Annotated in this window: 50 protein-coding genes (1 of these 50 running past the window's edge); 14 read left to right on the top strand and 36 right to left on the bottom strand. The window is 53.1% G+C overall.

Annotated features, from left to right (window positions below):
- The 5 genes from B5G42_RS18160 to B5G42_RS10725 form a co-directional block, all read left to right on the top strand.
- Positions 1–30, top strand: the final stretch of a protein-coding gene (locus B5G42_RS18160; protein WP_087188369.1) for a hypothetical protein. The gene continues 447 nt to the left of window position 1, outside the view; the window shows 30 of its 477 coding nt (coding positions 448–477); its start codon lies beyond the left edge, outside the window; the stop codon is at positions 28–30.
- A 4-nt stretch (positions 31–34) separates the two neighbouring features.
- Positions 35–1498, top strand: a complete 1464-nt coding sequence (locus B5G42_RS10740; protein ID WP_087188370.1) for a sensor histidine kinase — start codon at positions 35–37, stop codon at positions 1496–1498.
- Positions 1499–1618: 120 nt separating this feature from the next.
- A complete protein-coding gene (locus tag B5G42_RS10735) occupies positions 1619–2371 on the top strand; it encodes a DUF4358 domain-containing protein (protein ID WP_087270140.1) in 753 nt (250 codons plus the stop codon).
- A 123-nt stretch (positions 2372–2494) separates the two neighbouring features.
- On the top strand, positions 2495–3895 hold the full coding sequence (locus tag B5G42_RS10730) for an MBOAT family O-acyltransferase (RefSeq protein WP_087270137.1): 1401 nt from the start codon (positions 2495–2497) through the stop codon (positions 3893–3895).
- Between the two features lie 15 nt (positions 3896–3910).
- A complete protein-coding gene (locus tag B5G42_RS10725) occupies positions 3911–5047 on the top strand; it encodes a DHHW family protein (RefSeq protein WP_087270134.1) in 1137 nt (378 codons plus the stop codon).
- 69 nt (positions 5048–5116) lie between these two features.
- Here B5G42_RS10725 and B5G42_RS10720 read toward each other — a convergent pair whose 3' ends face one another.
- The 3 genes from B5G42_RS10720 to B5G42_RS10710 form a co-directional block, all read right to left on the bottom strand.
- Positions 5117–6781: a Na+/H+ antiporter NhaC family protein gene (locus tag B5G42_RS10720; RefSeq protein ID WP_087270130.1), complete on the bottom strand. Its 1665-nt coding sequence runs from the start codon at positions 6779–6781 to the stop codon at positions 5117–5119.
- A 379-nt stretch (positions 6782–7160) separates the two neighbouring features.
- Positions 7161–8831: a Na+/H+ antiporter NhaC family protein gene (locus B5G42_RS10715; protein ID WP_087270127.1), complete on the bottom strand. Its 1671-nt coding sequence runs from the start codon at positions 8829–8831 to the stop codon at positions 7161–7163.
- A 140-nt stretch (positions 8832–8971) separates the two neighbouring features.
- Positions 8972–9493: a transcription repressor NadR gene (locus tag B5G42_RS10710; RefSeq protein ID WP_087270124.1), complete on the bottom strand. Its 522-nt coding sequence runs from the start codon at positions 9491–9493 to the stop codon at positions 8972–8974.
- Positions 9494–9709: 216 nt separating this feature from the next.
- Here B5G42_RS10710 and B5G42_RS10705 point away from each other — a divergent pair, with 216 nt between their 5' ends.
- The 5 genes from B5G42_RS10705 to B5G42_RS10685 all read left to right on the top strand — a co-directional run bounded on the left by B5G42_RS10705 (position 9710) and on the right by B5G42_RS10685 (position 15104).
- A complete protein-coding gene (locus tag B5G42_RS10705) occupies positions 9710–10237 on the top strand; it encodes a QueT transporter family protein (RefSeq protein WP_087188377.1) in 528 nt (175 codons plus the stop codon).
- Positions 10238–10279: 42 nt separating this feature from the next.
- The gene (gene galU, locus B5G42_RS10700) at positions 10280–11152 is read left to right on the top strand and encodes a UTP--glucose-1-phosphate uridylyltransferase GalU (RefSeq protein ID WP_087270121.1); all 873 of its coding nucleotides are present in this window, start codon (positions 10280–10282) and stop codon (positions 11150–11152) included.
- A 174-nt stretch (positions 11153–11326) separates the two neighbouring features.
- Positions 11327–11653: a hypothetical protein gene (locus B5G42_RS10695; protein ID WP_087270118.1), complete on the top strand. Its 327-nt coding sequence runs from the start codon at positions 11327–11329 to the stop codon at positions 11651–11653.
- Positions 11654–11961: 308 nt separating this feature from the next.
- Entirely contained in the window at positions 11962–13893 is a 1932-nt protein-coding gene (locus B5G42_RS10690) for an S-layer homology domain-containing protein (protein ID WP_087270115.1), read from the top strand.
- An 8-nt stretch (positions 13894–13901) separates the two neighbouring features.
- Positions 13902–15104: a leucine-rich repeat domain-containing protein gene (locus B5G42_RS10685; RefSeq protein ID WP_087270112.1), complete on the top strand. Its 1203-nt coding sequence runs from the start codon at positions 13902–13904 to the stop codon at positions 15102–15104.
- 94 nt (positions 15105–15198) lie between these two features.
- Here B5G42_RS10685 and B5G42_RS10680 read toward each other — a convergent pair whose 3' ends face one another.
- From B5G42_RS10680 to B5G42_RS10630, 11 genes are all read right to left on the bottom strand, one after another.
- On the bottom strand, positions 15199–15399 hold the full coding sequence (locus B5G42_RS10680; protein WP_242955390.1) for a hypothetical protein: 201 nt from the start codon (positions 15397–15399) through the stop codon (positions 15199–15201).
- Between the two features lie 132 nt (positions 15400–15531).
- Complete coding sequence (locus B5G42_RS10675; RefSeq protein WP_087270109.1) at positions 15532–16302, bottom strand: hypothetical protein; 771 nt, start codon at positions 16300–16302, stop codon at positions 15532–15534.
- A gap of 63 nt (positions 16303–16365) precedes the next feature.
- Positions 16366–17223 (bottom strand): hypothetical protein, encoded by an 858-nt coding sequence (locus tag B5G42_RS10670; RefSeq protein ID WP_087270106.1) that lies wholly within the window; start codon positions 17221–17223, stop codon positions 16366–16368.
- Between the two features lie 67 nt (positions 17224–17290).
- Positions 17291–18301 (bottom strand): helix-turn-helix transcriptional regulator, encoded by a 1011-nt coding sequence (locus B5G42_RS10665; protein ID WP_162611085.1) that lies wholly within the window; start codon positions 18299–18301, stop codon positions 17291–17293.
- Positions 18302–18372: 71 nt separating this feature from the next.
- Positions 18373–18807 carry a hypothetical protein gene (locus B5G42_RS10660; protein ID WP_087270100.1) on the bottom strand — a complete coding sequence of 145 codons (435 nt, stop codon included), beginning with the start codon at positions 18805–18807 and terminating at the stop codon, positions 18373–18375.
- 326 nt (positions 18808–19133) lie between these two features.
- Positions 19134–19892 (bottom strand): hypothetical protein, encoded by a 759-nt coding sequence (locus tag B5G42_RS10655; RefSeq protein WP_087270097.1) that lies wholly within the window; start codon positions 19890–19892, stop codon positions 19134–19136.
- An 80-nt stretch (positions 19893–19972) separates the two neighbouring features.
- Positions 19973–21769: a polysaccharide biosynthesis protein gene (locus B5G42_RS10650; RefSeq protein WP_242961201.1), complete on the bottom strand. Its 1797-nt coding sequence runs from the start codon at positions 21767–21769 to the stop codon at positions 19973–19975.
- Between the two features lie 398 nt (positions 21770–22167).
- Positions 22168–22647 carry a VanZ family protein gene (locus B5G42_RS10645; RefSeq protein WP_162611084.1) on the bottom strand — a complete coding sequence of 160 codons (480 nt, stop codon included), beginning with the start codon at positions 22645–22647 and terminating at the stop codon, positions 22168–22170.
- 182 nt (positions 22648–22829) lie between these two features.
- Positions 22830–24041, bottom strand: a complete 1212-nt coding sequence (locus B5G42_RS10640; protein ID WP_162611083.1) for a nucleotidyltransferase family protein — start codon at positions 24039–24041, stop codon at positions 22830–22832.
- A gap of 155 nt (positions 24042–24196) precedes the next feature.
- Positions 24197–25402 (bottom strand): nucleotidyltransferase family protein, encoded by a 1206-nt coding sequence (locus B5G42_RS10635; protein WP_140399842.1) that lies wholly within the window; start codon positions 25400–25402, stop codon positions 24197–24199.
- Between the two features lie 11 nt (positions 25403–25413).
- Positions 25414–26151, bottom strand: a complete 738-nt coding sequence (locus B5G42_RS10630; RefSeq protein WP_087270080.1) for an ATP-binding cassette domain-containing protein — start codon at positions 26149–26151, stop codon at positions 25414–25416.
- Positions 26152–26328: 177 nt separating this feature from the next.
- Here B5G42_RS10630 and B5G42_RS10625 point away from each other — a divergent pair, with 177 nt between their 5' ends.
- From B5G42_RS10625 to istB, 4 genes are all read left to right on the top strand, one after another.
- Positions 26329–27144, top strand: a complete 816-nt coding sequence (locus B5G42_RS10625; protein WP_162611082.1) for a DDE-type integrase/transposase/recombinase — start codon at positions 26329–26331, stop codon at positions 27142–27144.
- 72 nt (positions 27145–27216) lie between these two features.
- On the top strand, positions 27217–27456 hold the full coding sequence (locus tag B5G42_RS10620) for an IstB-like ATP-binding domain-containing protein (protein ID WP_087270074.1): 240 nt from the start codon (positions 27217–27219) through the stop codon (positions 27454–27456).
- A gap of 187 nt (positions 27457–27643) precedes the next feature.
- Entirely contained in the window at positions 27644–29182 is a 1539-nt protein-coding gene (istA, locus tag B5G42_RS10615; RefSeq protein WP_087270069.1) for an IS21 family transposase, read from the top strand.
- Between the two features lie 2 nt (positions 29183–29184).
- Positions 29185–29925 carry an IS21-like element helper ATPase IstB gene (gene istB / locus B5G42_RS10610; RefSeq protein ID WP_087270066.1) on the top strand — a complete coding sequence of 247 codons (741 nt, stop codon included), beginning with the start codon at positions 29185–29187 and terminating at the stop codon, positions 29923–29925.
- Between the two features lie 419 nt (positions 29926–30344).
- On the opposite strand, the gene B5G42_RS18155 is transcribed toward istB, so the two are convergent.
- The 22 genes from B5G42_RS18155 to B5G42_RS10500 all read right to left on the bottom strand — a co-directional run.
- Entirely contained in the window at positions 30345–31850 is a 1506-nt protein-coding gene (locus B5G42_RS18155; RefSeq protein ID WP_162611081.1) for an S-layer homology domain-containing protein, read from the bottom strand.
- Between the two features lie 104 nt (positions 31851–31954).
- The gene (locus B5G42_RS10600) at positions 31955–33586 is read right to left on the bottom strand and encodes an ABC transporter ATP-binding protein (protein WP_087270063.1); all 1632 of its coding nucleotides are present in this window, start codon (positions 33584–33586) and stop codon (positions 31955–31957) included.
- Positions 33567–34046, bottom strand: coding sequence for a S24/S26 family peptidase (locus tag B5G42_RS10595; protein ID WP_140399841.1), 480 nt, complete (start codon positions 34044–34046; stop codon positions 33567–33569). The genes B5G42_RS10600 and B5G42_RS10595 overlap by 20 nt, the downstream gene beginning before the upstream one ends.
- Before the next feature lie 11 nt (positions 34047–34057).
- A complete protein-coding gene (locus B5G42_RS10590) occupies positions 34058–34978 on the bottom strand; it encodes a hypothetical protein (protein WP_140399840.1) in 921 nt (306 codons plus the stop codon).
- Positions 34979–35069: 91 nt separating this feature from the next.
- Positions 35070–35336, bottom strand: coding sequence for a PqqD family protein (locus B5G42_RS10585; protein ID WP_087270054.1), 267 nt, complete (start codon positions 35334–35336; stop codon positions 35070–35072).
- Positions 35333–36034 carry a hypothetical protein gene (locus B5G42_RS10580; RefSeq protein ID WP_087270051.1) on the bottom strand — a complete coding sequence of 234 codons (702 nt, stop codon included), beginning with the start codon at positions 36032–36034 and terminating at the stop codon, positions 35333–35335. The genes B5G42_RS10585 and B5G42_RS10580 overlap by 4 nt, the downstream gene beginning before the upstream one ends.
- Positions 36035–36036: 2 nt before the next feature.
- The gene (locus B5G42_RS10575) at positions 36037–36225 is read right to left on the bottom strand and encodes a hypothetical protein (RefSeq protein ID WP_087189271.1); all 189 of its coding nucleotides are present in this window, start codon (positions 36223–36225) and stop codon (positions 36037–36039) included.
- Positions 36226–36243: 18 nt separating this feature from the next.
- Positions 36244–42672: a hypothetical protein gene (locus B5G42_RS10570; protein ID WP_087270048.1), complete on the bottom strand. Its 6429-nt coding sequence runs from the start codon at positions 42670–42672 to the stop codon at positions 36244–36246.
- A 40-nt stretch (positions 42673–42712) separates the two neighbouring features.
- Positions 42713–43438 carry a tyrosine-protein phosphatase gene (locus tag B5G42_RS10565; protein ID WP_087270045.1) on the bottom strand — a complete coding sequence of 242 codons (726 nt, stop codon included), beginning with the start codon at positions 43436–43438 and terminating at the stop codon, positions 42713–42715.
- Positions 43435–44217: a CpsD/CapB family tyrosine-protein kinase gene (locus B5G42_RS10560; protein ID WP_162611080.1), complete on the bottom strand. Its 783-nt coding sequence runs from the start codon at positions 44215–44217 to the stop codon at positions 43435–43437. Before B5G42_RS10560 ends, B5G42_RS10565 begins: the two co-directional genes overlap by 4 nt.
- A 145-nt stretch (positions 44218–44362) precedes the next feature.
- Positions 44363–45073, bottom strand: coding sequence for a YveK family protein (locus B5G42_RS10555; RefSeq protein ID WP_087270039.1), 711 nt, complete (start codon positions 45071–45073; stop codon positions 44363–44365).
- 285 nt (positions 45074–45358) lie between these two features.
- The gene (gene galE, locus B5G42_RS10550; RefSeq protein ID WP_087270036.1) at positions 45359–46378 is read right to left on the bottom strand and encodes a UDP-glucose 4-epimerase GalE; all 1020 of its coding nucleotides are present in this window, start codon (positions 46376–46378) and stop codon (positions 45359–45361) included.
- 70 nt (positions 46379–46448) lie between these two features.
- Positions 46449–47813 (bottom strand): phosphoglucosamine mutase, encoded by a 1365-nt coding sequence (gene glmM, locus B5G42_RS10545; protein WP_087270033.1) that lies wholly within the window; start codon positions 47811–47813, stop codon positions 46449–46451.
- Positions 47814–47848: 35 nt separating this feature from the next.
- Positions 47849–48511 carry a UDP-N-acetylglucosamine pyrophosphorylase gene (locus B5G42_RS10540; protein WP_087270030.1) on the bottom strand — a complete coding sequence of 221 codons (663 nt, stop codon included), beginning with the start codon at positions 48509–48511 and terminating at the stop codon, positions 47849–47851.
- Between the two features lie 50 nt (positions 48512–48561).
- Positions 48562–49407: a nitroreductase family protein gene (locus B5G42_RS10535; RefSeq protein ID WP_140399837.1), complete on the bottom strand. Its 846-nt coding sequence runs from the start codon at positions 49405–49407 to the stop codon at positions 48562–48564.
- 95 nt (positions 49408–49502) lie between these two features.
- Positions 49503–50537, bottom strand: coding sequence for a polysaccharide pyruvyl transferase family protein (locus B5G42_RS10530; protein ID WP_087270026.1), 1035 nt, complete (start codon positions 50535–50537; stop codon positions 49503–49505).
- Positions 50534–51412 carry a beta-1,6-N-acetylglucosaminyltransferase gene (locus B5G42_RS10525; RefSeq protein ID WP_087270023.1) on the bottom strand — a complete coding sequence of 293 codons (879 nt, stop codon included), beginning with the start codon at positions 51410–51412 and terminating at the stop codon, positions 50534–50536. The genes B5G42_RS10530 and B5G42_RS10525 overlap by 4 nt, the downstream gene beginning before the upstream one ends.
- An 8-nt stretch (positions 51413–51420) precedes the next feature.
- Positions 51421–52929 (bottom strand): hypothetical protein, encoded by a 1509-nt coding sequence (locus tag B5G42_RS10520; RefSeq protein WP_087270020.1) that lies wholly within the window; start codon positions 52927–52929, stop codon positions 51421–51423.
- 66 nt (positions 52930–52995) lie between these two features.
- The gene (locus tag B5G42_RS10515) at positions 52996–53976 is read right to left on the bottom strand and encodes a glycosyltransferase family 2 protein (protein WP_206406181.1); all 981 of its coding nucleotides are present in this window, start codon (positions 53974–53976) and stop codon (positions 52996–52998) included.
- A 25-nt stretch (positions 53977–54001) separates the two neighbouring features.
- Positions 54002–55549, bottom strand: a complete 1548-nt coding sequence (locus B5G42_RS10510) for a DUF1919 domain-containing protein (RefSeq protein ID WP_162611079.1) — start codon at positions 55547–55549, stop codon at positions 54002–54004.
- A 297-nt stretch (positions 55550–55846) separates the two neighbouring features.
- Entirely contained in the window at positions 55847–56656 is an 810-nt protein-coding gene (locus B5G42_RS10505) for an ATP-binding protein (protein WP_204220834.1), read from the bottom strand.
- Positions 56649–57671 (bottom strand): DDE-type integrase/transposase/recombinase (locus B5G42_RS10500; protein ID WP_087270011.1); only part of this gene is annotated, 1023 nt, incomplete at its 5' end. The genes B5G42_RS10505 and B5G42_RS10500, both read right to left, overlap by 8 nt.

Below are 57671 nucleotides of genomic sequence, written 5' to 3'. Positions count from 1 at the left end.
GAGCCAGTGCTGAACTGGCTCCGGGGTTAAGGCCATGGCTGCCAGAACTTCCCGGCCCACCGGCCCCATCAAGTCCTCCATCGTGGCCCGGCTCAATGCCCGGCTCTTTTTCCGGCTGCTGGGGATCTATCTGCTGCTGGATATCCTGCTCATCCTGTTGTTCTGGGGCGGCCTCATTGTCTGGTCCGACCGGCAGGCAGCGGAACTGAAGGCTCTGGCGGAAGAGCAGGGCGCCCCCTCGGAGGAGGCCGCGGCATGGATGTCCGCCGGCAGCTATTCCGTAGCGGAAGCGGAAGGGGACCCCAACGGTATCCTGCTCCCCCACTGGCTTCCCTCCCCCCAGGCACTTGAGGGGGACCAGCGCTGGTTTGATCCGGGAACGGTACATCTCATTCCCCTGATGATTTTCTCCACCGGCGGCCCCACCAGCTACACCCTGGTGACCCAGGTTCAGGGGCAGGAATTGGCTATCACCCTGGATCTGTCCCGCCCCGCCGCCCTCTTTGTCTTTGCCGGGCGGGTGGTGCTGATCTGCCAGCTGGTCAGCCTGGTGCTCAACCTGTTCAAAAACGCCGGCACCATCCGCCGCACCCTGCGGCCCATTCAGGATCTGGCCGCCGCAGCTACCCGGCTGGGCGGCTCCATGTCGCCGGAGGAGCTCCAGGCCCTGGCCGGAGAGCTGGACGAAATCAACGCCAGCCATCTGGACCGGCGCATTCCGGTGACCGGCGCCCAAAAGGAGCTGAAAGCCCTGGCCCAGGCCATCAACGCCATGCTGGACCGGATCAACGAGGCCTACCGCTCCCAGACCCGGTTTGTCTCCGACGCCAGCCATGAGCTGCGTACCCCCATCGCCGTGATCCAGGGCTACGCCAGCCTGCTGGACCGGTGGGGCAAGGACGACCCTGCCACCCGGCAGGAGGCCATCGATGCCATCCGTCAGGAGGCTGACTCCATGAAGCAGCTGGTGGAACAGCTTTTGTTTCTGGCCCGGGGGGACAACGACTCCGTTCCCTTCCATCCCCAGCTGTGCGACCTGTCCGAGCTGGCCGCCGAGGTGCTGCGGGAGACCCAGATGCTGGACCACACCCATCAGTTGGAGGGGAAATGGCTGTGTGCCGTGCCGGTGGTGGCCGACGAGGGGCTCATTAAGCAGGCCCTGCGCATCCTGGTGGACAACGCACTGAAATACACCCCCGCCGGGGGGTGCATCACCCTGTCGGTCCAGGGGAAGGACGGCCTGGCCCGGCTGACGGTGGCCGACCAGGGCCAGGGCATTGACGCCCAAAGCCTGCCCCATATCTTTGACCGTTTCTACCGTACCGACGAGAGCCGGGCCCGGCAGACCGGCGGCGCCGGGCTGGGTCTGTCCATTGCCAAGTGGATCGCCGACCGCCACGGCGGCTGGTTTGAGGTGGTGTCCTGGCCGGGGGTGGGCACCCGCTTTACGCTGGTGCTGCCCCTGGATTCCATGGACGCCCCCGCCGCCCCAGCCTGAAAGGAATCTCGAATGCCCCCGCCGGAGCGGGGGCGTTTTTTTACAGAAACATGGGAACTTTTTGTCAGCCGCCACCGTCCAATAGAGCGATCACAAAAAACAGAAAAGGAGAATCCACCTATGAACCATCGTTTTCTCGCCCTGGCTCTGGCCGGGACGCTGACCCTTGGTATGCTGACCGCCTGCGGCGGCGGCGGCAGCACTTCCGAGACCCCTAACACCGTCACGACTCCCCCCGTGGCTGAGAGCGTTATGCCCTCTCCCGAGGACTCCGCCCCTATTACTGAGGAGAGCCCCGACGCCCTGCCTGAGAGCTCCGCTCCTGTGGAGGAGAGCGAGACTCCCTCCAGTACGCCCTCTTCTGCCCCCTCCGCAAAGCCCACTTCCACCCCCAAGCCCACCGCCACTCCCACGCCTACTGCTCCGGCTACCCCCAAGCCCACCGTCAAGCCTACCCCCATTCCCACTCCCACGCCGGAGAGCAAACCCCAGGCCAGCGCCGTTCAGTCTACCTGGAATGACATCTCCAAGCTGAGCCTGCCCAACCTGACCGCCATGGACGACGCCACCCTCTCCGCCATGTACGGCATCAGCGCCTCCGACCTGGAGGAGTATGTGTGCATGATGCCCCTCATGGGCGTTCACTCCACCGAGTTTTTCATCGCCAAGGTAAAGGACGGCAAGATGGACACTGTGAAGGCAGGCATTGCCAAGCGGCAGGCCGATCTGGACGCCCAGTGGTCACAGTATCTGCCCGAGCAGTATGAACTGGTACAGAACTACAAACTGGTCACCAACGGCAACTATGTGCTCTTCGCCATCAGCGAGTATGCCGATGATGCGGTCACCATTTTCAACAGCTACACAAAATAATCCGCATTTTTGGGTAGAATAGAAGTTGCACTCTGGTGCCGTACCCATTATAATCATTTCAGCGCCCGGCAGGGCAAGCCTGCCGGGCGTCTTTCCTGAAATCTACAAAGAGAAGGTGAGCAGTTGGTCTTTTCCAGTTTGTATTTCTTGTTTCTATATCTACCCATTGTATTATTAGTCTATTACATTACCCCTCTGAAATGGCGCAACCTGTGGCTGCTGGTGGTCAATCTGGTCTTTTACGGCTGGGGCGAACCCAAGTATATCCTGCTGATGATCTTCACCATCGTGCTGGACTACTTCTGCGGCCTGATCGTAGCCCGGCGAAAATTGCAAGGCGATGACAAGGGCGCCCGGATCGCCGTAGCGGTGGCGCTGGTCCTCAATCTGGCTATCCTGTTCTTCTTTAAGTACTGGGATTTGGTAGCCAGAACCTTCCAGCATTTCGGCGTTGGTATGCCGGTGCTCAACCTGACGCTGCCCATCGGCATCTCCTTCTACACCTTCCAGACCATGACCTACCCGGTGGACATCTACCGTGGAGACGCGGAGGTGCAGAAAAGCATTGTCAGCTTCGGTACCTTCGTTACCCTCTTCCCCCAGCTCATTGCCGGTCCCATTATCAAGTACAAAGAGCTGGCCGACCAGATGACCTACCGCACCCACTCCCCGGAGCAGTTTGCCTCCGGCGTGCAGGTGTTTGTGGTGGGTCTGGCCAAGAAGGTGCTGCTGGCCAACAACATCGGCAAGCTTTGGGATGTCTATCTGGCTCTACCCACCGACCAGCTCACCGTCTCCGGCGCCTGGCTGGGCGTGGTGGCCTTCTCCCTTCAGCTGTACTTTGACTTCTCCGGCTATTCCGACATGGCCGTGGGCCTGGGCCGGATGCTGGGCTTCGAGTTCCTGCGGAACTTCAATTACCCCTATATCTCCAAGTCGGTCACCGAGTTCTGGCGCCGGTGGCACATCTCCCTGGGCTCCTGGTTCCGGGAGTACCTGTATATCCCCCTGGGCGGCAACCGGGTGAAAAAGCCCCGGCTGTTTTTCAACCTGCTGGTCGTTTGGGCCGCCACCGGCATCTGGCACGGCGCCAGCTGGAACTTCCTGATCTGGGGCCTCTACTTCGCCGCCCTCATCATTCTGGAGAAGGCCTTCCTGGGCAAGCTGCTGGAGAAGTGTCCCGCTGTGGTACAGCACATTTACACCCTGTTCCTGGTGCTGGTCAGCTGGGCCATCTTTGCCGTGGAGGATTTCGGTCATATGGGCGTCTACCTGTCTGCCATGTTTGGCTTTGCTCCAGCCGGTCTGGCCTCCCCCAGCGTGGCGTACTACTTTACCTCTTTCCTGCCCATGCTGATCATCGGTGCCGTGGCCGCCACTCCGCTGGCTACCAAGCTGTGGAAAAAGCTGCCGGAGAAGCCCATGAAAGTGGTGCTGCCGGTGGTGTTGCTGGCCGGTCTGATTCTTTCCACCGCCTATCTGGTGGACGCCACCTACAATCCCTTCCTCTATTTCCGCTTCTGATTGGAGGTTCTGATTATGTCGAAAAAATACTGCATCTTCATCAGCGCTCTGTTCTGTGCCTTTATCGGTCTGTTCCTGGTGGCCAACGCCGCTACTCCTAGCCGGGAGTTCTCCGAAATGGAGAACCGCAATCTGGAACAGATGCCCAAGCTGTCTGTGGACAGCTTGTTGAGCGGTCAGTTCATGAAGGACTTTGAGACCTACACCACCGACCAGTTTGTGGGCCGGGACCTGTGGATTGCCCTGAAGTCCTCCAGCGAGCGGATCCTGGGCAAGCACGAGAACAACGATGTCTATTTCTGCGACCAGGACACCCTCATTACCCGGTTTGACCAGCCCGACGCCGCCAAGGTATCGGAGAATGTAAATTATGTGAACAGCTTTGTGGAAAATGTGGATATCCCGGTAACTTTCTCTCTCATTCCCACCCAGGCCTGCATCTGGGCCGGCCGGCTGCCCGACGGAGCCCCCAACGCCAGCCAGACCGACCTGCTGGATCAGGCCAAGGCTGCTGTGCCCGGCGCCACCTGGGCGGATCTGTACAGCCCCCTGTGGGAGCACAAGGATGAGAGCATCTTCTACCGCACTGACCACCACTGGACCAGCCTGGGCGCATACTACGGCTACACCGGCCTGGCAGAGGCCCTGGGCTACACTCCCGTGCCCCTGGATGCCTACACCGAGACCATCCGCTCCACTGAGTTCTACGGCACGGTATTCTCCTCCTCCGGCGTGCGCTGGGTGAGCCCCGACACCATCTCCACCTATGTGCCCGATACCGGTATTACCGTCACCAGCTATACCTATGACAACGCCGGCAATCAGGTGGAGGTGCCCCGCTCTCTGTACGACACCTCCTTCCTCTCCGTCAAAGACAAGTACTCTATGTTTTTGGGCGGCAACCAGTCCCTTGGCGTGGTCAAGACCCCCAATACCGACAAGCCTAAGCTGCTCATCATCCGAGACTCCTACGCCGACTCCCTGGTGCCCTTTCTGACTCCCCACTTCTCTGAGATTCACCTGATCGACCTGCGTTACTACAAGCTGTCCATTGCCGACTACATTCAGCAAAACGGCATCGATCAGGCTCTGGTCCTCTACAGTGTCCCCAACTTTGTCACCGATTCCAATCTCTTCTGGATCACCCGATAAGTAAGCAAAAAGTCCGGCCCTCTGTGAGGGCCGGACTTTTTTCTTCCTTCCCCTTCCACCGGTAAGGAATCAGTCGCGCTGAGAGTGGATATTCATAGAGTGGTTGACCTTGCCGATGACAACCAGCACCACCACCATGGAGACCACAGCAATCAGCAGGTTCAGGATCATGTTCTGGACGAAAGCAGCCAGAATGTAGTTGACGAAGCAGATCGCCGCCACGGTGACCGCGTAGGGCAGCTGAGTGGCCACGTGATTCAGGTGGTAGCACTGAGCGCCGGAGGAGGCCATGATGGTGGTATCGGAGATGGGAGAGCAGTGGTCGCCCATAACCGCGCCGCCCAGAGTGGCAGCGATGGCGATCATCAGCATCTCGTTGCCGTTGATCAGATCGGCAGTCAGATCGGCAGCCGCCACGCCGCCGGAGAACACCGGGATGACGATGGGCAGCAGGATAGTGAAGGTACCCCAGGAGGTACCGGTGGCGAAGCCCAGGAACGCGGCGATAATGAACACCACGGCGGGCAGGAAGTTGTGCAGGCTGTCGCCGAAGCCGGAGACGATGTCAGCCACGAACTCGGGAGCGCCCAGAGCCTTGGTCACGTCGCCGATGGTCCAGGCCAGGCAGAGGATCAGGATGGCGGGAACCATCTGCTTGAAGCCCTCAGGCAGGCAGTCCATCAGCTCAGTGAACTTCATGGAGCGGCGCACCATAAAGAAAATCATAGTGAAGATCAGGGCAATCAGAGAACCCAGAGGCAGAGCGGAGAAGGCGTCGGTGTTGGCAAAGGCGCTGATGAGGTCGGTGCCGCCGCCCTGGTAGCCCACATAGATCATGGCGCCCACGCAGCAGGCCACCAGCACGATCACGGGGATCACCAGGTCGATGACCTTTCCGTTGGGATTGAACTTCATTTCCTCCACACCGGCGAAAGGACGCTCGGGGGTGGTGTACAGGTCGCCCTTGGCGGCGTTGTCCTCGTGCTTCTTCATGGGACCGTAGTCGATGTTCAGGCTGGTCATAACCATGATGAACACCAGGGTCAGAATGGCGTAGTAGTTGTAAGGAATGGCCTTCAGGAAGATCTGGAAGCCCAGTTCGTCGTTGCCGATGATACCGGTGACGGCCGCGGCCCAGGAGGACACGGGCATCATGATACACACGGGAGCGGCAGTGGCGTCGCACATATAGGACAGCTTGGCCCGGGAGATGTGGTGGCCGTCGGTGACGGGACGCATCACGTTACCGGTAGTCAGATTGTTGAAGTAGTCGTCCACGCCCAGCACGATGGCCAGGATGAAGGTGGACCACAGAGCGCCGGATTTGGTCTTGATGTGCTTGACGGCCCAGTCGCCATAGGCCTTGGAACCGCCGGCCCGGATCATCAGGGCCACCATGGTGCCCAGAATGACCAGGAACATCAGGATGCCCATGTTGCCGCCGGCATTGCCGCACAGGCGGGACACGAAATCCTGAATGGCGTCAATGGGATTGCCGTTGGTGAACAGCAGGCAGCCCACGATGATGCCCAGGAACAGAGAAGAATACACTTCCTTGGTGATGAGTGCCAGGATGATGGCTACCACGGGAGGCAGCAGGGATGCGATGGTGCCCCAAGCCGCGATTTGAGCGGTGGAATCGCCTTCGGCGAAAGCCGCCGTTGCCAGGATGCAAATCAGGGTAAACAGGGTCAGCAGAATCTTGCCAGACCGTTTGATACGCGGTGAATTCATATCAGCCCTCCTAGATAAGATCGGTGAATCCTAAAGCTCCCCAACCCAAGGACTCGAAAGGTATCATAACAAAATTGTTATTAAATTGACAATGTTTTTTTGATATTTTGCATATTTTTGTAGAGGCTCACAGAAAGATGTATGTATTTTTGGGCATATAATCTATATACTTTTCTTTTTTATTCCATTTTATTCCTATAAAATCCTTTTCCGAAGGGCAGAAACATCCTTTCCTCTTGGGTGTTTGATCGGAACCGCGCATCAGTTTGCACTTTTAAACCTATTTGGTTTGTTTTTCTGGTCTTTTGCAGCAAAAAATCACCCCCGCCGTACAAACGGTGGGGGTGATTTTTACCGTATGGAACTGCCGGCGTTACGCTCAATCCCGCTGAGAGTGGCGGTTCATGGAGTGGTTGAGCTTGCCTACCACCAGCATAAAGCCCACAGTGGAGGCCACGGCAATGAGCAGGCAGACGACCTGAGGCACATAATCGATAATCAGGCCGGTGATAATGTAGTTGACGAAGCCGATGGCGGCCACGGTGACCGCGTAAGGCATCTGGGTAGCCACGTGATTCAGGTGGTAGCACTGCGCACCGGTGGATGCCATAATGGTGGTGTCGGAGATGGGAGAGCAGTGGTCGCCCATAACCGCGCCGCCCAGAGTGGCGCCGATGCCCACCATCAGGATGGGCACTTCGTCCAGGGTTTCGGCGGTCAGGTTGGCGAAGCCGCCGGGGGTGAAGATCTCCAGCACGATGGGCAGCAGGATGCCGAAGGTACCCCAGGAGGTGCCGGTGGCGAAGCCCAGGAAGCAGGCAATGAGGAAGACCACGGCGGGCAGGAAGTTGTGCAGGCCAGGGCCAAGGATTTCCACGAACTCAGCCACGAACTGGGGCGCGCCCAGGCCATCCCGGGTGACGCCGCTGATGGTCCAGGCCATGCAGAGGATCAGGATGGCAGGCACCATCTGCTTGAAACCTTCAGGCAGGCAGTCCATCAACTCGGTAAACTTCATGGAGCGGCGGACAGCAAAGTAGATCATATTGATGACCAGAGCGATGGTGGCGCCGAAGGGCAGGCCGAAGAAGGCATCGGTGTTGGCGAACATATCCAAGATACCCTCGCCGCCGCCCAGCCAGCCGGCATAAAGCAAGCCGCCCACGCAGCAGACGATGAGGATGACCACGGGGATCACCAGGTCGATGACCTTTCCGTTGGGATTGAACTTCATTTCGGCGGCATCGGCATAGGGCCGCTCGGGGGTGGTATACAGGTCGCCCTTGGCGGCGTTGTCCTCATGCTTCTTCATGGGACCGTAGTCGATATTCAGAGCGGTCATCATGATGATAAACACCATGGTAAGGACGGCATAGTAGTTGTAGGGGATGGCCCGCAGGAAGATCTGGAAGCCCAGCTCCTCGTTGTTGATAACGCCGGTGACAGCCGCGGCCCAGGAGGAGACGGGCATCATGATACACACGGGAGCGGCGGTGGCGTCGCACATATAGGACAGCTTGGCCCGGGAGATGTGGTGGCCATCGGCGACGGGACGCATCACGTTACCGGTGGTCAGGTTGTTGAAGTAGTCGTCCACGCCCAGCACGATGGCCAGGATGAAGGTGGACCACAGAGCGCCGGATTTGGTCTTGATGTGCTTGACGGCCCAGTCGCCATAGGCCTTGGAGCCGCCGGCCCGGATCATCAGGGCCACCATGGTGCCCAGAATGACCAGGAAGATGAGGATACCTGCGTTACCGCCGATGTTGCCCATAAATCCGTTGACCAGATGGTCAATGGTAAGCACCACATCGAAGTCGGCCTGCAGCAGGAAACCTACCACGATACCGATGAACAGGGACGAGTAGACTTCCTTCGTGATCAGTGCCAGAACAATTGCGACAACAGGCGGCAACAGGGACCAGGCGGTACCGAAGAATTTGCTCTGGACCTCTTCGCCTTCTGCGAAGGCGACCGTCATCAGGACACAGGCCAAGGCAAAGACGACCAGCAGAATTCTTCCGAAGCGTTGCATTCGTGGTGAGTTCATAATAACCCTCCCTTATAATTTCGAATCCCAAAAGCCTCCCCAACCCTAGGATTCGTACCCTATGATACACCATCATTCACAATTTGGCAATACTTTTTCGGCAAATTTAACATAACTTTCGACTCATATATATTTCCAATTTACATATCCAGCAAAAAGCCCGCCTTTTTTAGAGTTTTTTGTATTCTTTGGAACGTTTTTTCATCTTTACATCGGATTGTATGCAAATGGATACCGCCGGTCAGGTCGGACAAAGGCCTTGCATCGTCTGCCCTCACCCGTTGGAGGAACTCCTGTACATCATATCGGGATCTTACCCCTAATATGCCTGTCAGCTGTCCATAAACCGGATGCTCCACAATTACGTCTGCCACCTCGCCCCCGGCGTCCACAATGGCGTTGAGCTCTGCTTCCATCTCCTCCGGAGCGTGGACGCAGGCCACGGTACGCTCCACCCCGGCGGGGCGGCGGCCCAGCACATAGCCCCGGGGGGTGGCCACGATATCCGCCCCGGCAGCCCGCAGCAGAGCCACGTCCCCCACGATGATCTGGCGGCTCACCGAGAACCGCCGGGCCAGCGCCGTGGCGCTCACCGGCCCCCCGGCCTCCTCCAGCATCTGCTCCACCGCCTTCCGGCGCTCCTGTGCCGCGGATCGTTCCATCACCGCTTCCTCCTTTGTCTTTTTGACCAGTATAGCAGGTTCTTCCGGTCCTGTAAATCAGCGCCGCAACCGTCCCCTTCCCTTGCCTTTCGGGGGGGATTGTGCTAAAATGTGACCGACTGGTTTCCACACCCGGTCCAAGCGCGGCAATGCCGCGTTCGTTCGGCGGGACTCACCGCCGTTCTCTAAATACGAAAATGGAGGTTCCAACTTAGTATGCGCAAATCTACCACCCGTGATCTTACCCTGGCCGCTATGGTGGCCGCCGTCTACTTCGTCCTGTGCTATTTCGGCAACATCTTTCAGCTCACCTTCGGGCCTGTTCAGGTCCGTCTGGGAGAGGCCCTCACCGTGCTGCCTTTCCTGTTCCCGGCCACCGCGCCGGGTCTGGCGCTGGGCTGTCTGCTGACCAATATTCTCTCTCCCTACGGTCCCATTGACATGATCGTAGGCACCCTGGCCACTGCCATCGCCGCTTTTCTGAGCACCAAGATGCCCCGCTGGTATCTGGCCGCTCTGCCCCCCATCGTGATGAACGCCCTACTGCTGCCACCCATGTGGGCCTGGGCGGAGGCGGGCGCCCTCAACGGCGCTTTCTGGGCCGCCTATACCTTCAATATGTGGACCTTTGTGGTGGGCGAGGCTCTGGCCTGCTATGTGCTGGGCTCCGTGCTGCTGCTGGCCCTGCCTAAGATCCGCTACTTCCGCACCATGATCCCGGAGCGCCGCCTGGCTGCCCGCTGAGGCGACGCCCTCAGTTTTACAAACAGACAAGGAGGATTCCCCATGAAAGTCCGCAAGGCCGTCATCCCCGCCGCTGGTCTGGGGACAAGGATGCTCCCCGCCACCAAGACTGTCCCCAAGGAAATGCTTCCCATGGTGGACAAGCCCGTAATCCAGTATATCATTGAGGAGGCGGTGGCCTCCGGTATCGAGGACATCCTCATTGTCACCAACCGGGCCAAATCCGCCATGGACGATTACTTCGACTACTATCCCGAGCTTGAGACCCGTCTGCTCCAGGCCGGCAAGGAGCGGGAGCTGGTGGAGGTCCGCCGGGCCGCCGATCTGGCCAACATTTTCTATGTCCGCCAGAAGGAGACCAAGGGTTTGGGCCACGCCATTTACCGGGCCAAGCGCTTTGTGGGAGACGAGCCCTTTGCCGTGCTGCTGGGCGACGACATCATGCGGGCCGAAAAGCCGGTGACCCTCCAGCTGATCGAGGGAGCCGAGAAATACGGCGCTTCCGCTGTGGGCGTTCAGAAGGTGTCCACCGAGGCCATCTCCCGCTACTCTTCCGTGAAGATCTCCGCTTTGGAGGACCGGATCTTCGACGTGTCCGACATGAACGAAAAGCCCACCCCCCAGGAGATGTTCTCCAATTACGCCATCCTGGGCCGGTATGTGCTTACCCCCCAGATCTTCGACATTCTGGAGAACCTGAAGCCCGGCTACGGCGGCGAGATCCAGCTCACCGACGGTCTGCGGGAACTCTGCCGCAAGAGCCGGATGGTAGCCGTGGACTTTGAGGGCCGCCGGTACGACACCGGCAACCTGTGCGGCTTCCTGGAAGCCACCATCGATTTCGCCCTGGAAAACAAGGCGACGGCCTCCTGGCTGAGCCATTTTATTAAGGAAAAGGCAGAGAGCCTGCGGTAATGTGTGGATTGCCGCTGCTGCTGTATACGACTTCTTTGGCCTGCGCCCTAAGGCGCAGGCCATTTTTATCCCACCCCTCTTCCATCCTTGCCACATTGTTCCTGATGTACTATAATAATGGAAAGTCTGTCGGCTACTGCCACAAATCAACTGCAACAGAGAGGAGTTTTGAGTATGGCAAGAACAACCTTCAGAATCGACTTTCATCAGCCGCCCCAGGTGGTAGATCAAATCGCGCGTAATATTCTTATTGCCGACGATTACCGGGAGATCGACTATAACCGGGAAGTGGTGTGGAAAAAGGGAACCGGCCTTATGACCGCCATGCACTACATCAAGCTCGAGTACCAGGGTAATACACTGGTGGTATCCGGCTGGGTACAGATCGGCATCGGCTCCGTGGGCGGCAAGGAGCGGGACCTGGAAGGCATCACCGCCTCCATCCCCAAAAAGTCCGTCAAGAAAACCATAGAAAAGCTGAGAGCCGCTATTCAGCAATAAAATTTCCTTTATAACTTAAGAACCAGGCCAGTTGTCCGCTAGTCTGGTTCTTTTTATGCGCAAAGTCGGGTTTCAAATTTTCTGAAAAAAAGATCGCAAAAAATAAAACCGCGCCCCTCCCCCAATGCTCTTACTGTCGTGAGCGGCAAGCTCGCACAGACTGGAGCGGCGGAGGCGCAGGCGCTTCCTTTCCATGGGATCTGGTTGCCGGACCGGCAGGAGATTCAAACAAACTGACTGCCTTGCCCTCCGCCGCCGGCACTTTTCTGTACCGCAGCGCTACCTAAAAAAGAAAGAGAGGAATTTTGATGAAACGGATCCAGTTACCCAAAAAGCTGCTCTCCGCCCTCTGCGCGGCAGCCCTCCTGGCAGGGGCCATGCCCGGAGCGCTGGCAGCAGAACGTACCCAGCAAGTCCCCCTCCAGCGCCAGAGCATTGCCACCAACGCGGGTGTCTTTAGCTACATCGACGCCCAGGGCGGCCTGTGGTCCTGGTGGCATAGCCTGACCGGAGGTGTGGGCAACGGCACCACCTCTTCCACCACCGGCACTCCGGAGAAGATCCTGGACAATGTGGTATTTGTCAGCAGCGGCCTCAACAACAACGGCGCCGCCATTCAGTCGGACGGCTCCCTCTGGGTGTGGGGCGACACCAGCCTGGACATGGACTACGCCAATCAAGCGTGGGCCCCGGTCCGGCTGGAGGGGGTAAAGGTCCTGCTGCCTGACGGAACGGTCTCCCAGCCCACTGAGGAACCGGAGCAGACCGAACTGCGGCACAGCGGCTCCACCACGCTGGAAAAACTGAGCAAGGAAGAGATCGTCCAGCTGCTAAATCAGGCCTCCAGCACTCTTCCCGACCCCGTTCTGACGGAGGAACCCTCCATCCACGCTCCCTATGCCACCGGCGCGGTGGATCACCAGGCCCTGGAGGCCGCTGCCCAGCGTCTGAATGTGCTGCGGCGGCTGGCCGGTGTACCCCAGGTCCAGCTGGACGACAGTCTGAGCGAAAACGCCCAGTATGGCGCGGTACTGCTGGCCCACCTGGGCAGTCTGAACCATACCCCCAGCAAGCCTTCGGATATGGACAACAGCTTCTATCAAAAGGCCTATGAGGCCACCTCCACCAGCAACATTGCGGCAGGCATGGATCTGCTGGAGTCGGTGGATATGTTTATGCAGGACAGCGACGCCCGCAACGTGGAGCGGGTGGGGCACCGCCGCTGGCAGCTCAACCCCGAGCTGGGCCGGGTTGGCTTTGGCTACGCCCAGAACCCGGACAGTATCTACCGCGATTTTGTAACCGAGAAGGTCACCGACACCAGCGGCAGCGGCTGCGACTATGACTTTATCGGCTGGCCCGCCTCGGGCAACTTCCCCAACTACCTGGACAGCTTTGACGCCAACACCGCCTGGAGCGTGGTGCTTAACCCCGATGATTATCAGGTGCCCACCCAGTCCGGCCTTGTAGTCACTCTGGTGCGCCAGAGCGACGGCAAGACCTGGACCCTGGACGGCAAGGCCAGCTATACCCCCGCCGCCTCCGGCCGTTACCTCAATGTGGAGACCTCCGGCGTGGGCAACTGCATCATCTTCCGGCCCGACGGGGTGACCAAGTATGAGGGTGTTTACCAGGTCACCATCGACGGCCTGAAGGACCGCTCCGGCAAGGCGGTGGACTTCACCTACCAGGTGGACTTTTTCTCCCAGCCCGACAACCCTTCCAAGCCCTCCGACTGGGCGGCAGCCTCTGTCCAGGAGGCCATCCAGCTGGGCGTGGTGCCCTTTGAGCTTCAGACCGGCTACACCCAGACTGCCACCCGTCAGGAGATCTGCGCCCTGGTGGTCCGCTTCTATGAGACGGTGACCAGCAGCCCGGTGCAGGGCCGTGTCTCCTTCTCCGACACCAAGGATGAGGACGTGGAGAAGGCCGCCTACCTGGGCATTGTAAACGGCGTGGGCGACGGCAGCTTCCACCCCAATGACCCGCTGACCCGGGAGCAGGCGGCGGTCATGCTCACCCGACTGGCTCAGAGTATGTCCAAACACCTGCCGGCGGCAGAAGCAAACTTCACCGACCGGGCGGAGATCTCCCCCTGGGCACTGGAGGCCACAGGGGCCATTCAGGGGTGCGGCGTTATGAACGGCGTGGGCGGCGGACGGTTTGCCCCCTCCCTGTCCTACAGCCGGGAGCAGTGCATCACCACCCTGATGCGGCTGTACCACTATATTTCCAAATAAAGGAGGACGTGCTGGCGCTGGAGGAGCGGGACGGCATCCGGCTCCACACCCTGGCCCCCATTGGACTTCTCTTCCCCTGCCTTGCCGGGGAACTGCCCGACCCCACCGTCTTTTCCCAGACCTGGCAGGCTGTCACCGCCGGGTTGGGGACCGCCGGGGCGGCAGGCGCCACCGCCGCCGCGGCAGCCGGGACCCAGACAGCCGGAGGCACAACGGCGGCGGCCTCGGCAGCAGGCGGAAAGGCCGCGGCGGGGACCGCCGTCAAGTCGGCTGCGTCCGGGGCCTTCAAACTCAAGCTGGTTGCCGGGCTGGCGGCGGGCGGCCTGCTGGTGGGCGGCGTAGGACTGGCCCTCCATGAGCCCACCCTCACCTTCATTGACCCCGTCTTTGAGCAGAATATCCGCATTATCATCGACAAGCCGGAGGGCCCCATCCACCCCAGCGATGTGGAATTTATCCACTTCCTCCATGTAACAGAAGAAGGTATTTCCGAAAGCTGGGACCCTACCGCTGATGGGCCTGTGGTGGAGGACGGCGCGTTGCTGGATACGTTTGAAGCATCTTCCCAGTTCCAGTGGCTCAGTTTTGATGATCTTGGAAACAGTTCTCCCTCTGTGGACCATGTGGACTTTTTAAATCAGATGCCCAATCTGACGTATTTGGATATAGAAGTGGCTCCAGGCACAGACTTGACCCTTCTGGAGCAAAAGGAATCTCTGGTTTCTCTGAACCTCTACACTCAGGGCAATATGACTCTGGACATCTCCCAGCTGAAGCACCTGGAAGAGATCAGATTGGTCAGCATCGATGGGACCGCCCTTCTGGAGGTCAACAACACGCTGCCCAGCCTAAGATTGTTGGAGTTCCATGATTATGACGGCGATGGCGTAGCATTCTCCCCCTCCCTGGACACCATTACCAATCTGCCCAATCTGGAATATCTGTCTATGGATACCGCCGGCGCAGATCTGACCCCGCTCAGCACCCTTTCCAAGCTGCGGGCCATCTCTCTGGACGGCGTGTCCCGCCCCCTGGACCTGACGCCTTTGACACAATGCCCCAACCTTGAGGCATATAAATTGTACGGAAGAGGTCCTGACGAGGGACTTGTGATCCCGCCTGAACTCAAGACTGAGAACGCCGCCGGTCAGACCGCCCAGGATATCCAGTTTGAAATTTCATCAGACATTATGGACCGGTCTTTGACGTAATAGCTCTCCCACAGTTTATAAACAGGGGAGCTTGCTGCATATTGCAGCAAGCTCCCCTGTTTTCTGTCTCCCATACGTTCCGCCCATCCGCCGCTCAGCTCTGGCAGGGCTGCTGCCGGCCGGTGTGGTCGATGGTATAGTCTGTGCCGCACGTTCCCGGCAGGATGATCTGGGAGATGGGCACAAAGGTGTACCCCTCCTGAAGCAGGGACTGGATGATCCCGGGCAGGGCCTCTGGCGTGTGGATGGCCGCATTGTGGAAGAGCACGATAGACCCCGGGCACACCCGGCTCACCACCCGCTGGGTGATCTCGTCCGCCGGGATCTCCTTCCAGTCCAGGCTGTCACCATCCCAAACAGCTTCAAGGCTGGTTTAACACTGCACTGCTCAATCTTGCTTTTCTATCCAGAGCGCCCATGGAAAGTATCAGAAAATATCATTAAAATCGGAAGGATCTTTATCCTCTTGGTTGGAGAGACCACTCCCGTCTCCAAGGATCTCTTTGGTATAAATGATCCGATGATATTCAAAAGGACAACAAAAGAGCGTCATATTGAGAAAAAACGCAGGTTCCACAGCCAACTTGCTGTACTGAGTGTCTACGACTTTCTCCTGATCCTCCAGTCCCCATGACTCTGGAATATCTCCGGTATGCGCATTGCACAGAACAAAGCGGCCATCTTCCGGAAGAGACAGGTCATGTTCTGAGCTTAAATATGGTCCGGAAGTGAGGACTTGGATTTTTGAGGACAGAGCGGCTCCCATAGCCTCACGGATATCCATGGCATCAAAAGGTGCGATACTAAGTGTCCCGGTATAGAAGAGGAAACAAGTGCGGTATATATCCTCCAATGTGCTGGGACTATCGGCACATACGACCAGCCATATCGAATCTTTACATTCTTCAGACTGCCGGCAGAGATCCAAGATACTGGGTATGGTTTCTTCCGTGACATTCAGATTTCCGACCACACGCACTGGTATGCACATACTGGAGTCACATGAACGTCGTTTATCCTGATTGAGTGCGGTAAAAACCACCGAAAGCTCCACAGAATCTTTGCGTTCCCAATCGATCGTATAACAGGAAAACTGATGCCCGACCCATCCATGCGCGATCGATGCAGGGATGTTTTGGCAGTCCAACGAAACAAGATATCGCTCTTCCGGACTCCAATACTGATTCATCCAATCCATAAAAACGCCTCCTGCATCTTTGGACTATTCTAAGATTTCTTGGAAATGCTGCATTTTTCCCTATTATGCGTCTCTGCAGCTGCCCTCAAATACCCATTTCTTGATCTGGCCTGCATCCTGATCCCTCCGGGACCTGGGGTGATAGCAGTCCCAGACTCTTACGCGATTTGCCAGTCCATTTGGCAAAAGCTCCTTGACCGTGCCAAAAGTGCCGCCACAGATGATGACTCCGGGGTCTATGATGGCGATCTCGCGTCCGATGAACAGTTTATATACTTCTGCGTAGTGACGGAGGCGGGCATACCCGCATGTTCCGAATCCGCCTCGTTTGTTCAGGTTCATGGCTGCGATGCGTTCAATCGATGTATAGTCGGCTTTTGCTGATTGGATATGCTGTTCTATGAAACTGACATATTGTTCCATGAAACTGACATATGGATCTTTACGTTCAGATCCCTCGACTTTGTCCCATTGTTTCTTCAACCAGGCTTTATCAGTGCCGTCCCCTTGCTTTAGCGTGATCTGACCATCTTCCAATGTTACATCATCACTGATGTTGGACTCCCGAAACACGAACAGCACGGTGAGCGTATCTGCATCGTATCCATCCCCTTTCAAAAAACCATCCGGGCAGAAATGGTCGCGCATGGCTTTTTTTAATGCGGGATTTCCGTTGTAGCTCTTGCTGGAAAGCACACAGCTTCCATGATATTTTTTCAAGTCCGGGAAGGTAGAATGTCTGGGGTCGTCCGCACCTTCCATAGCACCCTGCTCATACGCCTGTGCCCACCGCCAAAGGGAAAACAGATCGTGCAGTTCGACGCACCTCGAAATGGCTTCTTCCAGACTGTCACAGTCACGGCACAGCGCAGGCGCTGCCTCTTTGATCTTTTCCCAATCAAAATACTTCTCCAGATCCATTTTGCTTTCCCTTCTTCCGCACTTTATCGATACCCTTCCAGCGCCTGTTCCAGCATCCCTTTTACCTTTACCCGCAGAGCCTCGGGCCCAGGATGGTCACATGGGGCACATAGCTCTTGGCGAACTGTTCTATCGACATCTCATTGGTATACACCGTGACGGTGATGCCGTCATCATTTTCATCGGAGAAGGTGACATCCTTTCCGAAGAGATCAATCACGTCGCTGACCAGGAAGGGGGCGATCCGCAGCCTGGCCATGCCGTCACCGCTGGCGTACATATAGACGTGGCGCTTCATATAGTCTTCCAAATTCAGGGCACAGCCGCCCGCACCTTTCAGGGTCTCAAAGGCTCGGGCGCTCTCCTCCAAAATGATCAGGTCACAGATGCGGTCCATACGGTAATTGGCCACATCATCATATTGGTCGGAGTTACAAATGAGGTAGTATTTGCCCTCTTTGGCTGCCATCTGATAGGGGCTGACCACATACTCTCTCACACTGCCGTCAGAGCGGATACGGGGATACTGCCGCTTATCTGTTCTATACTCCAGATAATGAAACGCGACCTTTTTCCTTTTTTCAATTGCCTCATCCAGTAATTCTATGTTTAGAAATAACTGTCTGTTATCAGTCTGGTCCTCCCGTATTTTGCTCATATGCTTCATATGGGAGCGAAAATACTGGCTGGACAGTCCTTTCAGCTTCTCCACCAGCGCATTGCATTGACTGCGGGGCAGATGTTGGGAAAACAGAAGGCTGCCAATCAGCAACCGCAATTCCGCGTCTGTAAATTCCCGCGTCAGATAGAAGTCCGTCAGGACCACATTCTCCTCCAGCTGTCCAGTCCCGGGATTCAAGCGGCTGCGGGGTTTCTCCGTGTATTCAATCCCAAAACCATACTCCAGAAGGTCCATCAGGTTGCGCTTGATGGCCTTGCGGTCTGCCGTCATCCCATAGCGGCTGCGCAGCAGATCACCGATTTCCCGCTGGCTGAGCCGGTGCTTCTCATCGGAATACCTCTGCAGGATGTCCAGAATATTCATAATCAGCAGCTTTTTAGGCTGTTTGGCATACATAGCCACCCCTCCTTGCCTCAGCATAACACACTACTTCGCCCCAGACAAGAAGGGAGCGCTGGGATGATTCTTTATTCTTCCGGAAGGAGCTCAGACACATTGCCGCTCCTGCTTATCAAGATCTGCATTGTTCCCGCTTTCGTTCGGAAGGAGGTCTGAAGGCGGTTTCTCCACTCATTCTCACCGTTATCCCAGGGCGCGGCCACATAAAGGGTGGTACCATCTTCATAGGTAAGTTCCACATTTGTCAGATCCGGACGGGCCAACCGCTGGAATGCACGCTCCTCACTTGTCTCTCCGTACCAGTCGTAATGCCGGTCTGCTTGGGGGGAAAGTTCCAGGAACAGTTCCTCGCAGCTCTGGTGTTCAATGACGCTGCCAGACGCATAGATGACTTCCTTTTTGATACCGCAGATCCGGAATCTTATAACTTCATCCGGTGTCAGGACGATCTCTTCACAGTTCTCCAGAACCAGGCAAACCTTTTTCAGTCCCCGGAAATTCAAGTATGCTCCCCTCTTTCGACATAGACAATATATTGCGAGACGAAACGTCAGCAGGGTGTACTCCATTCCCTAATGATTACAATAGACTGGCCTATGGGGTAAAAATATCCCATCCTCTTTACCACTGGGGTATCTCATCCCCTGATTCGGGGCGGGTACTCGGACTCAGCTGCTAAAACAGCCCATGCCGGGTAGTTTCCTCCCCGCTGAGTCTGGTTTGAAGCACAATCCCTAAAAAAGAACTCCCGGCCATAACGGCCGGGAGCTGCAAATCAGCAAAAATATTTTGTCGCACTTATCCTTTGCCTCGCCATAATTGTCCCACATCAATTGAAATACTTCTGGATGTAATATGCCTTTTGGGATGCCTTTTCATCGCTATAATACTTCCACAAAGAGTCCAGCACTGCAGTATCTGCCCCGATTGCCTCCAGCTTGGTTCTATATGTGGCTAGTATCGCTTTTACCTCCTGGTCGGTGACAACCTCCAAATCATAGCATTTCATCAATCCATCAAGACCAATTTGCTGCAATCTCTGGGTTGTTTGCTCCTCTGCATCCAAGCTGTTCCATTCGTCCAATGCCTTCTGCTTCATGCTGCCCAGCTCTGCCATTAAATCCACCTGGCACGCATATAGCTCAGCTACGCACTTTTCCACCAATGCGTTCGCCTGCTTCTGAGTGGAATCCGAATCTGTCTGACTTTGCCCGCCCGGCTTCAGCGATTCACTGGGTGCAGGAGACTGGTCCGGTTTTTCTGTAGGTTCCACACCAGATGACACAGCATCCTGATCGTCCGTATCGTCAATGCCCAAAGCCGTCTTGATCTCATCTGCGCTGGCGGTTCCGTTAAGCAGAGCCTCATTTTGCTCCTTCGTCGGCGCAAAGACGGTAATGTCATAGTCCGTCAGACTATCCTCCAGCTCCTGCTTGGATTGCTCCATATTTTTCAAAATCGTTTCCTGATCTGTTGTAAGCGCAATATAAAGCGCCTTTATATTGTCTCTCTGCCAGATGAGAATTCCTGCTATCACTGCCAGCAGGGCCAGCAATACAATCAATAGCACTTTTTTCCAACGTTTCATAGCTTACTCCTAGTTTCACACTTGTTAAAAACGCCCCGGGTTATCACCCGGGGCGTTCCCTTTTGATATCCGCCTATATATTATACACCAATAAGGACCTGTTCGGAAATAGAATTCCGTCGTTCCTCTACGCTTTCTTCATAGCTTCCCACATCATCGAGCCGTTCCTCATCTTCCGCCGTAAAGCGCTCCGCCTCAGCATTCACCTCTGCCGGATCACGGTAAGTCGGCACCAGCTTGCGCATCAGCTTAATAAGCTCGTCATTGCTGCTCTCTGCGGAAATCGTTTTATCCAGAATAAGCAAAGCCCCCATGATCTCCTCCGGTGTAATGGGCCGCTGCTCTTCCACAAAGATTTTCTCGTTGCTTGTCTTGGAAAGATGCTCGCTCTTCATCAGCAGCTCTTCATACAGCTTTTCCCCGGGGCGAAGACCGATCTCTTTGATCTCAATGTCCTTATACGGTTCCAGGCCGGACAGTCGGATAAGGTTTTCAGCCAGCGTCAGTATTTTAACCGGCTCTCCCATGTCCAGAACAAAAATCTGACTTTGTCTGGCCATTGCACCAGCTTCCAGCACCAGCATGGCAGCCTCGGGGATGGTCATAAAATAGCGAATGATTCGCTTATCCGTCAGCGTAACCGGGCCACCCTCTTGGATCTGCTTCTTGAACAGGGGTACCACAGAACCGTTGGAACCAAGCACATTGCCAAAACGGACCGCACAGTATTCCGTACTGCTGCTCCGACGGCTCTGCAGGATCATCTCACAGAACCGCTTGGTGGCGCCCATAAAGTTGGTGGGATTCACCGCCTTGTCGGTGGAGATCATGACAAACTTTTTGGTACCATACTTTTCAGCCGCTCTTACTACATGGTAGGTTCCAAACACATTATTCTTGATGGCCTCTGCCGGACAGGCTTCCATAAGAGGAACGTGCTTGTGGGCAGCGGCATGGAATACCACATCAGGGCGATAGGAATCAAACAGCCGGTAAATCCTCTGCTTGTCCCGAATCGATGCAATTTCCACCCGAAGATCCAGCGTATTTTTATAGTTGCGGCGCAACTCCTGCTGAATGTCATAGGCATTGTTCTCGTAGATGTCCAGAATAATCAGCGTCTTGGGTTGATACCGCGCAATCTGGCGGCACAGCTCGCTGCCAATGGAGCCGCCGCCGCCGGTTACCAAAACCACTTTGCCTGCCAAAAATTCAGAAATGGACGCAGTATCAAGGCGCACAGGCTTCCGCCCCAGCAAATCCTCCACCTGGACATCCTGTACCGCAGACAGGCTTACCTCGCCGTTAAGCAGCTGATACAGTCCGGGCAGCACGCGCAGACGGCACCCCGTCATCTTGCAGACATTGAGGACCTCCGCTTTTTCCTCCTCCGTGGCAGAAGGAATGGCTACGATGATTTGGGTAATATTATACTTTTTTACGCAGCTTTCAATCTGATCACGGCCGCCCTCAATCCGGACGCCGTCCATATATTTGCCTGCTTTTTGGGGGTTGTCATCAATAATGCAGCAAAGCCGTCCCTCTACGCGCTGGCTGCTGGCAAGCTCCCGCGCAAGAACTTGTCCCGCAGCGCCTGCGCCAATCAGCATAATCCGTTCACCGCTGAGCCGGCGGGTCTGCAGATACGCGCTGAACACATTCCAGAACCGCAGTCCACAGCGAATCCCCACCAGTGCACCCAATTGAAAGACCAGCATCAGAAACCAAACGCTTCTGGGCAAACTCAGTCTGAACACCGAACAGCACAGGAAGGAGACTGCAAATGCCAGTACCACAGAAAAAGCCATCTTGGCCACATCGCGCACATTGACAATGCGCCAGATAAAGTGGTACATCCTCTGCAGCGCAAAAACCACTGTCGTACTGACCACCTGAATGAGAAAGCACCAAAGATATGCATTTAAATAACTGGCCGGAATGCTGCTAATCAAGAAGTCAAACCGCACCAGCAGCGCCAGGATACCTGTAAGTCCAATCAAACAGGTATCCACAAAAAAAACAACCAGGGTCCGCCACGAAACCACCATATGCCTGTTTGTCATTCTCTCTAACCCTCTTACTCTCTTATATTTTCCTGCTACACGCAACTATTAACCCATGTTAAACAGAAAAAATGGCACTTTTTTGTGCTTTTATATTATACGCGGTTTTTCTGCCTATTTCAACCCAAAGTGCCAGGCATTCACAAAATGTGACGTTGCTGTGTAAATTTTGTGTACAACGCCCTATATGTCTGAAAAAAAGCTTCATTATTTCAGCAGGTAGTCCTCCTGCGTACAGATCTGTAAAGGACACATATTATGCTTACCAGCAAAACTCCAATACAGCTGCCGCCAAAGTCGATCCACACATCCGTGACCAAACTGCCCCGCCCCGGTGAAATAAGCTGGATACTTTCGTCCACCAGAGCTGTCATCAGGCATAAACTGGCCCCAGTAAACATACTGCTGCCTATCCGCTTGCCCAGCCCCCACACAAGCGCTGCGGTCCAAAGGATACCAAGTACAAAAAACTCCGTCATATGCGCTGCCTTACGAATTAAGACATGGCCGAGATCTGCGGGAATATGCAGCGCCTGAAAAATCGCTTCAAAACAGGTAAGAACCTGAAGGCTTTGATTTGCCGACTCAGCAGCCGGTCTGCATGAGTTGCTCCAGATAAAGAGACTCCAAACCAGTACCCCTAAAAAAAGAAGGTATCGCACCTTGCGGCGATGCGTTCTCTCTGCTTTCACAATGAACTCCTTTCGCAATATACCGTCGCCATACGCCACTTTCCCTCGCTTACATACCTCTCATGCTGTTATTCCGTCCCCAGCCCATGAAAAAGGCGCTTCTATAGGAGACTGTCAGAAGCAGTTCTGGAACAGTCCCCTACAGAGCGCGCATTTCACAACGGAAACGGGCCTGTGCTTATCTACTTGGTAGGTAAAAAAGGACGCAGCGCGGCATTCAGCTTCTGTCTCTGCTCCGCACCTTGATACATCTGAAGCAAGTGAAGCTGCGGGCGCTGCCCCAACTTGCGCTGCTTCCGGTAACGGAGCAGCAAGGCCACCGGAGCCACCGGCAGCAGCAAAGGACACTGCTTGCATGGCGGCCAATGGACCTGGCAGGCCGAGACACCGGTACGGAGAAAACTGGACAATCTCCCCTTTGCCTGGGGATTGGTAAACAGCCGCTGACCATACCGCTCTTCTTTCTTTCCAAAATTTCCGGTGCGGAGCATATCCTGCAACAGCGCTTCACACAATGCAGCATCTGCATCCATGCACCAGGGCGCATCCTGAGCGGGAAGAGCAAGATGGTCCACACAAATTCGGGTAACCACTTTGGTAAATACCATTAAGCCAAAGGTATGCAGCAACCCGGACAGCTTGTTCCAACATTCCGTGGTAAGTTCCCTGTGTACAAATACCGCCCAGTCGCACAGCTGGCGTAGCCCCAGGCCGGTGTTAATAATATGTTCCAGCTTGTGCAGCAGCAGGACTACCGCCCTGGGACAGGGCGGCAGCATTGGAAGCCCGTCTACCATCTGAGGGTGCCGGACATATGGCTGCAGGTAGGCTCGGATCTTGTTGCCCACAGCAGAGTCCGGCACTCCATTGGGTTCCCAATGCAGTTCCACCACCAGCTTGCCCTTTGCCATGGAATCATGGCAGTGATGGTGATCTGCAGGAGGCCGATAGCCCATTTTTTCCAACAGTCCGCGTATCGCAGCCCGGTCCCCCGGCGCCGCCAACAGGTCAATATCTCCTGCAGCCCGCAGTTGGGGATTGGAATAACTGATTGCGGAGGATGTGCCCTTCAAGATAACACAGGAAATCCCCAGAGAATGAATTTGACCCAGGACTTCATTTTGTTCCGTCAGGATCTGCTCATTCCACCAGAGAATGGACAGCGCCTGTCGTTTCCACTGTTCCAAAAGTTCCGGCGGCATTGCAGCCCGCTCTTCCGCATTCAGGCAGTCAAAGATCAGCAGCGTAAGGGCCTGGCTTCTGGACTCCTGGTAAAGGGCCTGCCAATCAATATCCTTGGGCAGCGGCTCAGTATGTACGGAGAAAAGCGCGCGCCCTGTCAAATAAAGCAAGTGCTGATATATTTTTTCCATGGGAACTCCTTTCCGGCCCACTTTCCCATATGATAACAGCATTCTGATGCTTCTTTATTATACCAGATTAAGAATTGGATGAAAAGCCTATGAGGTATTGCGGCGTTGATTCTGTCTCTCCGCTGCTGCATCACAAATCCAGGTACTGTGTTTCAGATTTTCCAATCGGAATCCAGCTACATCTTTCGCACGGTATGAAATTCCTTCTTCATGGCTGTGCCTTGCTCTTTTTCCGCTTTTATAAAGCGCCAAACCCGCGCTGCCGGCATGAGCCATTTGTGCCGGTGGAAAAAGGGGGAATACAGCTCGCACCATTTTTCCATATGTGCTCTGCTTGGAAACAGCCGTCTCAGAATATATCGGAATTTTACGCCCGCGGTAATGGGTTCGCCCTCCGGCTGTGTTTTCCGAACCGTATTCCTCCAAATATTTTCTATCCTACCATGGGTATGATTGAACGACAATTCATGCAGTATTTCCCATTCCTGCTCTGTCAGGTCTGCTTCCTTCAGCGCTGGATCAAAGAACTTGTCCGCCAGCAGCCGCATCTGTTCCTCAAATTCCAGCAGGCCGATTTTGGGCAGTTCCTCATCCAGATACGCTCTATTTATCTTATCCTTCGCCCGGTTATATACGTATACATCCAGGAGGGATCGCAGTCCGGTTCCGTTGTTGCTATAGTGCTTGTCCATATGAGCCAGCAGATAGAGATAGAAATCCTCGTCCGTCATACAATACTCATAGGCTTTGCCCGGCTCCAGCTTCAATCGATTCTTTAGCGTCTGGTAATACTCCGCCATCTGAGGCTGCGCAGTTTTGTTGAACAGGGCCACATGCATCTCAAAATTGTAGACAGGCGCTTTGTGGTACTCATCGTGGTTTCCTTCCCCATAGCTTTCCACTGTATATCCATGGGCTGCAAACCACTCCCGTACCTCCCGCCGGTATGTACCATCAAACAGGATGTCGTTGTCCGACATCTGCCTCGTTCCCAGTTCCGGATACAAGGGGCCCAGAATAACGCCCTTCAGGGGCAGATGCCAGATCCCCTTCCCCTCCAGATAGGCAAACAGCTGTGCCCGGGCGCCGTCGATCAGCATGATCTTTCGGATGGCCTTATTCCGGGACTCCTCCCATGCAGGCAGCACCTGGTCGGGATCGGGGATTTCCGGCCCATCGGCCTTCTTCATTTGCTCCAGCGCCATATAGGTCAGAGCATTCAAACTCTGGCTGCGGCTCAGCGCATAGACCTTCTTCAGATCCATGGCCAGCACTCGCTCCGGATCCGGTGCCTGAGTGTGAATGCCGCAGGCCGTCAGATACAGCATATCCCACGCCGCTTTGCTCCAGCCGCTCTTGTCGGTCTTACTTGATCCTTTCAATGTGCCACTCCTCAAGTCAACTGCAGTTTGTCGTCTACCCGCCAGATCCGATCACAGATCTGCAATGCCGCCGGACGGTGGGTAATGATAATCACCGTCCGCTCCGTCATGGCCCGCAAATTATGCAGCAGCTGGGCCTCTGTGGGCTCATCCAGGGCGCTGCTGCACTCGTCCAGGATCAGGACAGGGCTGCGGGAGAAAACGGCTCTGGCAATGGCCAGGCGCTGCATCTGGCCTTCTGAGAATCCCGCACCCCGCTCGCCCAACTCTGTGTCCAGGCCGTGATCCAGCCCCCGGACAAAATCATCCGCACAGGCAATGGACAGCGCCTGCCAGATAGCCGGTTCATCCTGACGCCGGTTGTGGTCGGCAAAGGCAACCATATCCCGGATGGTCCCCTGCATCAGATTATTTCCCTGAGGTACATAGGCAAAAAGCCTCTGCCATGTTCCATCCAAGGGCACCTGCTCATGGTTCAGCTGCAAATAGCGCCGGCCCGTGTCGGGCTGGTACAGACACATCAGCAGCTTCAGGAGCGTACTCTTGCCACAGCCGGAGGGGCCGACTATAGCCACATAGTCCCCCTTTCGGATGGAAAAATTCCAGCCGGACAGCGCCTTGCTCTGGTTATACTGCGCCTCAGCACCCGGAGTTCCGCAGCCCGGGCTCCGGTAGGAAAAGGAGATATCCTCCAGCACAATCTGCTCCAGCTGGTTCTCATAGTGTAAATTCCGGAGACAGAGCCACATCTGCACGGACTTTTAGCCACACCCTCACGGCAAAACAGCCACACCGTCGCGGAGGTCAGCCACACTCATAATTTGCCTCTATAATGGTAATTGCACACGACACCGTGTGAGATTTACCAAAGTATGCGCACCATGGAATTGGAGCTGCACAGTTCGCATCACACCATCCGGAGGGTTTTGAATGCAGCAGAAAAGGCTGGAATCAGCTGGCCGTTGCCGAAGGACTGCAACAACGAAATGCTCATGGAACTGCTGTTCCCGGAGGAGCGTCAGAAAACAGCTCTGTATGTTCTGCCGGACTATCCCTACATCCATGCAGAACTGGCCCGGAAGGGTGTGAATCTGACCATGCTCTGGGAGGAGTACTGTACCAAATGCCAGTCTGAGGGCAATGTGCCCTACATGTACACCCAGTACTGTGAGAAGTACCGTCAGTGGGCCAGGGTGACAAAGGCCACCATGCGCATCCAGCACAAACCCGGAGATAGCATGGAGGTGGACTGGGCCGGCGCAACCTTGGACATCCATGACCCGGTTACCGGTGAGGTATCCAAAGCATATCTGTTTGTGGCTGTCCTGCCCTGCAGCTGCTTCACCTATGCGGAAGCCTGCGATGACATGAAGCTGGAAAACTGGATTAACTGCCATGTCCATGCCTACAACTACTTTGGCGGCGTGACCCGTCTGCTGGTGCCGGACAATCTTAAGACCGGTATTGCAAAGAATACCCGGTCTGAAACCGTACTCAACCGGACGTACCAGGAAATGTCGGAACACTACAATACCGCTAGTGAACTATTGCCTGACCAGCGTCAAGGAACCGGAACAGAGGTACAAATACTGTGCCAGTCTGACGAAGCTAGCGGACCGGTATGGCCCTGTTCACCTGGAGAAGGCCTGCCAGCGGCTGCTGTCCTTTTCTTCCACGCCCTCCATTCGTACACTGAGTACCATCCTGAAAAATGGACAAGATCGTGTGCAGACACAGCCTAAGCCGCCAAAAGCAGCTGTTCAGCACGGCATCACCCGTGGAGCCGACTACTTCCGCAGAGGAGGTGGTTCCAAATGAGGAATAACTCCACGATTGACTCTTTGAAAGCCATGCGATTCAGTGCCATGGCGGCGGAGCTGGAGCGCCAGATGCAGGATTCTTCTGCGTACAGCCAGATGGGCTTTGAGGAACGACTGTCTCTTCTGGTAGATGCGGAGTGGAACGCACGGCAGAACAACAAGCTGCTGCGCTGCATCCGGGACGCCCATTTTGCTGAGCCCAGCTGCGTACGCCGGGCCAAAACGACACCTTGACCGTTGGTAATCCTACACCCTGACCGCGCAAAACAGACACCCCCACCGCTGGTCCGACACCGGCACCAAGGTGCACCCATTCCGCCGAAATGGTGCATGGTCACCGCAGCCATGGTGCAGAGGTAGCCCGTCCACTAAAATGGATTTTAGCATTGTCAGATGCAAATTCAATTTAGGAGGCCTTACCATGGTCAATCACAAAGAGATCCTCCGGCTTAAAAGCCTGGGGCTCACACATCGGGAAATCACAGATGCCGCTGGCTGCGGCCGCAACACGGTCACACGTACATTAGCCCGGGCTCGGGAACAGAAGCTTAGCTGGCAGCAAGCTCAGTCCATGTCGCAGCAGGAAGTTTCCCAGCGGCTATTTCCAACAGAGCAAAAGAACCCTGTCTACAAGATGCCGGACTACGAGTGGGTACACCGAGAGATGCAGAAGAGCGGCGTTACCCTGAGCCTGCTGTGGGTGGAATACTGCGAGCAGTGCCGTCAGAACGGAGAGCTGCCCTACAAATCCACCCAATTCAACAAGTACTACGCAGACTATGTCCACAAAACGAAAGCCACCATGCATCTGGAGCACAAGCCCGGCGAGACCATGCAGGTGGACTGGGCGGGCCAGACGGCGGCGCTGGTGGACACAGACACCGGGGAGCGGCTGGACGCCTACCTGTTTGTAGCGGTGCTGCCATACAGCGGCTACGCCTACACGGAGGCCTTTCTGGACATGAAGCAGGAGGCCTGGATTACCGGTCATGTCAACGCCTACCGGTATTTCGGCGGGGTCACTCGCATCCTCACGCCGGACAATCTCAAGACCGGTGTGGTCAAGAATTCCCGGACGGAAACGGTGCTCAACAAGGCCTATCAGGAGATGGCGGAGCACTACGGCACCGCCATCCTCCCAGCCCGGCCCCGCAGCCCCAAGGACAAAGCCTTTGTGGAGGGCTCCGTGGGCGTGGTCTCCACCTGGATCCTGGCAGCCCTGCGTAACCGCCAGTTCCTGTCCCTCACAGAACTGAATCAGGCCATCCGAGAGAAGCTGGAGACCTTCAACCACAAGCCCTTCCAGAAACGGGAGGGCAGCCGGGCGTCTTGTTTTGCCAAGGAGCAACTCTTTCTGCAGCCGCTGCCAGCAGTGCCCTTTGAGCTGGCAGTCTGGAAGGTTGCCACGGTCCAGTATAACTACCATATCAGCGTGGAGCGCATGAATTATTCCGTGCCGTATGAGTATATCAAGCAGCAAGTGGATGTGCGTCTCACCCAGACCACGGTGGAGATCTTCTTTGCCGGAACCCGGATTGCCTCTCACCTGCGTCTCCATGGCCGCCCCAACCAGTATAGCACGGTGGAGGACCATATGCCGCCGGACCACCAGGCCTACCTGCAATGGAATGGAGAGCGTTTTGTCCGCTGGGCAGAGCAGATCGGCCAGCACACCGCTGCCGTGGTACGGCTCTTTCTCTCCGCCCACAAGGTGGAGCAGCAGGGTTACAAGTCCTGTATGGCTCTGCTAAAACTGTCAGAGCGCTATTCCCCTCAGCGTCTGGAGAGTGCCTGCCGGAAAGCCCTCTCCTACACCACTTCCCCCAGCCTGAAAAGCGTCCAGACCATCCTGAAATCCGGGCAGGACAAGCTGCTCGCTGAGGACGCTCCGGCCAAGCTGGAAGAGCCAAAGGCCCATAAGTTTACCAGAGGCGCCGGCTACTACAAGAGGGGGGAATAACCATGCTGAGCAATGAAACGGTACGGAAATTGCATGAAATGCGTCTGGGCGTCATGGCGGAGGCTTTCTCCGCCCAACTGGAGGATGCACAGTTCCAGGCGGTATCCTTTGAGGACCGTTTTGCCATGCTGGTAGACGCGGAGTGGAGCGCCCGGAAAAGCAACCGCCTGACCCGGCTCATCCGCAATGCCGGCTACGCGGACCCTGCCGCTTGCGTAGAGAATATTGAGTACCTGCCGGAACGAAAGCTGGACCGGGAACAGATCCTGCGCCTGGCCTCCTGCGCCTATCTCCAGGAAGCACATAATGTCATCATTCTGGGAGCCACCGGGGCTGGAAAGACTTATTTGGCCTGCGCCCTTGGCATGGCTGCCAGCCGCAGCTTTTATTCCGTCCGGTATATCCGCCTGCCGGATCTGCTGGTGGAGATCTCTGTGGCCCGGGCTAACGGAACCTACCGGGATTACATGAAAAAGCTCAGGAAAGAGAAGCTGCTTATTCTGGACGAGTGGCTGCTCTACCCCCTCAAGGAGGCAGAGGCCCGGGATGTGCTGGAACTGGTAGAGGCCCGGAACAAGGTGGCCTCCACCATCTTCTGTTCCCAGTATGATACCAGCGAGTGGCACGAGAACCTGTACGACCCCACCCTGGCCGACGCCATCTGTGACCGAATCATCTACAACGCCTATACCATCCAAATTGAGGGCGAATCCATGCGAAAGCGTAAGGGCATCCCCGAGTAATTTTCCGCATGGCGGCCCGGTGCACCACGCCCGCGGCCGCCATGCACCATTTCGGCGGAATGGGTGCACCATTCCAGCGGTGACGATGCACCATCATCTGCGGTCAAGCTGCACTTTTGGAGCGGCGTATGCATTTAGCTGTACAATCTTCTCGGACATGGTTTGCTGTCTCCTTTCGAATGGTGGTGTCGCAACTTCATTCTACCAGAGTTCTGCAAACCATGTCTCTTTTTGTTTTTGCGAAACTTATTCTACCTTATCCCGACTGTTTTTACGCTTACGGCTGCATCGCTGCTGAAGCAACCGCTCCCTGAACCATAGCAGCGTAGCTGAACAAAAATAGTGAAGGAACACTATACAGCGTTCCTTCACTATTTTTTCATGAGAGTCTATTTGCTGCTCGCTTCAGCAAGCACTTCTCATTCAGCGATATTCTCCATAAAACGCATCAGTATAGTGGCCACTTCAGCCCGGGATGCAACGCCCAGAGGATCCAGAAGGCCGCCATCCTTACCATTCAACAGGCCGGAACCCACTGCCCACTTCACAGCATCCACAGCCCAGGAGCCGGTCTGATCCGCATCCGGGAACGCGCTCAGGTCATCGGAAGCACTCACATCATAGCCCTTGTACTGGGCATAGCGATACAGGATAGTAGCAAACTGCTCACGGGTGATCAGGTCATTGGGTCCAAAGTTGCCATCGCCGTAACCCTTTACGATCCCTTCCTCGGTACCCCAGCAGATAGCCTCAGTATACCAGGTATCCGCCTCCACGTCGGGATAGGACACGGTGTTGTCCGTCTGGGGCTGTCCCTCGGCCCGCCACAGGATGGTGGTCACCATGCTGCGGGTGGTGGTAAGCGTGGGAGCAAAGGTAGTAGCGGAGGTGCCCTCCATCAAGCCGTTATCATAGACATATCGCACGGAGTCATAGAACCAATCATTCTCCGCCACATCCACAAAGGGCATATCGTCCACAATCTCAGCAAAGGTGACGTTCACGCTCACCTCGGAGGCAGGCATGGTAAAGGTGTACTTACCGTTGCCCTTATCCTCAACCTCCACTTCATTGCCGTCCTCATCCACAACGCTCAGAGAGGCAACCTCATAGCCGGTGTCAGGGGTAACCGTGATGGTGACCAAAGTGCCCTTGGAGGCACGGGTAGGAGTGGCCTTCACTTCGCCGTTGGGGGTATCCACGGCCTCAACGGGATAGGTGGGTCTGGAAGAACCACCGCCGCTGGCAGTGGGGGAGATGGTGGTGGTACAGGTATCCTCTGCTAGGCGCTTGGATACATCCACATTAAATCCATTATCGTTAGCCATTGTCCCATCATATGTAACAAGAACATAGCCTGTAGTGGTAATGGTACTGGCACCGCCTACAGCATTCCAAACTTCGCTGTTGGTAAGAGTCCCTGTAAAGGCAATATTCATGTTCTCAGCCAAAATCGCAGCAACCTCTTGCGCGCTGAGCGTGGAAGCACTCAGTTCATCCACTGCGGCATCTGTCAGCTGATATGTAGCACTGACGCCATTTTCAGTCTTCACAGGGTTGGTGCTGACTGCCTCATAGTTATTGGTTCCGGTAATTTCGAGAGAAACACCCTCAAGATCGCTCTCCATCAGGGCATCTTTGAGGAGGGCATCTTCCAGATAGCAGGTAAACCGCAGAGATTCCAACCAATTCTCATTTACGCGAGCGGTATTGACCAGAGCCACAATTTCACTGGTTTCATTCAAAATCTTCAATGAAGCAGAGTAGCTCACATCATACTGCCCATTCGCACCGGTAGCAGAACCTTCAATCTCCAGAACTGCACCGCTGTAATCCGCCGCAGCCTGAGCACCAGGAATCAGTCCGACGGTCAAAACTGTCGCCAGCGCCATGCTCGCCAGACGCTTCCACATTTTCCTCTTCATAATTTCTGTCCTCCTTCATTTGAGTATCCATACCCAAAAGAAATTTATTCATATGATAAACCATTTCTGGAGTATTTTCCAGTGTTTTAACAAATTTGTCATATTCAATATGATGCGTTTAAATTCAGATGCCGGACTGGGATCTCCTTGAACACATCCTGCCGGTGTGTGGCTGCAATTGCAACGGGCCAACGGGCTGTCAGACTGTTCCACACCTGCATCTCTGTATCCCGGTCCAGTGCGGACGTGCTCTCATCCAGCAGAAGGACCTGGGCGCCGGAAAGCAATGCCCGGGCAATGGTGATCCGCTGCCGCTGGCCTACCGAGAGTCCTTCCCCGCTTTCGCCTACCAGCGTATCCAGCTTCTGAGGCAGGCTGTCAACAAAACCGCACTGCGCCAGTTTCAGCGCCGCCTGCAGCTGCACCTCTGTGGCCTGAGGACAGGCCAGCAGAAGGTTCTCCCGCAAGGTTCCGGAAAACAGCACCGGTGTCTGGGGCACCAAGGCAAACAGGTGTCTGGTCGCCGCGGAACAGGGGAAACATCCCTGATCGGTCTCCAGCACAATTTCCCCTTTCTGAGGTCGATAGAATCCAAGAATCAGGCGGTACAAGGTACTCTTTCCGCGGCCGGAGCTGCCGGTCAGGCAGGTCCACCCGCTCAGATCCACGCTGGTATTCAAATTTTCAAAGACCGGCCGTTCCTCCCCCGGATAACAGAAGGTCACATTGCGAATGTGTATGGCCCTGCATACCGCGCCCTCCGGAGGGCGCGCTCCGTCCGGTTCGTCCGCCAGGTCCCACAGCTCCAATACACGGTCCTCCGCCGCATCCACAGCCGCAAGCCGGCTGTGCAAGCCGCTCAGGCCCGCGACAGGTGTGCGAAAGAGATTGGCCAGCTGAAGCAGTGCCGTCATGCCGCCGAAGGTGAGCCGCCCGGTGCCAATGGCCACGCCGCCCCAGATCAAAAGGGCTGCGGATGCCAGCTGGACAAGCACAGAAAATCCCGTGCTTCCTCCTATGGTCACCAGGCGCAGCCGCGCCCGGTCCTGTCGCCAGCACTCCTGGTATGTACTCAGGCGGTGGGCTCCCTCTGCGGGGTCCACCGCACTGCGGCGCAGTTCCAGGTGTTCCAGGCTCTCCTGTAATTCAGAGGTCAGCCGGTCTCCGCTGGCCAGCACAGCCTTGTGTTTCCGCTTCAGATAGCCACGGAGCACGCTGGCTACCGCTATTGCCAGGCAGCCCGCTGCCAGCACCACTCCCGTAATCATGGGAGCCAGCACCGCCAGCGCAATCAGCGCCCCGCCCAGCCGGATCAGCTGGCCCACGGTGGCCGGAAAAATCACGGTGTAGCGCTGACACAGCATACGGCAGTCGCCAACCAGACGGCTGAAAATATGGCCGCTATGATACTGCTCCAGACCGGCGCAGTCCTTTTTGCCCAGCCGCTGCATACTGATTTGCTGGAGCAGCAGCAGGCCCTGATCTGTCAGGCGCTCTGACCAGGCATTGGTGATCCCGTTCAGCACCGGAATCCCTATTGCCAGCAGGCCCAACGCCACGCACCAGAGTGCAAAACGCCCTCCTAGTCCCATGGCGCTGTCCAGCACCTTTTGGCTCACCAGTGCCAATGCCACCAGCAGCCCAGAAGACAGCGCGGTCAATATACTCAGCACAACGCCTTTCCGCCGCCAGGGCTTCAGCAGCTCCTTGAGCTGCTTACGGGAGGTCTGACACACGATCCTTCCTCCTCCCCACGATGCGCCGCAGCCGGCGATACACCCCGCTCACCAGCCGCCGGACCGGCCGCACAGCCAGCCAGAATCTCCAGTACAGGCCATAGGCAGGGTTGGCGCACTCCACCCAGCCTCCCCGCCAGGTAAAGGCCAGCGCTTTGGCGATCACGCAGTCCCGTCCCACACCCTGCTCCAGGATGCACTGGGCATCTCCGCAGCAGGTGCAGCTGGTTTCAGTCACAGCGGTGATCCGATGGAGCACATACGCACCCGATGGTCTACGGTAGAGGATCACATCCCCGCGGCGTAGACATTCTGCCGGGGCAAGGCGCACCTTGCTTTTCCCGTCCCACAGCATGGGTCGCATACTGCGGCCGGTGGCAGTCAGTTCCGCCTGCCCGCCGGAGCATATGACTTCCTCCAGCAGGGGAGAAAGGTCTGCCATTGAGATGATGCGATCCACTCCAAATCCCCTTACTGTCCCAGCAGATCGCCCAGATCCACAGATTCACCGGGGCCGATCTCGATTACATTCTGGGACTCCTCATACTCCTCTTTGGCCGCATTGTACCAGGTATAGAAGTCGGAAACGCTGTCAAAGCGGTAATACAGTGCCTCCTGCTCTGCCGGAGTCATGGCCTGGTACTCCTCCCAGGTATAGTCCTCCGGGGCCTTGTCCGGCGTGGTGGTACCGCCGGTATTGCCGCCGGTGCTTCCACCGCCACTGCCGCTGCTGCCGCCGGTGGAAATGGACTCACCCTTCTGAATCTTACGGGCCTCAGCCAGTTCTGCACTGGTAAAGACCCCGTCTTCAATCAGCTGATCGGACAGCGTCTTATCCACATCTTCCATGTCGGCGGACAGAGCGTTCCAGAATACCTCTACCGCGTCGCCCCGGGTAAAGGTGCCGTTATCCGAATCGGCATCGGTCAGTCCAACCTGCTTGGCCAGCGCATACGGCTTGTCCCAGGTAAAATCAGCTGCCTCGCCGCTGTCCTCATAGCCCAGAGCCCGCAGCGTCATAGTGAGGAACATGGTCTCCGACAGCTCCATAGTACTGCCGAAACGGATGCTGGACACGCCGTTGCTCAGTCCCTCGGACCAGGCACAGCTGACGTAATCGTCCGCCCAGTCGTCCACATCCTGGAAGGGATGAGCGGGCGCCTTGTCGGCCTCGTCCTCCAGGCCCAGCATACGCACCAGCATGGTGACGCCTTCCACGCGGGTCATCTGGCGGTCCAGTTCAAAACCAGAGCCAGTTCCCAGAAACAGCTCCAAGTGATTCAGTGCCTCTGCCGTATTCTGCTGGGTACTGCTGTACGCCGCCGCAGGCATGGTAGTTGCAGGAACCGCAAGCAGCGCCGCGGTAAGCGCCATAGAAACTACTTTCCTCATAGCACGACCTCCTGTGTTTTCTATGTTTGTTCCGCGTACCGGGACAGGCCGGAGTCTCTCCGGCCCATCCCGCGGCGCGGAACGCGCCGGGTCATTCCGTCAGGCAGTTGGCCTGATGCAGAATTTCCAGAAATTCATCCAAATCTTGCTCCGCCTGGACCGGATCCACCTCATAGGTATCGGTGAGGGCAGAAATCAGTTCCGCTCGGCCGCCCCCCTGCTCCAGGGTCCGCCACAGCAGGGCCCCCGAATCATTGAGGCTGATCATCCCATCAAAGTCCACGCAGGCGCGGCCGGCGGGGACCACTACCCAGCTGCCAGCCACCTGACGGAGCATAAAGCCTTCTTTGAGTTTCATCCAAACCGCTCCTTTGCCGCCCGGGTCATGGTATCCCGGCACAGTACAGCCGTCTCCTGGTTGGGCGGGCCGCTCATTTCAAAAATAGGGATCTCGGTCACCAGCCCTTCCACCAGAGGAAGCAGCCGGTCCATCTGCCGGGGCCAGAGCTGATAGAGGGTCTGGCTCATCAGGCTCCGGATGGCTTCCAGCGTCTCCATGGGATGAATCTGGATGTTAGCATCGTCCCGCTGAAGGAAGCAGATCCCACCCAGGGGTACCTTCCGGTTCTGGTTGATGCCGTCCTTGCCGCACCAGGGAGTGCCATAGGCATACCAGCCCTCCTCCAGACGGCGGAGCGCCGGTTTGTCGTCATTGAAAATCACCGCGCCGAATTGGTCTCGCCACAGCCGGGTACGGGTGGACTTTCCCGCCCCACAGGGGCCGGAAAACAGGTAAGCCCGTCCCTCATACTCCACCGCCGAGGCGTGGAGCATTAGGCCGTGAAAGCCCAGCAGCCCAAGATAGAACTGGATGCCGGACTCCATGTAGGCCATATAGTCCTCGCTCAGCGTGGGCCAGGCTTCCGGGCGGTAGCCCTCCCGGCGGATCACAATGTCCGGCGGGAGGGCAGATTCCGTCCGGTAGTCCCGGCAGCGGCGGTCCATACCGTCCGCCGCCGGGATTTCCACCAGGAGTTCCGCTACTTGACAGAGCATGATCAGTCCAGCTGGTAAGAGCTCTTGTCGTTCAAAGCATCATCATTGGAAAACGGTATGACACCGGCTCCGCCACCGACAGTTGGGTCGGAGGTCAAATTCAGGTCTGCACCTCCGCTCATCAGTTCTTCTTCCAGCCGAAAGGACAACACCTGCGCCTTCGGCTTTTCATATGCTGTTTTTTTGCTCATACTTCTGTCCTTTCACAATTACTCCCCAAGATTCAAGGAGTAGGTCATTTGCTCGGATTCAGTACCCACCGACGGCACACTATCCACTGCGGGAGTAACTGTCATAGTCCGTTCACCCAACAGATTCGTGTTAGTAACATTGAGATAGAAGCCCAGTTGATCCTGCGTATACTGGCTGCTCACTACTTGATCAGCAATCCAATGGATAAACTCGCTGTTGAAGCTGAACCAGGACTCACTCGCCGTTTGGCCGGAGAATTGATATTTGCTCTTAACTGTTATGCCATGATTCTCATTATCGGTCGTCAGCAACTCCCAAGCTTCCTCATTGGTAAAGGTAAGCTTAAACCAGAACTGCACGGTATTGGCCGTTCCAGGCTCATACGTCCGCAGAGTGGTCAGCTGATAGGTATACAGCCGATAGCCGCCAGCAGTGCTGTCATAAATGGGCAGGCTGGGGTTATCTTTCTGGATGGTATAATACTCTGCGGGAAGCTTCAACAAGCCTTCACCCTCGGTGGAATCCACGACCTTGCCATAGGCGGTAAACTCGCTTCCGGTCGCATCAAGCTCATGGCCAGCCAGGTCCAGGGTTACGCCGGCGGAAACATGAATGCCACTTGCAGCTATATCCTTCAGCAGCGCAACGGTACCAGCTTTGGCCGCGTTGGCCGCATCAAGCATAGCATCCAGCGTACCGGCCTCAAGCGTTTCGCCATTGGTCCAGGTCGCCTCATACTCCTCTGCCACATCGACGGTCCAGTAATTGTCGCCGGTCGTGTTCTGGCTAGCCTCATAATACGGGGCCAGGTAGTCCTTATTCGGCTCCTCAGAGAAGCTGCCGCCGGAGATGGAGATGGTGGCACTGGTAGTCTCACCCTCACTGGGCTCCTGAATACCAACCGCACCGGTAAATTTGCCGCCGGAGATGGTAACCGTACCCTCAGCCGCATCCTTGCTGCTCTCTGTACCATTATGGGTAACCGCAAAGGCATAACCCGTGGTAACAGAGCCATTGTTGTTCATGCCAGAATCGACAGGAGTACCCGTGGCAGTCAGGCAAGTATCATCACCGCTGATGGTCACGTTGGTAAACTTCACTTCCAAAGCGGTATTACCTGTAATCGTGCTGTTCTCAATAATCAGGTTCTGGAAGCCCTGGTCAGGATTTTCAGCATTGGTACCGTTATTGGAGACATAAATGCCTGTTCCGTTCTCACTCTCATCTGTAATGGTACTGTTCTTAATGGTGATCGTAGTACCGCCAAACGAGCCGTTTTGATATACACCGAAATACTTGGATGTAATGGTTGCACTGTCAATATTAATGGTGTTTTTAGGTCCCTGGCTCCAAACGGCTATATCTTGAGAATGAATGGTTCCGTAGACATTGATGGTTGCATTTCCCTGCTCAAGCAGATTGTTGGTCGCCGTGATACCAGCCGCACCGGCGTTAATCGTCGCGTCGTTTGCAAGTGTAACCGTACTGCTCGTCAGGCCGAACACGCCGTTTTGGGATGCACTCAGTGTACCGTTTTCCAGGGTAAAGGAATTTCCGGTGTTGACAATAAATGCATAATCCGCCGTGGAGCTGATGGTCTTGTCATTCAGATTCAGCGTAATATTCTTAGAAATAATAACTCGGTCAGTCAGTGCAACATTTTGAAGCAGTTTGATGGTATCTCCGGATTTAGCCTCTTTCAGAGCCTCTTCCAGAGTATCATACTTGGTGCTGCCGATCTGAGCCACCGGGCTCTTGACTATGCTCACAGTGCGGTCGCCATTGAACTTCTTCTCGTATCCCTCGGCGATGGTAATGTTGTTTTCGTTTTCGATCCACCCCGTAGCAGTATTAGTTAGCATATTGTATTTGCCGCCATAGAGGGTGATCTTTCCGGTCAGAGTGTGTTCATACCATGTTCCATCATCGAAAGCGTTGGCCTCAATGTAGGGGGTGTTGGGATCGCCGTGGATCGAAACGGTACCACTGGCATTGTTGATACCGTAAGCGGAGTTATACCGGCCCTGGTTTTCAACGGTGATTTTTCCGCCGTTCACTGTAGTCTGGCAATTGTTGCTGTTGTAAATGCCGTATACATCCCAGGCTTTGCTATATTCGGAGTAACTATTCAGTCTGCGCACCTCAATAGCGCCGCCATTCATGACCATCGTGGTACCACTGCTATACACACCAGACAGCGGCTTCTTCGAGCCTTCGCTGCCGGTCAGCTTCAGGGTGCCGGCCTCCAGGGTAAACTTGCCACTACTATACCCATTGTAAATGACGCTCGTACGCGACTTTTCGGCAGAGCCGTTCTCAGTCACCTCGATGGAGCCACCCTTGCCCTCGCTGGTGTCCGTAATGGTCAGCTCGCCATAGTTCTTGATCAAATCGAATCCTTCTGTATTAGTGAACTCTGCGGTGATCTTGTGGCCGTTCAGGTCCAGGGTCATGGACTGGTTGACATCAATCATCAGCACATAATCCTGATTCTCGATCGGCTTCAGCTCCACATCCGCCAGCAGCTTCACGGTCTGGCCGGCAGTGGCGGCCTCGACCGCCTCGATCAGGGACTCATACTTCTGATCGTCGACGATCTCAGCCACAAAGTCCTCTTCTACGACTACCCAGTCGCCTTTGTCGTTCTGCTCAGGAGCATAGCCATCAACCAGATAGGTGTCGTCGGGCTTCTCGGAGAAGGTACCGCCGGAGATGGAGGCTGTGCCGATATTGTCGGCATCGTAGCGATCCACGATTAGCTTCTGTTCCTCAGTCGCAGTAGTAAAGGTACCACCGGTAATCACCAGTTCGCCCACAGAAGTGGATGCGTTCTGCCACGAAGATGTAAACAGGACTGCATAGGCAGTATCTTTTGTCGCAAACGTACCGTCGTTGATGGTGGCCTTGTTCCAGTTCATGATGACATACTGTGCAGAATTGGTAAACGTACCGCCGTTGATAGTCAGCGTGCTGTTGACATCATTTTTAACTGTATTAATGCCTCCATCAAACGTTCCGCCATCGATGGTCAGATTCCCCATTACACCGCTCTTGCTGTTACAGATCATGCTGGAGAAACCGCCCTTGTTCTTTACAGTGACACCGTTTTCAATGATCATGGTACCATCGTTCACAATGGTATACCAGCTGTTTCCGTTAGCGCCGGCCAAAGTACCTGCTTCCAGAGAGCGCTCAAAGGTGCCGCCGCTCAGTTTCACAGTACCATTGTTTACCAAGGCACCCTTCCCGTGGGTAACGTTATCCACCGTGCCGGTTTTGGCTTCGCTGCTATCGGTGATGGTCAGCGTGCCGTTATTGACAATAGTATGATCGGAATCATTGGTGATCTTGTGGCCGTACAGGTCCAGCGTGATGTTCTTGCCCGCGGGCACCACCACATCCTCGGTCACATCAGCCAGCAGGGTGATGGTAGCATTATCCTCAGCCGCAGCAATGGCATCCGCCAGGGTGACATAGCCGGTCTCACCGATCCGGGCCTCAGCCTCAACCACGGTGTAGATGGTGTTACCGCTCTCATCTTTGGTGGGAGTCGCGGCATACTCGGGCGTACAGAAATTATCAGTGGGGCTTTCCGTATCGCTGTTGGTCGGGTCGTAATTTACGAAGGTACCACCGGATACATAGAATTTTGAGTTATTATTATCAATTCGGTTCAGCACCCACCAAGTGTCTTTCCAGTCGGTAGACGCGCTAAAGTGGCCATCCTTAATGTAGGCGGCCGAGCTGTCACCCACCTGTACACAGGTCAACCCAGCATAGTAAGTGCCGTTTTCAATGGTCAGTACGGAATTGTCATACAGACGGAAAATGTATCCGAAGCCATTGTAATCGAGATACGCATCGTTGAACGTAAATGTTCCGTTGCCGGTTACAACCACTTGCGCTTTGCCTTCAAGGTCAATAATAGCACTCTTATGGTCTGCATCACCCGAATAGATAACGCTATACCCGTTGGTGTCGATTGTGATGTTTTTATCTGCGATCGCAATGCGCTCCAACACAGTGGCATTGGCAAGCAGTTCAACCGTCTGGCCGCTCTGAGCCTTTTTAATGGCCTCTTCCAGCGTAGCGTACTGGACATCGCCGACCTCGGCGACTTTCGTGTTGGTGTCATCTACCACACAATAGTAGCCGTCTTTCTGTTCAAAGCTCTTTCCGTCGGCCAGATTCCAATCATAGGGCGGATTTACCACTTTGAACTTACCGCCGGAGATCTTTCCGCTCGGCGCAGTCACCTTGCCTTCAAAGGTACCGCCGGTAATGGTGTCAGTGACCTTCACCGCCTTCTGGAAGGTGCCGTCGGTAATGGTTGTGGCCGAGTCAACAACACCATTAAAGGTGCCGCCGGAGATGGTAAGGTTCTTTACGGTAGAATAATAAATTGCTTTGCTAAGAGTATTCTCATTCGTGGTATAGGTACCGCCGGAAATGGTCACAGGCGCATTATTAGCGCTGATCCACCCGCCGGTAATGCAGTATGCACATTGAGCAGCCGGGACAGCCGATGCGTCTACGGTCAAATTTTCAATGGCAAGCCCTTGTGCGTCAGCAAGCATGTACACATAGAGGCCATACAGCGCAGTCCCCGTCAGCGTATCGCTAAGGATGATCTCGCCGCCTGTAATGTTCGTGCTGTTGTTGCTGGACAGATACACACCATATTTTGCGCGTCCGGCAATTTTTACTGTGCCGCCGCTCATGGCAAAAGTACCTGTGACTCCCACATAAATCGCGCGACCCTTTGCAGCGGTATAGGAAATCGTACCGCTCTGCAGCGCAAACGTACCATTGGGATTCACATAAATGCCGGTAGAATCACCGGAATCATTATATGTGGATGTAAACGCCAGCTCACCGGCTTCATTGGCAGAGGTATCCTGGATGGTCAGCTTTCCGCCGTCTTTTACCGTGATGGCTGCCTTTGCGGAGGTGTTCCAGGTCACAGTCTGGCCGTTGAGATCCAGAGTGATGGCCTTGCCGGTAATCGCATAGGTTTCGGCCATGTCCACAGTGGCAGGGGCAAGGACCTTAATGGTCTCGCCGTCCTGAACTTTGTTCAGGGCCTCACTCAGAGTGGCATACTGCTTGCCGTTGATCTCGGCTTCGTTCTTCTTGACAACACCCCAAGTGCCGTCGGCATTCTCCTGAGGCACAAAGCCCTCGGCGCAGTATTTCTCAGGAATCTCAACAGAGAAGGTGCCGCCGGAGATGGAGAGGGTAGAACTACTGCCGATCTCAAGCTTGCCGGTAAAGGCACCATCAGCAACATTGATAACACTCGGATTGGACGTAGTGGAGTTATCCGCCTTCAGAACTGTTCTACCAGCGCTAAACGTACCACCTTCGACATTGATGGTACCACCAGAGTTAAACACATAAGCGCCATAGTTTTCACTGGTAAAGGTGCCGCTGTGAACATTCACTGTACCGCCACCGCTTACCGCAACATTCACGCTGTTCCAGTCGGAATATCCCTTCTGCGTAAACGTACAACCGTAAATATTCACTGTGCCGCCAGCAGCTTCGATGCCGCCGCCCAAAGTGGCATCCACAATCACATCACGCAGCTCCAGATCGCTGCCACCATATGTCTTGATCACATGCCAATATGCAGTCTGACCCGCCAGAGAGACATTGCTGATCTTCATATGGCCGCTGTTGAAGACGCAAGTATAGGGAGAAAGCAGGGAACCGCCAGTGATCGTTGCGGTAGCACCAAACTGATTGCTTAGGGGCGTCCCAGAATTGTTACCGCTCTTCTCGCCAGTAAAGGCCAGCGTACCGCCAGTCATATAGAAGGTAGCTTCGTTCCAAACAGCAGCACCGCCGCCATTGGAGTCGATGGAGTTAATGGTACCACTTTCCAAAGTGAGAATGCCGTTTTCAAGATTCTGCACACCACGGGAGCTAATGGAACCGTCTTTCTCCGCAGAAGTATCACGGATCGTCAGTGTTCCGTAGTTGCTAATGGCATAAATGCTCCTGCCGCTGACCGCCTCAGGAACGGTAACAGCGCAGCTGTTGAGATCCAGGGTGATGGTTTTCCCCTCAGGAACCTCAATGGCATTGGAAATCTGGGTGTCAGCCAGCAGTTTGATGGTAACTGCGTCGCTGCCCACCGCATCAAAGGCGTTTTCCAGGGTGGGATAGGTCTGGTCGCCGATCTGGGCTACATCCTCAGTGCTCTCCGCCGGAGTAGTCTCTGCCGGAGTGGTCTCTGCCGGAGTGGTCTCCGCCGGAGTAGTCTCCGCCGGAGTAGTCTCTGCCGGAGTAGTCTCTGCCGGAGCGCTCTCTGCCAGAGCATTCTCTGCCGGGGCGGTGTCTACCGTCCCCTCATCTGCTGCCAGTGCGCTTACAGGCAGCATGGTGAGTAACATGCAGAGTGTCAGCAGGACGCTTACTACTTTTCTTCCTACTTTTTTCATGCAGTTTCCTCCTCACTTCTTCTAATGCGCTGTATCTATATTATAATTCTTCCCGCTTTGAACTCACATCCTCCGCCCGGCGGCACAGGAGACGCGCCTGCCTCCATCCCAACTGCCGGGCCAGAACCTTTACAGCAGGCCCCAGATTGGGTGGACGATGGTGGAGACTGTGGCAGTCCGACGCCAGCAGAAAAATCTGTCCACGCTGGATCATCCGCAACGCTTTCCTGCGAGAGAAGAATTTTAACAATATATTGGCACTTAACTGTATGGGAACACCCAACCGAAGTAATTGCTCAATCTGCTCCTTTCGCTGCCTGTCCCAATAGCGGTCCAGGTGAGCGATGACCGGGATAAACTGGCCCCGGCCCAGCAGATCATAGAGCTGGCTGATCATCTGGTCCCTCCACGGCGTAAAGGGCAACTCCAGTAGAAAATAATTGCTTTGGCCAAGGCAGAGATCCTTTAGTTCCTCTCTGTCTGCCAGGTTCGGCATCCAGGCCACTTCTGCGCCCAGCTCCCACCGGGGCAGCACCGCCCGCTCCCGTGCCGGCAGCTGCGATGCAGCCTGCTCCAAACGGGAAAGGGCCTGACGCCGCCGGGACAAAAAGGAAGATACATCCTCCTCTTCCCGGTAAAAATGAGGGGTAAAAATGACCCTGTCCACACCCTGGTCCCATTCCATCCGGAGCATCTCCAGGCTGGTTTCCACATCCCGGGCTCCATCATCCATGCCGGGAAGAATATGGGTGTGTAAATCGGTCATTCCGTTTTCCCTCTCTCTTCCGGTTCCGGTTCTCGGCTGGAGGGAGGACTGCTGTAGCCGTAGCCGTAGCCATACCCATAACCGTAGCCATATCCCTTATACTTCTTGTACCTTCTGTACTTTCCAGAACCATAACCGCCGCGCTCTGAATCCACTCCGTTCAGAACGTAGCCCAGGATTTTGACTTTGGCATATTCCAGCTGTTCGACAGCATCCTGAACGCTTCCCTTCTCCGAGTGTCCGGCCCGCACCACAATGAGCACGCCGTCGCTGCGGGAAGCCAGCACCACTGCATCGGTCACCATATTGACCGGCGGCGTATCGAGAATGACGTAATGGTAGACCTGCCGCAATTCCTCCAGCAGCGCCGTCATCCGCTTGGAACCCAAAAGTTCCGAGGGATTCGGGGGGATCTCTCCCGATGTCATAACGCTCAGGTTGGGTACTTTGGTGGGAAGGATGGCCTGCTCCAGCAGCGTGTGGTCCACCAGAACATTACTCAACCCCACATTTGCACCCAAGGAAAGCAGACTGGCCAGCTTGGGCCGACGCAGGTCGCAGTCAATGAGTAAAACCTTACGATCCGTTTGCGCAAAGGATATGGCCAGGTTCACCGAGGTAATGCTCTTTCCCTCACTCATCATAGCGGAGGTAACCTGAATGATCTTGTTTCCCTCTTCTCCCGTCAGGGAAAAAATAATATTGCTGCGCAGCGTCTTGTAGGCTTCCTGGGTAAAAAAGTCATCCTTTTGCGTCAAAAGGTGCTTACGTTCCTCCAAAATAGAGATACTTTCTGTACTTCGCTTTTTCGTCCGTTTGGACACATGCGCACCGCCTTTTTTCTTCTTGACTGAAATCATCATGCACCCTGTCTCTCTTCCTCAACCGTATATACCAGCACATTCTTCCGCGTGCGTACCCGTATCATTTCTGGCCCTTACCAGAAGTAAACACTGGGATACGCCCCAGTACAGGCAGGTCAGAAATCTCCAGCAGATCTTCTTCCTTTTTGATCCGTACATCTAGCAAATCCCGAACGGTGAGAAGGGCCACAATCAGGATAACGCCAACCGCCGCTCCCAGCATCACATTCTTCCGGTAGCTGGGAGAATAGGGGGCGCCGGGCACCTTGGCATAGTCTACAATCTTGGTAGAACTGCCTTCCACAAAATTCTCAATCTCCCCTGGCGCAACCTCTGCCACCGCATTGGCAATCAAGGCAGCCATTTCAGGATCCGGATGAGAAATATAAACATCAAAAAGCTCTGTTTCGCCAACCTGTGAAGCTGACATAATGGAACGGATGTATTCAGCAGAAATATCCATTTCCATGCTGTCCGCCACTTTTTCTAACACAGTATCGCTGCGGATAATGTTGACATAGGTACTGACCAGCTGCTGAGAGGCGGTCAGATTGCTGCCGGAGATATAATCGATCTGCTGTCCGCTCTCCACATTATTGACATAGATGGTCACTCCAGCCTGGTACATGGGGGTCACAAAGTTTGTCGTGTAGAAATACATAATGCCTCCGCCCGCAATGGCACACAGCAAAATCAGCCACCACTTTCGCAGATAGAGGAACAATAGCTTTGTCAGATCTATCTCCATATTTTCTTTTTTTCTTTCCACCATATCCTTGCCTATCTCCTTACCCGTATTATTTTGCAAAATCCACGCAGATTATATCAAATTTTACATATAACCTCAATCATGTATTTGCAAAACCAGGTAACCCATTTGTATAATCAAATATTTACGTTATAACATATCGCTACCAGAGATTCCGGCGCCATTTAAGCCTTAAATCTTTTTTGCCATTTTAGCACATAATTCCATTAAATTCAAGGTGGCTTTGGCACCTTACCGAATTAAAGATCGCAGAAAATCCGTATTTTCTATATGATATAACAGGAAATCTTAATTGCGGTATCCATTTGGATTTGTCGCCTGCCACTTCCAAGAGGAAGCGCACATTTCCTCCAGGTCATACTGTGCTTTCCAACCCAGTTCTTCCTGAGCCTTCGCGGGATCGGCATAACAAGCCGCAATATCTCCCGGTCTTCTGGGGTCAATCACATAGGGCAGAGGCTTTCCACACGCTTTTTCGTAGGCCTTGATCATCTCCAGCACAGAATATCCTCTGCCCGTTCCCAGATTGCACACAAACAGCCCGCAGTTGGTCTCCAGCTTTTGAAGCGCCGCAATATGTCCCCGAGCCAAATCTACCACGTGGATGTAATCCCGCACACCGGTACCATCGGGCGTCGGGTAGTCATTTCCATACACATGGATCTGCTCCAGCTTGCCTACGGCTACCTGAGCAATATACGGCACCAGATTGTTGGGGATCCCATTGGGATCCTCGCCAATCATACCAGACTCATGGGCTCCGATGGGGTTGAAATAACGCAGCAGCGCAACATTTAAAGTAGGATCCGCCTTGCAGTAGTCCATCAGGATCTGTTCCACAAACAGCTTCGTGGTACCATAGGGATTGGTCGTTCCGCCAGTGGGAAAGTCCTCCCGAATGGGTACGCTGGCCGGATTCCCATATACCGTCGCAGAAGAGGAAAAGACAAAATCCTTCACTCCGTGTTTCCGCATGGCATTGAGCAATACCAGCGTACTCATCAAATTGTTGCTGTAGTATTCCAAGGGTTTGGATACGCTCTCTCCCACTGCTTTCAGACCCGCAAAATGAATGACGGCCTCGATCTCAGGGTGGCGGCAAAACACTTCCTCCACCTGGAGCGGATCACACAGGTCCGCTTTTTCAAAAGGAACCGGCTTTCCTACAATCTGCTCTACCCGCCGGACTGCTTCCTCACAGGAATTGACCAGATTATCGGCCACAACGATCTCATAACCAGCCTGCACCAATTCTACACAGGTATGGCTTCCAATATAGCCTGCACCGCCACTGACTAAAATCGACATAATAAAGCACTCCTATCTCCCACCGGCATCTAATTGGCCGGATCGCAACGCCGCAGAGTTTATCTGCATCTTACACTGCGTGTCCCTTCTCTTTGATCACGTCCACCACACGCTGGGCCAGCGTCTGGCACTGCTCCTGAGCAGGAGCTTCCACCATGACCCGGACCAGAGGCTCCGTACCGGACTCTCTCACAAGGATCCGTCCGGTATTCCCCAGCTCGTCGGCCACCGCAGCCACAGCGGCCTGCACATCGGGATCTGCCTGGGCTTCCTGCTTGTCCTTGACTCGCACATTGATCAGCACCTGAGGATACACCGTCATGGGAGCCACAAGCTGACTCAAGGGCTGCTTCCGGGCCAGCATGGCCTCCATCACCTTCAAGGAGGTCAGGATACCATCGCCTGTCCGGGCATATTTGGTGAAGATAATATGGCCGGACTGCTCGCCGCCGATGCGGTGGCCGTACTTCACCATGTTTTCATAGACATACTTATCGCCCACGGCGGTCTTTTCATAATTGATTCCCGCCTCTTCCAGTGCCTTGTACAGTCCGAAGTTGGACATCACGGTGGTCACCACCGTATTGGTAGTCAGCTTGTCCCGCTCTTTCATATAGCAGGCGTACAGGTACATGATCTGGTCGCCGTCCACCAGGTTGCCCTTTTCGTCCACTGCCAGGCAGCGATCAGCATCACCGTCGTAGGCAAAGCCCACATCCATGTGATTTTCCACTACATAGCGCTGGAGTCCCTCAATGTGGGTAGAACCGGCATCGCGGTTGATATTTGTGCCGTCCGGATTGGTATTGATGGTAAACACCTCCGCCCCAAGAGACTCAAAGACCTGGGGCGCAATATGCCAGGCGCTGCCGTTGGCACAGTCCAAAGCCACTCGCTTACCTTTAAAGGAGTACACGGCCAGCGAGACGAGGTAACCCATATAGCGGTTGCGGGCAGCCACTTCATCTACGATGTGACCGACCCGTTCCTCTGTGGCCATAGGAAGCGTATCCACGGGCTGTCCATCCACCGTCAGCTTGCCATCCAGATAATCCTCTACCAGCGCAATGACGCTGTCCTCCATCTTCTCTCCTTCGCCGTTGAGCAGCTTGATTCCGTTGTCATAGAAGGGGTTGTGGGAGGCGCTGATCATAACACCGCAGTCAAAATGATCGGTGCGGGTAACATAGGACACAGAAGGCGTGGTGGTCACGTGGAGCAAACCCACATCGGCGCCAGACGCCGCCATACCGGCGCTGATGGCATACTCCAGCATATAGCTGGAGCGACGAGTGTCCTTGCCTACCACAATACGGGCCTTGTGCTCCCGGCCGTAATACCAGCCCAGAAACCGGCCGATACGGTAAGCATGATCGGTAGTTAAGCCTTCACCGGCCTTTCCGCGAAAGCCGTCTGTTCCAAAATATTTTCCCATTTATCTCACTCTTTCTTTATTATTTATTATTGTTGTCAGGCTTTGCGCTTGATGATATGATCCTTGTCCTTATAAATGCTGTCCTCAGGCACAACGCCCCGGACGCAAGAGGTGGGATAGACACTGCTGCGGCGGCCGATCACTGTGCCCGGATTAAGCACCGAGTTGCAGCCGATCTCCACATAGTCGCCCAAGATGGCGCCCATCTTTTTTCGGCCGGTCTCAATGGCGGTATCGCCCTTGATCACCACCAGCGTCTTGTCCGACTTCACGTTGGAGGTGATGGAACCGGCGCCCATATGGCTCTTATAGCCCAGGATGGAGTCGCCCACATAGTTATAGTGGGGGGTCTGCACATTGTCAAAGAGGATTACATTTTTCAGTTCCACGGAGTTGCCCACCACACAGTTGGCGCCCACCAGCGCGGAACCACGAATAAAGGCACAGTGGCGCACCTCGGTCTCCGGACCAATGATGCAGGGGGCACCCAGATATGCGGTAGGGGCAACGGTAGCACTCTTATGTACCCAGACGTGTTCGGCAGGCTGATCGTACTCTTCAGGAGAGAGTCCAACCCCGAGAGAGAGGATCAGTTCCTTGATGCCGTCCAGCGCCTCCCAAGGATACCGGAACTGCTTTAGGTAGTCTCCTGCCATCGTGTGGGACAGATCTAAAAGGTCGGTAATCTTGATGTTCATGTGTATCACCACTCCTTTCCACCGCACTACAAAGTGCTAAAGCGGGATATCTATTTAATAATATGCATAATGCTATTCACATTTCTTTTTTCAGACTTTGCAGCTATATAAGATTCTCCCGCATAGTGTCCAGCAGTAACCAACGATATTATTTTATGTGACTTTGGGATCCCTAAAATATCGGCCAGTTTTGCATCGTTGTCGGGCTCAGAACCCCATATCACCGGGCAGGCTGCCAAACCGTACGCATCAATGGAATAAAGCAGGTTCATCAGAAAGATTCCGCCGTCTATAAACACAGCATTTCTTTCATATTCATTTTGATATAAGTTAAGGTCCCCTGTAATCGCAAATATTACGCCCGGTCTATCGAATCCTCTTGTCCCACCATGCATTTGCATGATCTGTTGAATTTTCTCTAAGTTAACACACGCAAATATATGCGTTGCCTGTCTGTTGCAGGCGCTGGGGGCCGTCTGCGCAAGTTGTACAACCTGTCTTATAACCTGATCGGAAACTATTCTATCGGCATAGCTTCTGGTGCTGTGACGTCCTTTTGCTATCTCTTCAAAATTTGTGGACTTTTTGACCGGTAAGCTAATAATACCCGCCATAGAATCGCTTTTTTCCAAATACTCTTTAGGAATAAAATCTACTGCTCCACCCTGAGCAACTTGATAGTTAACGTATGCAGACACTACACCTTCAACCAATTGGCCAATCTGATCGTCTTTTCTCTCATCAAAAGACTGATATTTTTTGCACAGATCCAGTAATTCTAAGACCTTATCTTTTCCAAATCCAGGTCTGCAATGAGGCAGAGACATCCCCTTCTCTAATGCATGAACCAATAATCTTATTTTGGTGGCAACGCACTCTTTATTCTGCTCATTCATACAAGAGTGCTCCACATATTGTTTCAAATCATATTGATAAAGATAATTAAGATACCTTGTTTTCCCATATTGCGTATGTTCCCGAACATACTTTTTTATTTTCCCAAGCAAGAAATTGCCTCCTTTAATCTATCCATGGAGTACCTCCGCCACTTGTCAAGTCTCGCTTCAAATGCCTCATCATCAAATGGCTGTGCAATTATTTGTTCAAAACATTGGCTTGAACAGTTTTCTTCAATCAGGCGCTGTTCTTCTCCCAACCGTACCACAAGATCCTTGACCTTTTCACGAACCGGATAGATACAACATCTCTTATGGTTCAAAAGCGTAAAAATTGCGCCATGAAAGGTCGTCGTGAACACGCACTCGGCTCCTTGTATCAATGCGCTAAACTGCAGCGCTGAGCACTCAATTACCTCATCAACCCACGGATGCCAGAAGCAAGGGGAGATAATTTTCAAATTATGTTTTCTTGCATAGCTCACCACTGTATTTTGCATCTCTGGATCCAAGCCATAAGTATACACCAGCATATACCTGTTCTTGGGCAGCTGTATACTCTCAGAGATATTCTCCAGCGGAAGCAGCAATGTCGGATCACATACGATCTCGTGGTCTCCCCCCACTACTCGGTCTACAACTTCTTTTGTCCGGGCATCTCTGGGCAGAATGGACCGAAAGTTGGGAAGTTCGCGAAGATATTCTGCGCAGGTTGTCAAGCTGCTATCTTTTACCGCACCAACGCTGACCGCGTAGGCAATTTTATTGGTATCGCCAACATCCAGTCCCCAAAAAAGGCCATCTTTAAAATATGGGTTGTCCAAGTTCCAAATCTCATCGCTTCCATAGACCAAAAGATCAAACTGTTCCTGAAGGATCCGTTCTCTAGACACACATTTTATTCTATGAACATCGCGCAAAAATTCTTTTGCCTTTTGAAGCCGCAGGAAAAATTCTCTTTTAGGGTTAATTCTGCATAAGTACTTGCAGGCCAGCTTTATTGGTGAGATATTTTGAATAAAATAAACTTTATGGCCCATCTTTTCTAATGCCGTCTTTAGCGCATATCCCTGGAGATAAGACCCCATATTGGTAATAGGCTCATAGACGGTTACAATACCTATTTTCATTTTAGCGTCTTCCTTAATTCTACATATTGAATGATCGCATCAATAACCTGCCTGTCAACCTTTTCATCAAATTTTCGAGCAAACAGCTTCGGGGATTGCTTCAGCCGCTGTAAATCCTCCATGGTGTACACGTGGGGAGAATCTTTTACCCTCCGTTCCCAGTCAATCTCTCTCAGATCATCGGTACGGCCTTCTGAATTTTTAAATATTTTTTCTGCAAAGGGCGAATTGCAGAGCAAATACTGCTTATAGCACTCATCTGCACAGACTGTTGCACGGCATATTTTGAAGATAAACTTCTTGTGTGCAATAAGATACATGACAGCACTGTGCGTCAGCGAGCACCAATTATATCCTTTTCGAAATAACATATTAAATCTTCTAATTCGGTCTACTTTTAGCTTTTCCTGTAGCCAGTTCAATCTTGCCGTTATTCTATAGCCCCAAGTTTTAGGGAAATGATACCAACTTAGTCTCTGATAATCCCATGTGCTTGCTTGGTCTTCATAATAAATATATTCCACATCTTTATTATTAAAAAAGTGATGGATCTCCTCCTGAGTTTTTAAGCACAAATCCACTCCGGAGATCAAATGATAGTATGCATATTGCCGCTGAGCAGCCATTTCATACAAACTCATTTCAGTTTTCACCTGAGAACTATGTCCCCACTTAACATTAATCCTTTTATTTGTAAAAATCACCTGAGAGTATACGCATATTCTTTGGAAATAATAAAAGTCAAAATGTGCTACTTTTTTATCTATATGAATATAGATATCATTGCGAGGGTCATCTATTTGCCGCAATAATTTTTCCAATAACTCAAAGTTGCCGTGGGCCATAATCAAATATGCATGCTTATTTACCATCATTCTTCGACCTACTTGTTTCGCCTAATCTTTTTCAGTAAATCCTTTCGTTGCTGCTTATTAAACATTACAAAAGCTGTAATCACTAATCCAATCATAAGATTAATGATGCCGTTCAACATCAGCATCACCCAGCTAGAAGGCAATATAAAACTCTTTACAGTATTTTCCATTACAACCAAAATCGCCACGTTGAGGAGATTTTTTAAAATAACCGGGTAAAACGCAAATTTATATAGACCTAAGCACTTTGCCGCATAGATCGGTGTAAATGTTAAGTTTCTTATAATTCCATAAAAAGAGCTCACACCAACAATTGCATACACTCCCAAATCAGTGAATTTGAGCAAAACAAATGTAGTGATTGTACTTAATATGCCGGTTACCAATAGCGCAATTGAGTTGTTTCTCACTCTGTTCGTTAGTGAGAAAACACTGTACAAGGAATACACACATCCACTGATCAAAACTGTACCTGTTGCGAGAATAGTTAATGCGCTAAGTAACTGTGCATCATTTTCAGGAAGCCACAAGTAATAAAAATCTTTTGCATATACAATTAACATAGATAGGCATATTCCGGATATTGCCGATAAAATATTTATGGATTGTTTTATTTCTTTTAGCAATTCGTTTTTTTTATTTTTTGAATAAAGTTCAAGAAATTGCGGATAGAAAGAATCCGACAACATCGCTACCACCGATGTATAAAGAGACGGAATTGTTTTTGCAATAGAAACATTTCCGGTCATAACTCCATTAATGAAGAGATTACTTAGAAGTAAATCTAATCCATCCAGCAGAATTTGACTTAGCTTTGTAATGGAGTTCCACACTCCAGAAAAAACCAAAACTTTAATTGCTTTAAAAGAAAAATAACAGCGTTTTAGTTTTAACTCTGGCACATATTTTTTTGTATAGTAGATGTTAAATGCAATGGTATATAAACCAGTAATCAATGTTGCAGCAGCCACATAATAAATTTTGCCACTTAGCAACGTAAAAAACATAATGATCAGCAGTACACGTAAAATATTGGCTTCGAGAGTTCTAAAACTTCCTTTCCAAAGTATATTCTTGGCATACAGTACTACACCAAAGAAAGCTCCAATTAGCCCGATTATAAAATTTATAAAGATAATAGTAAACGTAAGTCTTGCATCAAACAGAAGATTATCACTTATATTTAACATTTGCAAATTACAAATAAGATAAATGGCAGGAATCAAAAGAACCAGCGCAAATACCGTATTCGCAATTAGCACTGAGCTAAAATATTTGTTTGCTTTTTCTTTGTCGTTTCTATGTAATTCAATAATGATAAATCTGCTTGCCATTGAATTCAAAGCTGCAGTTATTACCGTTATATAATTTGTAAAACTATTTGCAAGTCCTACCAGTCCGTATGCTTCTAATCCAACATGTCCGGTGATATACGGCGTCAAAAAGAAACTGATTACCAAACTTACGCCAAATGACAATATATTTGCAATCATGTTTAATGCAACTGCTTTTTTCATGTAACTCCTCGCATAGCTTGTAATAGGTTTTATAACCTTATTTTAATAATAGCCTTAAGATGCGTACTACTTTGGCTTCCGCCAACGCTGTACCTTACCGACCAGACAGTACAGATAAAACGGAAAAGTATTTCTAATTCTCGCCACTAGAAGAAATAACTTTAATTTTCCCTGTATGGAAGCTTTATGCATAATTAAATGTTTATACTCTAAAAAACAGTGTATGATTTTCGCTTTAGACATATCATCATGAGCATACTCAGCCGCTCGATATAATGTAAGCAGCGAAAAAAACAGCTTGCCAATCTCCTGGGATTCCAGTCCTTCCAGGCCTAATTTATTCAGTGCTTCTATCCGCTGCTTTCTTACTTCAAGAATATCAAGCATAGATGGTCTAAACTGGCTGTGAATAATACTTCCTTGACGCATAATATATCCGTAAAGAATATCGGGGATATAAGTTATGGTCAAATCTCTCTGGAACACCCTCGTACACCACATCTCATCCTCGTGACGGATATTTTCAAAAGGAATCTCTATCAGCAGCTGTTTCCGGATCAGCTTTGTACAGCCCGAAGCATATACTCCGCCGTACTCATACAACCTTGAGAATGCCTCTTGTGCAGTATGGGACTGTCCGATAATCTCAATCTGCGCCAGGTCAGGCAAGTTCACCGTTTCTTCTACTTCTTGATATTGAAACTGGACAATATCTGCCGGAGCAATACTAATGGCCTCCAGCAGCCGCTCCACCGTTCTTGGATGAATGTAGTCATCCCCGTCTAAGAAGAGAACATAATCAGCATGTGCTGATATTACTCCTGCATTCCGAGCTGAGGATAGCCCCCCATTTTTTTTATGGATGACTTGAATCCTTGGATCGCTTTCAGCGAATTGGTCACAGAGTCGACCACTGCCATCCGTAGAACCATCATCCACCAAAATGATCTCAATATCTTTCTCACTTTGATTTATTACAGAGGTAACAGCAGCGCTCATATACTCTTTGACATTGTAAATTGGAACTATAATTGATACTTTAGGCATATTCCTCAACCCATTTACTTCGTTATTAAAGACTATTTAGGATTTTAAGATCATCCGTATATCTCTGGACAACAGGAAATTCATCGCCCACGAAACCGTTTAGTTCAGGGACATGGATAGTTCCAGGCACATCATCATATGCGAAGCATAACTTATTTTTTAGCGGCAGCTTCATGAAGCGTTCTACATCTTCTTTACTACACCCTTCACGTTGGGACAACTTAAATAGCATTTGATCAGGGTTGATTCGTTCTATGCGGCGATACCACTTTTCAGCTGCTTCCGCCTCAGTTTTGTAGTGCATAAAATAAACTTCAATATCCCCCAGCTTTGCGACCGGATAGGCCTTTTGCTCCTTCAATTCATCATAATATGTGCATGATTCCCATGGGATAAATTTAAGTTTCATAGAAAAGTATGTTTTCCAGTCAGAGCACAGCTTAACAAAATCATGTCCCAGGAAAAACAATCCTGCTGTGGGAGATTGATATGGCAAGCCGTATTTTTGATAAATAAAACTTCCCCAGCAGTTGTTAGAGATGATAGTAAAATTTTTATTTTTTAAACGTACCTGCAACCGTGCAACTTTTACCTTATTGGATACTTTGCTTTTTACACCATGAACCATTCTCTCCGCAGTATATAAAAAGGGATTCAAACCAAATTTTTGTATTGATTTAAACGCCAAGCTGCGTGGATAAGCAGCAAGAATTCTTTTCACAATACTAACTATACTATTTCTCAAGGCTTTCGGTTCATAAATGTTCTTGCCATTGTTTGCAACAACAATTGCGCTTAATAATTCCAGGCACACGTCACTTTGTGATATATTCAGGTCTTTTTGACCTATCAACAAGAAACCAGGCAAATACTTTTCTTGATTTAACCCAAGTTCAGTGAGCATTTGCTCTTTTAATACTCTGATCTGAACTTCATATTCCTGACCATAATTTTGGGTTACCTGCATGGAGTGGACTCTATATTTCAGCAGCACATCTCTCAACGATGCTAAGGCATATTTACGAGAAATTCTCACCCACATCTCGTAGTCTTCCATCTTATCAAAATTTTTATTGTAATAATATTTCTCGTTTTTTATTACGCTTCCGCGAAGCATAACTGTAGGATGTGCAAAACAATTACCAAAAAGCAAATCAACTTTTAACTCATTAGGTGTAGTAGAAAACACCCTATCTACCTCTACTGCACCAAATAAATGTACAGCCGTTGCACATACAGCAACTTTAGTATGTGCATCCATAAACGCAACCTGTTTTTCAAACCGCTCTGGCAATGAAATATCATCCGAGTCCATCCTGGCGATATATTCTCCGCTTGCCAACTCCAATCCCAGATTCAGTGTTTCAGCCACACCCATATTGTGTTCATTGATATAGAACCGGATCCTCGGGTCAGAATAAGAGCGCACGATCTCCGGCGAAGAATCGGTAGAGCCGTCGTCAATAATGATGAACTCAAAATCCCTATAGGTTTGATTCAGGATACTGTCGATCGCTTCGCTCAGGTATTTTTCGGAGTTATATACCGGCATAATTACGCTAACTTTTGGCATAAGCTGACTCCTATCAGAGTTGATTTTAGACTTATCATTTTGCAAAGCATACACATTCTGCATCCTATAAATAGGCATGTTAGCTGATAAGCAAATATGTACAATCTAATAATCCAAATTTCATTTGCTTAATCCTCTATTAATTAATTCTACATAATCAATGAAGATCAAAATTTGCAGTACAGTTATTGCTGTTAGGGTCGGGCGAAATTAACCACTCCGGGTCAGGAGAAAATCGCCAATTTTGGTCAAACGAAAATCACCAATCTGGGGTAGCCAGCCCCCAGGTAGTATTGTTTACCCGGCCTGCTGCGGGTCAGCCGGTGAGCCAGTAGAAGTACGCAAGGCAACCGTCTCCAACTTCCTGCCCCGGAAGCTCTCTCCCTTAATGGTAAAGACCACAGCATCGTCAAAGATGCGGTCCAGGGCGCACAGAAGAGCATCGTTCTCGCAGAAGTTCTCCTTCCACTGAGCAGGGTCACGGTTGCTGGTAAAGACCATGTTGGAGTAGCCCTCCTTCTGGTAGCGGCGGTCCACCATGTCAAAGAACAGCCGGGTATTCTCCTTGTCAAACTCACAGTGTCCCACCTCATCAATAATCAGGCAGGAAGGGCGGACAAGGTAGGACAGAAGGTTGCTCTCCCGGCCGGAACGGCGTGCGGAAGTCATACGGTCCCGCAGCTCTGTCATCTTAATGAAGTAACTCCTAAATCCATGCTCACAGCAGGTACGCCCAAAAGCCTGGGCCAGATGGGTCTTGCCCGTACCAGGCCGTCCAATAAAGGCAATGTTTTTGTGAGCATAGAGGGCGGACAGCGTGGGGAGGCTGCGGAGCTTGTCAACATTCTTTCCGGTGACTCGGCTGAAATCAAAGTTGTCAAAGGTCTTGGGAACCTTCAGTGGGAGGCGGCTGGTGCGGAGCAGGAAATCCACTGTGGAACGCTCCCGCTTTTCCAGGAGATAGTCAAATACCTTCGCCACGGCAAGGGCTTCAGTATCGGTCATGTTGTGCTGCTGTACCAGCATTGCAAATTCCTGGGTGGAGAAACCATACTTTGTCAGCTCACGGGTGGCATGGGCCACCGCTTCAAACAGAGAGTCAGTCATCCTCGTCGTCCTCCTTGGTGAAGTTAAACTTCTCAAAGGAGAGGTCGGTGGAGGTCTGCGGGAGCTGCCTAATCACCGTTTTCACCGGCATGGAGGGAAACTCCTCCGGCTGCTCTGGGAACGCATACTGGTTAGCACAGAAGCTGTCCTGGTAAGCCCAGGTCACTTCATGGGTAGCGAGCAGGCGGGCCATATCTGCGGAGTAAATATAAAGGCAGGAGCCGTTTCGCATAACACGGGCCGTCTTGCCGCCATAGGCGTAGGGGACGCCAAAGCGCCGCCCCTCGTAGTTCACAAACCCGTCAAAGGAAATCCTCCGCTCAGGGCAAAGGTAGAGCAACAATTCAGGGCTGTCGTTCAGTTTCGTAACCACAGAGCCACACCGCTCCCTGTGGATGTCCTGCGGAATACCCAATCCCCGGTGGAAGGTGGTGTTCTGCTCGTCACACCAGTCCAGCGCGGAGAGGTTTAGATCGGTTACATTCCAAAAGCTCCGCCCGGCCAGGAAGTTGTCCTTCACGAAACGGACCAGGCGCTCCACTTTGCCCTTCGTAAAGGGGTGGCGGGGCTTACAGAGCTTAGTCTGGAAACCCACAGTCCGCATGAACTGCTCATAGTCCTTCTGCCAAAGGGGATGCCCGTCCTGGTCCCGCCGGATAACCACGCTTTTCATGTTGTCCGTAAGGATATACTGAGGGACGCCCATGTACCGGAACCCGTGGAGCATACCAATGAACAGGTTTTCCTGCTTGGCGTTGGGGAAGAACTCCACATACCGCTCACCGCAGTGGTGGCAGACCATAGCAAAGCAGGCAACAGAGTATTCTTCTCCGGTGAAAGACTGGACCTTGGTAAAGCCCCAGTCCATCTGGAACGCGTCTCCGGGGCCGGTGGTGTACCGCCGCCCACGGTTTCCCTGCGGAGCAACCGCATAGCGAGCAGGCGGAATGAGATGCTGGTGCGCCAGGATGTAGTTTTTAATCGTGGTCTGGCTGCCAGTATATCCGTTTGCACG

The sequence above is a fragment of the Flavonifractor sp. An91 genome (assembly GCF_002159225.1).
Taxonomy (GTDB): Bacteria; Bacillota; Clostridia; order Oscillospirales; family Oscillospiraceae; genus Flavonifractor; species Flavonifractor avicola.
The sequence above is the reverse complement of the archived record's forward strand: the minus strand, read 5'-3'. Positions and strand labels throughout refer to the sequence as shown.

Bases quoted from the DNA above. Each gene is read 5' to 3' on its own strand.
- B5G42_RS10740 (WP_087188370.1), top strand. From the start codon at position 35: ATGGCTGCCAGAACTTCCCGGCCCACCGGCCCCATCAAGTCCTCCATC.
- B5G42_RS10735 (WP_087270140.1), top strand. From the start codon at position 1,619: ATGAACCATCGTTTTCTCGCCCTGGCTCTGGCCGGGACGCTGACCCTT.
- B5G42_RS10725 (WP_087270134.1), top strand. From the start codon at position 3,911: ATGTCGAAAAAATACTGCATCTTCATCAGCGCTCTGTTCTGTGCCTTT.
- B5G42_RS10720 (WP_087270130.1), bottom strand. From the start codon at position 6,781: ATGAATTCACCGCGTATCAAACGGTCTGGCAAGATTCTGCTGACCCTG.
- B5G42_RS10715 (WP_087270127.1), bottom strand. From the start codon at position 8,831: ATGAACTCACCACGAATGCAACGCTTCGGAAGAATTCTGCTGGTCGTC.
- B5G42_RS10710 (WP_087270124.1), bottom strand. From the start codon at position 9,493: ATGGAACGATCCGCGGCACAGGAGCGCCGGAAGGCGGTGGAGCAGATG.
- B5G42_RS10705 (WP_087188377.1), top strand. From the start codon at position 9,710: ATGCGCAAATCTACCACCCGTGATCTTACCCTGGCCGCTATGGTGGCC.
- galU (WP_087270121.1), top strand. From the start codon at position 10,280: ATGAAAGTCCGCAAGGCCGTCATCCCCGCCGCTGGTCTGGGGACAAGG.
- B5G42_RS10695 (WP_087270118.1), top strand. From the start codon at position 11,327: ATGGCAAGAACAACCTTCAGAATCGACTTTCATCAGCCGCCCCAGGTG.
- B5G42_RS10690 (WP_087270115.1), top strand. From the start codon at position 11,962: ATGAAACGGATCCAGTTACCCAAAAAGCTGCTCTCCGCCCTCTGCGCG.
- B5G42_RS10675 (WP_087270109.1), bottom strand. From the start codon at position 16,302: ATGGATTGGATGAATCAGTATTGGAGTCCGGAAGAGCGATATCTTGTT.
- B5G42_RS10670 (WP_087270106.1), bottom strand. From the start codon at position 17,223: ATGGATCTGGAGAAGTATTTTGATTGGGAAAAGATCAAAGAGGCAGCG.
- B5G42_RS10665 (WP_162611085.1), bottom strand. From the start codon at position 18,301: ATGTATGCCAAACAGCCTAAAAAGCTGCTGATTATGAATATTCTGGAC.
- B5G42_RS10655 (WP_087270097.1), bottom strand. From the start codon at position 19,892: ATGAAACGTTGGAAAAAAGTGCTATTGATTGTATTGCTGGCCCTGCTG.
- B5G42_RS10630 (WP_087270080.1), bottom strand. From the start codon at position 26,151: ATGTGGCTCTGTCTCCGGAATTTACACTATGAGAACCAGCTGGAGCAG.
- B5G42_RS10620 (WP_087270074.1), top strand. From the start codon at position 27,217: ATGAGGAATAACTCCACGATTGACTCTTTGAAAGCCATGCGATTCAGT.
- istA (WP_087270069.1), top strand. From the start codon at position 27,644: ATGGTCAATCACAAAGAGATCCTCCGGCTTAAAAGCCTGGGGCTCACA.
- istB (WP_087270066.1), top strand. From the start codon at position 29,185: ATGCTGAGCAATGAAACGGTACGGAAATTGCATGAAATGCGTCTGGGC.
- B5G42_RS18155 (WP_162611081.1), bottom strand. From the start codon at position 31,850: ATGAAGAGGAAAATGTGGAAGCGTCTGGCGAGCATGGCGCTGGCGACA.
- B5G42_RS10590 (WP_140399840.1), bottom strand. From the start codon at position 34,978: ATGAGGAAAGTAGTTTCTATGGCGCTTACCGCGGCGCTGCTTGCGGTT.
- B5G42_RS10585 (WP_087270054.1), bottom strand. From the start codon at position 35,336: ATGAAACTCAAAGAAGGCTTTATGCTCCGTCAGGTGGCTGGCAGCTGG.
- B5G42_RS10580 (WP_087270051.1), bottom strand. From the start codon at position 36,034: ATGCTCTGTCAAGTAGCGGAACTCCTGGTGGAAATCCCGGCGGCGGAC.
- B5G42_RS10575 (WP_087189271.1), bottom strand. From the start codon at position 36,225: ATGAGCAAAAAAACAGCATATGAAAAGCCGAAGGCGCAGGTGTTGTCC.
- B5G42_RS10570 (WP_087270048.1), bottom strand. From the start codon at position 42,672: ATGAAAAAAGTAGGAAGAAAAGTAGTAAGCGTCCTGCTGACACTCTGC.
- B5G42_RS10565 (WP_087270045.1), bottom strand. From the start codon at position 43,438: ATGACCGATTTACACACCCATATTCTTCCCGGCATGGATGATGGAGCC.
- B5G42_RS10555 (WP_087270039.1), bottom strand. From the start codon at position 45,073: ATGGTGGAAAGAAAAAAAGAAAATATGGAGATAGATCTGACAAAGCTA.
- galE (WP_087270036.1), bottom strand. From the start codon at position 46,378: ATGTCGATTTTAGTCAGTGGCGGTGCAGGCTATATTGGAAGCCATACC.
- glmM (WP_087270033.1), bottom strand. From the start codon at position 47,813: ATGGGAAAATATTTTGGAACAGACGGCTTTCGCGGAAAGGCCGGTGAA.
- B5G42_RS10540 (WP_087270030.1), bottom strand. From the start codon at position 48,511: ATGAACATCAAGATTACCGACCTTTTAGATCTGTCCCACACGATGGCA.
- B5G42_RS10535 (WP_140399837.1), bottom strand. From the start codon at position 49,407: ATGAATGAGCAGAATAAAGAGTGCGTTGCCACCAAAATAAGATTATTG.
- B5G42_RS10530 (WP_087270026.1), bottom strand. From the start codon at position 50,537: ATGAAAATAGGTATTGTAACCGTCTATGAGCCTATTACCAATATGGGG.
- B5G42_RS10525 (WP_087270023.1), bottom strand. From the start codon at position 51,412: ATGATGGTAAATAAGCATGCATATTTGATTATGGCCCACGGCAACTTT.
- B5G42_RS10520 (WP_087270020.1), bottom strand. From the start codon at position 52,929: ATGAAAAAAGCAGTTGCATTAAACATGATTGCAAATATATTGTCATTT.
- B5G42_RS10515 (WP_206406181.1), bottom strand. From the start codon at position 53,976: ATGCCTAAAGTATCAATTATAGTTCCAATTTACAATGTCAAAGAGTAT.
- B5G42_RS10510 (WP_162611079.1), bottom strand. From the start codon at position 55,549: ATGCCAAAAGTTAGCGTAATTATGCCGGTATATAACTCCGAAAAATAC.
- B5G42_RS10505 (WP_204220834.1), bottom strand. From the start codon at position 56,656: ATGACTGACTCTCTGTTTGAAGCGGTGGCCCATGCCACCCGTGAGCTG.